Source organism: Amycolatopsis sp. NPDC049253, from assembly GCF_040678995.1.
In the GTDB taxonomy this organism is placed as follows: Bacteria; Actinomycetota; Actinomycetes; order Mycobacteriales; family Pseudonocardiaceae; genus Amycolatopsis.
Genome location: NZ_JBFAQX010000014.1, coordinates 112,455 through 168,688, shown reverse-complemented (window position 1 = coordinate 168,688; position 56,234 = coordinate 112,455). Strand labels below are relative to the sequence as shown.

General features: G+C 71.7%; 53 protein-coding genes and 1 pseudogene (2 of these 54 cut by a window edge). 30 read left to right on the top strand and 24 right to left on the bottom strand.

What is annotated here, in order from left to right; translation table 11 throughout:
- The 3 genes in view from AB0K15_RS28790 to cbiE are tightly spaced (each overlapping or abutting the next) and all read right to left on the bottom strand, a layout consistent with a single transcriptional unit that may run on beyond the window.
- Positions 1-953, bottom strand: the 5' portion of a protein-coding gene (locus AB0K15_RS28790) for a Gfo/Idh/MocA family oxidoreductase (RefSeq protein WP_364057029.1). It extends 58 nt beyond the left edge of the window; only the first 953 of its 1,011 coding nucleotides appear in the window; the start codon lies at positions 951-953; its stop codon lies beyond the left edge, outside the window.
- A complete protein-coding gene (locus AB0K15_RS28785; protein ID WP_364057026.1) occupies positions 950-1,711 on the bottom strand; it encodes an SAM-dependent methyltransferase in 762 nt (253 codons plus the stop codon). The genes AB0K15_RS28790 and AB0K15_RS28785 overlap by 4 nt, the downstream gene beginning before the upstream one ends.
- Positions 1,708-2,859 carry a precorrin-6y C5,15-methyltransferase (decarboxylating) subunit CbiE gene (gene cbiE / locus AB0K15_RS28780; protein ID WP_364057023.1) on the bottom strand — a complete coding sequence of 384 codons (1,152 nt, stop codon included), beginning with the start codon at positions 2,857-2,859 and terminating at the stop codon, positions 1,708-1,710. The genes AB0K15_RS28785 and cbiE overlap by 4 nt, the downstream gene beginning before the upstream one ends.
- 68 nt (positions 2,860-2,927) lie before the next feature.
- Between cbiE and AB0K15_RS28775 the strand changes: the two genes are divergently transcribed.
- The 6 genes from AB0K15_RS28775 (at position 2,928) to AB0K15_RS28750 (ending at position 10,181) form a co-directional block, all read left to right on the top strand.
- Positions 2,928-4,904: a putative cobaltochelatase gene (locus AB0K15_RS28775; protein WP_364057020.1), complete on the top strand. Its 1,977-nt coding sequence runs from the start codon at positions 2,928-2,930 to the stop codon at positions 4,902-4,904.
- Complete coding sequence (gene cobO / locus AB0K15_RS28770; protein ID WP_364057017.1) at positions 4,904-5,518, top strand: cob(I)yrinic acid a,c-diamide adenosyltransferase; 615 nt, start codon at positions 4,904-4,906, stop codon at positions 5,516-5,518. The genes AB0K15_RS28775 and cobO overlap by 1 nt, the downstream gene beginning before the upstream one ends.
- 5 nt (positions 5,519-5,523) lie before the next feature.
- Positions 5,524-6,864: a cobyrinate a,c-diamide synthase gene (locus AB0K15_RS28765; protein ID WP_364057014.1), complete on the top strand. Its 1,341-nt coding sequence runs from the start codon at positions 5,524-5,526 to the stop codon at positions 6,862-6,864.
- Positions 6,857-7,882 carry an Rv2231c family pyridoxal phosphate-dependent protein CobC gene (cobC, locus tag AB0K15_RS28760; protein ID WP_364057011.1) on the top strand — a complete coding sequence of 342 codons (1,026 nt, stop codon included), beginning with the start codon at positions 6,857-6,859 and terminating at the stop codon, positions 7,880-7,882. The genes AB0K15_RS28765 and cobC overlap by 8 nt, the downstream gene beginning before the upstream one ends.
- A gap of 139 nt (positions 7,883-8,021) precedes the next feature.
- On the top strand, positions 8,022-9,227 hold the full coding sequence (locus AB0K15_RS28755) for an epoxide hydrolase family protein (protein WP_364057008.1): 1,206 nt from the start codon (positions 8,022-8,024) through the stop codon (positions 9,225-9,227).
- Positions 9,228-10,181 (top strand): redoxin domain-containing protein, encoded by a 954-nt coding sequence (locus tag AB0K15_RS28750; protein WP_364057005.1) that lies wholly within the window; start codon positions 9,228-9,230, stop codon positions 10,179-10,181. It begins immediately after the preceding gene.
- Between the two features lie 31 nt (positions 10,182-10,212).
- Here the strand turns inward: AB0K15_RS28750 and AB0K15_RS28745 are convergent, their stop codons facing one another.
- The 3 genes from AB0K15_RS28745 to AB0K15_RS28735 all read right to left on the bottom strand — a co-directional run bounded on the left by AB0K15_RS28745 (position 10,213) and on the right by AB0K15_RS28735 (position 12,725).
- Positions 10,213-10,944, bottom strand: coding sequence for an adenosylcobinamide-GDP ribazoletransferase (locus AB0K15_RS28745; protein WP_364057140.1), 732 nt, complete (start codon positions 10,942-10,944; stop codon positions 10,213-10,215).
- Between the two features lie 145 nt (positions 10,945-11,089).
- On the bottom strand, positions 11,090-12,109 hold the full coding sequence (gene cobT / locus AB0K15_RS28740; protein WP_364057002.1) for a nicotinate-nucleotide--dimethylbenzimidazole phosphoribosyltransferase: 1,020 nt from the start codon (positions 12,107-12,109) through the stop codon (positions 11,090-11,092).
- Positions 12,110-12,119: 10 nt separating this feature from the next.
- Positions 12,120-12,725, bottom strand: a complete 606-nt coding sequence (locus AB0K15_RS28735) for a bifunctional adenosylcobinamide kinase/adenosylcobinamide-phosphate guanylyltransferase (protein WP_364056999.1) — start codon at positions 12,723-12,725, stop codon at positions 12,120-12,122.
- A gap of 36 nt (positions 12,726-12,761) precedes the next feature.
- Between AB0K15_RS28735 and AB0K15_RS28730 the strand changes: the two genes are divergently transcribed.
- Positions 12,762-13,700, top strand: a complete 939-nt coding sequence (locus AB0K15_RS28730; protein ID WP_364056996.1) for a cobalamin biosynthesis protein — start codon at positions 12,762-12,764, stop codon at positions 13,698-13,700.
- Positions 13,697-15,178 carry a cobyric acid synthase gene (locus tag AB0K15_RS28725; RefSeq protein WP_364056993.1) on the top strand — a complete coding sequence of 494 codons (1,482 nt, stop codon included), beginning with the start codon at positions 13,697-13,699 and terminating at the stop codon, positions 15,176-15,178. The genes AB0K15_RS28730 and AB0K15_RS28725 overlap by 4 nt, the downstream gene beginning before the upstream one ends.
- A 3-nt stretch (positions 15,179-15,181) precedes the next feature.
- On the opposite strand, the gene AB0K15_RS28720 is transcribed toward AB0K15_RS28725, so the two are convergent.
- From AB0K15_RS28720 to AB0K15_RS28700, 5 genes are all read right to left on the bottom strand, one after another.
- Positions 15,182-15,898: a DUF4190 domain-containing protein gene (locus AB0K15_RS28720; protein WP_364056990.1), complete on the bottom strand. Its 717-nt coding sequence runs from the start codon at positions 15,896-15,898 to the stop codon at positions 15,182-15,184.
- An 81-nt stretch (positions 15,899-15,979) separates the two neighbouring features.
- Complete coding sequence (locus tag AB0K15_RS28715) at positions 15,980-16,621, bottom strand: response regulator transcription factor (RefSeq protein WP_364056987.1); 642 nt, start codon at positions 16,619-16,621, stop codon at positions 15,980-15,982.
- Between the two features lie 18 nt (positions 16,622-16,639).
- Positions 16,640-17,740 carry a histidine kinase gene (locus tag AB0K15_RS28710; RefSeq protein ID WP_364056984.1) on the bottom strand — a complete coding sequence of 367 codons (1,101 nt, stop codon included), beginning with the start codon at positions 17,738-17,740 and terminating at the stop codon, positions 16,640-16,642.
- 173 nt (positions 17,741-17,913) lie between these two features.
- Positions 17,914-18,699, bottom strand: coding sequence for a CbtA family protein (locus AB0K15_RS28705; protein WP_364056981.1), 786 nt, complete (start codon positions 18,697-18,699; stop codon positions 17,914-17,916).
- Positions 18,700-18,714: 15 nt separating this feature from the next.
- On the bottom strand, positions 18,715-18,930 hold the full coding sequence (locus AB0K15_RS28700; RefSeq protein ID WP_255638318.1) for a CbtB-domain containing protein: 216 nt from the start codon (positions 18,928-18,930) through the stop codon (positions 18,715-18,717).
- A gap of 214 nt (positions 18,931-19,144) precedes the next feature.
- On the opposite strand from AB0K15_RS28700, the gene AB0K15_RS28695 reads away from it, so the two are divergent.
- Positions 19,145-20,053: an ROK family protein gene (locus AB0K15_RS28695; protein WP_364056979.1), complete on the top strand. Its 909-nt coding sequence runs from the start codon at positions 19,145-19,147 to the stop codon at positions 20,051-20,053.
- Positions 20,054-20,422: 369 nt separating this feature from the next.
- Here AB0K15_RS28695 and AB0K15_RS28690 read toward each other — a convergent pair whose 3' ends face one another.
- Both AB0K15_RS28690 and gltB read right to left on the bottom strand, forming a co-directional pair.
- Positions 20,423-21,874 (bottom strand): glutamate synthase subunit beta, encoded by a 1,452-nt coding sequence (locus AB0K15_RS28690; RefSeq protein WP_364056977.1) that lies wholly within the window; start codon positions 21,872-21,874, stop codon positions 20,423-20,425.
- On the bottom strand, positions 21,867-26,396 hold the full coding sequence (gltB, locus tag AB0K15_RS28685) for a glutamate synthase large subunit (RefSeq protein ID WP_364056974.1): 4,530 nt from the start codon (positions 26,394-26,396) through the stop codon (positions 21,867-21,869). Before gltB ends, AB0K15_RS28690 begins: the two co-directional genes overlap by 8 nt.
- A 605-nt stretch (positions 26,397-27,001) precedes the next feature.
- Between gltB and AB0K15_RS28680 the strand changes: the two genes are divergently transcribed.
- Complete coding sequence (locus AB0K15_RS28680; protein ID WP_364056971.1) at positions 27,002-27,628, top strand: YigZ family protein; 627 nt, start codon at positions 27,002-27,004, stop codon at positions 27,626-27,628.
- Positions 27,629-27,684: 56 nt separating this feature from the next.
- Here AB0K15_RS28680 and AB0K15_RS28675 read toward each other — a convergent pair whose 3' ends face one another.
- A complete protein-coding gene (locus tag AB0K15_RS28675) occupies positions 27,685-27,966 on the bottom strand; it encodes a hypothetical protein (protein ID WP_364056968.1) in 282 nt (93 codons plus the stop codon).
- Between the two features lie 82 nt (positions 27,967-28,048).
- Positions 28,049-28,543, bottom strand: a complete 495-nt coding sequence (locus AB0K15_RS28670; RefSeq protein WP_364057137.1) for an Lrp/AsnC family transcriptional regulator — start codon at positions 28,541-28,543, stop codon at positions 28,049-28,051.
- A 111-nt stretch (positions 28,544-28,654) separates the two neighbouring features.
- Between AB0K15_RS28670 and AB0K15_RS28665 the strand changes: the two genes are divergently transcribed.
- Together AB0K15_RS28665 and AB0K15_RS28660 are read left to right on the top strand one after the other, a co-directional pair.
- On the top strand, positions 28,655-29,707 hold the full coding sequence (locus AB0K15_RS28665; RefSeq protein WP_364056965.1) for a Glu/Leu/Phe/Val dehydrogenase dimerization domain-containing protein: 1,053 nt from the start codon (positions 28,655-28,657) through the stop codon (positions 29,705-29,707).
- Between the two features lie 22 nt (positions 29,708-29,729).
- Entirely contained in the window at positions 29,730-32,525 is a 2,796-nt protein-coding gene (locus tag AB0K15_RS28660) for an FAD-binding and (Fe-S)-binding domain-containing protein (RefSeq protein WP_364056962.1), read from the top strand.
- Positions 32,526-32,533: 8 nt separating this feature from the next.
- On the opposite strand, the gene AB0K15_RS28655 is transcribed toward AB0K15_RS28660, so the two are convergent.
- The gene (locus tag AB0K15_RS28655) at positions 32,534-33,103 is read right to left on the bottom strand and encodes a TetR family transcriptional regulator (RefSeq protein WP_364056959.1); all 570 of its coding nucleotides are present in this window, start codon (positions 33,101-33,103) and stop codon (positions 32,534-32,536) included.
- Positions 33,104-33,303: 200 nt separating this feature from the next.
- On the opposite strand from AB0K15_RS28655, the pseudogene AB0K15_RS28650 reads away from it, so the two are divergent.
- The 5 genes and pseudogenes from AB0K15_RS28650 to AB0K15_RS28630 form a co-directional block, all read left to right on the top strand.
- A pseudogene (locus tag AB0K15_RS28650) lies at positions 33,304-34,305 on the top strand (hypothetical protein); the annotation flags it as partial.
- A gap of 189 nt (positions 34,306-34,494) precedes the next feature.
- The gene (locus AB0K15_RS28645) at positions 34,495-35,211 is read left to right on the top strand and encodes a toxin glutamine deamidase domain-containing protein (RefSeq protein ID WP_364057134.1); all 717 of its coding nucleotides are present in this window, start codon (positions 34,495-34,497) and stop codon (positions 35,209-35,211) included.
- 18 nt (positions 35,212-35,229) lie between these two features.
- A complete protein-coding gene (locus tag AB0K15_RS28640; RefSeq protein WP_364056956.1) occupies positions 35,230-35,664 on the top strand; it encodes a YrhB domain-containing protein in 435 nt (144 codons plus the stop codon).
- Positions 35,665-35,828: 164 nt separating this feature from the next.
- Positions 35,829-37,019, top strand: a complete 1,191-nt coding sequence (locus AB0K15_RS28635) for a cytochrome P450 (protein ID WP_364056953.1) — start codon at positions 35,829-35,831, stop codon at positions 37,017-37,019.
- A gap of 2 nt (positions 37,020-37,021) precedes the next feature.
- Complete coding sequence (locus AB0K15_RS28630; RefSeq protein WP_364056950.1) at positions 37,022-37,237, top strand: ferredoxin; 216 nt, start codon at positions 37,022-37,024, stop codon at positions 37,235-37,237.
- 53 nt (positions 37,238-37,290) lie between these two features.
- On the opposite strand, the gene AB0K15_RS28625 is transcribed toward AB0K15_RS28630, so the two are convergent.
- The gene (locus AB0K15_RS28625) at positions 37,291-38,010 is read right to left on the bottom strand and encodes a hypothetical protein (RefSeq protein WP_364056947.1); all 720 of its coding nucleotides are present in this window, start codon (positions 38,008-38,010) and stop codon (positions 37,291-37,293) included.
- On the opposite strand from AB0K15_RS28625, the gene AB0K15_RS28620 reads away from it, so the two are divergent.
- The 8 genes from AB0K15_RS28620 to AB0K15_RS28585 are packed head-to-tail and all read left to right on the top strand — an operon-like array spanning position 38,009 to position 45,871.
- On the top strand, positions 38,009-39,328 hold the full coding sequence (locus tag AB0K15_RS28620; RefSeq protein WP_364056944.1) for an MSMEG_0569 family flavin-dependent oxidoreductase: 1,320 nt from the start codon (positions 38,009-38,011) through the stop codon (positions 39,326-39,328). The two genes, AB0K15_RS28625 and AB0K15_RS28620, sit on opposite strands and share 2 nt — an antisense overlap.
- The gene (locus tag AB0K15_RS28615; protein WP_364056941.1) at positions 39,328-40,164 is read left to right on the top strand and encodes an amidohydrolase family protein; all 837 of its coding nucleotides are present in this window, start codon (positions 39,328-39,330) and stop codon (positions 40,162-40,164) included. The genes AB0K15_RS28620 and AB0K15_RS28615 overlap by 1 nt, the downstream gene beginning before the upstream one ends.
- Positions 40,165-40,167: 3 nt before the next feature.
- The gene (locus tag AB0K15_RS28610) at positions 40,168-40,680 is read left to right on the top strand and encodes an MSMEG_0572/Sll0783 family nitrogen starvation response protein (protein ID WP_220243137.1); all 513 of its coding nucleotides are present in this window, start codon (positions 40,168-40,170) and stop codon (positions 40,678-40,680) included.
- 9 nt (positions 40,681-40,689) lie between these two features.
- Positions 40,690-41,766 carry an MSMEG_0568 family radical SAM protein gene (locus AB0K15_RS28605; protein WP_364056937.1) on the top strand — a complete coding sequence of 359 codons (1,077 nt, stop codon included), beginning with the start codon at positions 40,690-40,692 and terminating at the stop codon, positions 41,764-41,766.
- Between the two features lies 1 nt (position 41,767).
- Positions 41,768-43,141 carry an MSMEG_0567/sll0787 family protein gene (locus AB0K15_RS28600; protein ID WP_364056934.1) on the top strand — a complete coding sequence of 458 codons (1,374 nt, stop codon included), beginning with the start codon at positions 41,768-41,770 and terminating at the stop codon, positions 43,139-43,141.
- Positions 43,142-43,154: 13 nt separating this feature from the next.
- Positions 43,155-43,982: a carbon-nitrogen hydrolase family protein gene (locus tag AB0K15_RS28595; RefSeq protein ID WP_364056931.1), complete on the top strand. Its 828-nt coding sequence runs from the start codon at positions 43,155-43,157 to the stop codon at positions 43,980-43,982.
- On the top strand, positions 43,983-44,813 hold the full coding sequence (locus AB0K15_RS28590) for a carbon-nitrogen hydrolase family protein (protein ID WP_364056928.1): 831 nt from the start codon (positions 43,983-43,985) through the stop codon (positions 44,811-44,813).
- Between the two features lie 2 nt (positions 44,814-44,815).
- Complete coding sequence (locus AB0K15_RS28585) at positions 44,816-45,871, top strand: MSMEG_0565 family glycosyltransferase (RefSeq protein ID WP_364056926.1); 1,056 nt, start codon at positions 44,816-44,818, stop codon at positions 45,869-45,871.
- 32 nt (positions 45,872-45,903) lie between these two features.
- Here AB0K15_RS28585 and mtnA read toward each other — a convergent pair whose 3' ends face one another.
- Complete coding sequence (mtnA, locus tag AB0K15_RS28580; RefSeq protein WP_364056923.1) at positions 45,904-46,890, bottom strand: S-methyl-5-thioribose-1-phosphate isomerase; 987 nt, start codon at positions 46,888-46,890, stop codon at positions 45,904-45,906.
- Positions 46,891-46,954: 64 nt separating this feature from the next.
- Here mtnA and AB0K15_RS28575 point away from each other — a divergent pair, with 64 nt between their 5' ends.
- Entirely contained in the window at positions 46,955-47,353 is a 399-nt protein-coding gene (locus AB0K15_RS28575) for a RidA family protein (protein ID WP_364056920.1), read from the top strand.
- On the opposite strand, the gene AB0K15_RS28570 is transcribed toward AB0K15_RS28575, so the two are convergent.
- Both AB0K15_RS28570 and AB0K15_RS28565 read right to left on the bottom strand, forming a co-directional pair.
- Positions 47,348-48,142, bottom strand: a complete 795-nt coding sequence (locus AB0K15_RS28570) for a PIG-L family deacetylase (RefSeq protein WP_364056917.1) — start codon at positions 48,140-48,142, stop codon at positions 47,348-47,350. The genes AB0K15_RS28575 and AB0K15_RS28570 overlap by 6 nt on opposite strands.
- A gap of 407 nt (positions 48,143-48,549) precedes the next feature.
- On the bottom strand, positions 48,550-49,428 hold the full coding sequence (locus AB0K15_RS28565; protein ID WP_364056914.1) for an RNA polymerase sigma-70 factor: 879 nt from the start codon (positions 49,426-49,428) through the stop codon (positions 48,550-48,552).
- Positions 49,429-49,561: 133 nt separating this feature from the next.
- On the opposite strand from AB0K15_RS28565, the gene AB0K15_RS28560 reads away from it, so the two are divergent.
- Positions 49,562-50,044, top strand: coding sequence for a carboxymuconolactone decarboxylase family protein (locus tag AB0K15_RS28560; protein WP_364056911.1), 483 nt, complete (start codon positions 49,562-49,564; stop codon positions 50,042-50,044).
- An 85-nt stretch (positions 50,045-50,129) separates the two neighbouring features.
- Here the strand turns inward: AB0K15_RS28560 and AB0K15_RS28555 are convergent, their stop codons facing one another.
- Positions 50,130-50,720 (bottom strand): hypothetical protein, encoded by a 591-nt coding sequence (locus AB0K15_RS28555; protein ID WP_364056908.1) that lies wholly within the window; start codon positions 50,718-50,720, stop codon positions 50,130-50,132.
- A gap of 174 nt (positions 50,721-50,894) precedes the next feature.
- Positions 50,895-51,515, bottom strand: coding sequence for a glyoxalase (locus AB0K15_RS28550; protein WP_364056905.1), 621 nt, complete (start codon positions 51,513-51,515; stop codon positions 50,895-50,897).
- A 171-nt stretch (positions 51,516-51,686) separates the two neighbouring features.
- On the opposite strand from AB0K15_RS28550, the gene AB0K15_RS28545 reads away from it, so the two are divergent.
- From AB0K15_RS28545 to AB0K15_RS28535, 3 genes are read left to right on the top strand one after another with little or no spacing between them, the layout of a single operon-like run.
- Positions 51,687-52,382 (top strand): DUF6313 family protein, encoded by a 696-nt coding sequence (locus tag AB0K15_RS28545; RefSeq protein ID WP_364056902.1) that lies wholly within the window; start codon positions 51,687-51,689, stop codon positions 52,380-52,382.
- The gene (locus tag AB0K15_RS28540) at positions 52,369-54,180 is read left to right on the top strand and encodes a substrate-binding domain-containing protein (RefSeq protein ID WP_364056899.1); all 1,812 of its coding nucleotides are present in this window, start codon (positions 52,369-52,371) and stop codon (positions 54,178-54,180) included. The genes AB0K15_RS28545 and AB0K15_RS28540 overlap by 14 nt, the downstream gene beginning before the upstream one ends.
- A 59-nt stretch (positions 54,181-54,239) precedes the next feature.
- Positions 54,240-54,815, top strand: a complete 576-nt coding sequence (locus AB0K15_RS28535) for an ATP-binding protein (RefSeq protein ID WP_364056896.1) — start codon at positions 54,240-54,242, stop codon at positions 54,813-54,815.
- Positions 54,816-54,943: 128 nt separating this feature from the next.
- On the opposite strand, the gene AB0K15_RS28530 is transcribed toward AB0K15_RS28535, so the two are convergent.
- Both AB0K15_RS28530 and AB0K15_RS28525 read right to left on the bottom strand, forming a co-directional pair.
- The gene (locus AB0K15_RS28530) at positions 54,944-55,405 is read right to left on the bottom strand and encodes a phage tail protein (RefSeq protein WP_364056893.1); all 462 of its coding nucleotides are present in this window, start codon (positions 55,403-55,405) and stop codon (positions 54,944-54,946) included.
- Positions 55,406-55,514: 109 nt separating this feature from the next.
- Positions 55,515-56,234, bottom strand: partial view of a S8 family serine peptidase gene (locus AB0K15_RS28525; RefSeq protein WP_364056890.1) — the end only. It continues 2,985 nt past the right edge of the window; the window shows 720 of its 3,705 coding nt (coding positions 2,986-3,705); its start codon lies off the right edge, out of view; the stop codon is at positions 55,515-55,517.

Below are 56,234 nucleotides of genomic sequence, written 5' to 3'. Positions count from 1 at the left end.
GTCTCGGCCCAGGTCAGCTCGGGTGCCTGCCGGTTGTCCACGTGCGCGGCGACGTGGTCAGCCTCGCGCGCGAACACGCTCTGCGTCGCCTCGATCTCGATCACCTCGGGCTCACCGGCCGCCGGCGTCAGCACGATCTGCGACGACGTCGCGCGGCGCATTCGCGGCAGCCACGCGGGTTCCGGCACGTGGATCTGCCCGGTGGTGCCGTAGATCCGGATGTGGTCGTCCTGGGTGAGCCGGTAGCCGCACGACAGGTGCGCGATGATGTCGCCCGGCAGCCGCAGCAGGCCCATCGCGAACTCGTCGACGCCGCGGTCGGTCAGCCGCGCCATTCCGCTGACGGTGGTGGGTTCCACGACGTCGATGCCGGTCGCCGCCTGCGAAACGAGCCGCGCGAGCGAGGTGCAGTAGCAGCCGACGTCGAGAATTCCGCCGCCGCCGAGCGCCGGGTCGGCCAGCCGTGGGGCGTCGTTGGCGCCGGTGTCGAAGCTGAACGAGACGTCGACGGCCCGGACCTCACCGATCGCACCGCACGAGATCAGCTCGACGAGCCGGCGCGTCTGCGGGTGCAGCCGGTACATGAACGCCTCCATGAGGAAGACGTCGTGGCGGCGCGCCGCGTCGATCACCTGCTCGGCCTCGGCGGCGGTGACCGTCAGCGGTTTCTCGCACAGCACGTGCTTCCCGGCTTCGGCGGCGCGGATCGCCCACTCCGCGTGCATCGGATGCGGCGTGGCGATGTACACGGCGTCGACGTCCGGGTCGGCGAGCAGATCGGCGTAGGCGCCGTAGGCCTTCGGGATGTCGAAGCGGGTGGCGAACTCGCGGGCGCGGTCGGCCGAGCGGGCGGCGACGGCTTCCAGCGTGCCGTGCTTGCTGCGCTCGACGCCGGCCGCGAAATCCGCGGCGATCGATCCGGCGGCCACCAGGCCCCAGCGTAGTTCGGTCACAGTGACTCCGGTTGGCTCGCGCGGTCTCGGGTGCTCGAATACAGGAAGCTGTCGGGGAATCCTCCGGCGGCGAGGACCCGGCCGACGAAGATGGTGGCGGCGCGCGTCATCCCGGCTTCGCGCGCCTGTGCGGCGATGCCGCTGAGCGTGCCGCGCACGACGGTCTCGCCCGGCTGGCTCGCCAGCGCCACGACGGCCGCGGGGCAGTCGGCGCCGTAGAACGGCACGAGCTCCTCGGTGACGCGCTCGACGTGGTTGATGGCCAGGTGCACGGCGAGGGTGGTGCCACTGCGGGCGAAGTTCGCCAGCGTCTCGCCTTCGGGCAGCGCCGTCGACCGCGCTTGGGCCCGCGTGATCACGAGGCTCTGCCCGATGCCGGGCACGGTCAGCTCCCGGCCCAGCACGGCGGCCGACGCGGCGAACGCGGGCACGCCGGGGACGATGTCGTAGGGCACTGCCGCGGCGTCGAGACGGCGCACGGTTTCCGCCACCGCGCTGTAGAGCGACGGGTCGCCGGAAACCAGCCGCGCGACGTCGTGACCCGCGTGGTGGGCCGTGATCAGGCGTTCGGCGATCTCGTCGAGGCTCAGGTTCGCGGTGTCGACGCGCTCGGTCCCGGGCGCGCAGTACGCGAGCAGGTCGGTCGGCGTCATGCTGCCCGGGTACAGGCACACACCACAGCGCGCGAGCAGGTCGCGGCCACGGACGGTGATGAGGTCGGCCGCCCCGGGGCCGGCGCCGATGAAGTGAACGGTCATCTCGAACTCCAGGACGTCACGGTGCGCGACGGGGTCCACCCCGTGAACCCGCCGAGCGGCTGCGCGTGGTCGACAGCGATCCTCGTCAGCTCACCACCCCGCCTCGTGTAGGCGTCGGCCAGGATCCGTTCGGCTTCGAGCGTGACCCCGTGGGCGACCACGCGGGCGCCGGTGGCGAGGCACGCGTCGAGCAGGCCGGGCACGGTGAGGCCGCCGCCGATGAAGACCGCGTCGGGGCGGGGGAGCGTCGCCAGGGCGTCGGGGGCCGGGCCGGTGACCACCCGCAGCTCGGGGACGCCGAGCGTGGCGGCGTTGCGGGTGATGCGCTCGGCGCGGGCGGGGTCGCGTTCGATCGCGATCGCGCGGTTGAGCGGGTGCGCGCGCGACCATTCGATGCCGATGCTGCCCGCGCCGGCGCCGACGTCCCACAGCAGCTCGCCGGGTACGGGCGCGAGGTGGGCCAGTGCGGACGCACGCACGTCGCGTTTGGTGAGCTGGCCGTCGTGCTCGAAGGCGCTGTCGGGCAGGCCGGTGAGCGGGAGCGCGGGGCCGGCGCAGACCAGGGCGAACACGGTGAGCGGGCCGGGGTCGTGGGTCCAGCCGTCGGCGCGGCGTTCGTCGTCGGCGCCGAGGTTTTCGAGGCTGGTCAGGGTGGAACCGCCGTAGCCGCGGGCGCGCAGGAGCTCGCGCAGGTCTTCGGCGTTCGCACCCAGGACGAGGACTTTCCGGCGCGGCGCCAGGGCCCGGGCCACGCGATCGACGGCCCGGCCGACCACGGTGACGACCTCGGTTTCCTCGAACGACCAGCCCAGGCGTGCACGGGCCAGCGTCACCGACGACAGCGCGGGCACGACGTCGACCTCGTGGCCGCGCTCGCGCAGGGTCGTGCCGATGCCCGAGAGCAGGGGATCACCGCTGGCCAGCACGCAGATCCGGCGCCCGGCGTGCGCGGCCAGGACGTCGTCGAGCGCGGGCAGCAGCGGGCTCGGCCAGGCTTGCGCGCGGACGCCTTCGGGCAGCATCGCGAGCTGCCGCGGCGCACCCAGCACGACGTCGGCTTCGAGCACGGCATTGCGTGCTTTCCCGCCTAGTCCCGGCCAGCCGTCGGCCCCGATCCCGACGACCGACAGGCGTGATTTTTCGCGCACGTTCGCCCACGCTAGACGACGCGTTTCCTGTGCGATGATCGGCCGGACGCCGACCACGAGGAGAGCTCTTGAAGCCGTACCCGTTCACCGCCGTCGTCGGGATGCCGGACCTGCGCCTGGCGCTGATCCTGTCCTCGATCTCACCTGCCGTGGGCGGAGTGCTGGTGCGGGGCGAGAAGGGCACGGCGAAGTCGACGATGGTGCGTGCGCTCGCCGGCCTGCTGCCCCAGCTCGACGTGGTGGACGGCTGCCGGTTCTCGTGCGATCCCGCCGCGCCCGACCCCGTCTGCCCGGACGGTCCGCACCCCGCGGACGCGCCCGCGCACCGGCGGCCGGCGCGGCTGGTGGAGCTGCCCGTCGGCGCGGCGGAGGACCGGGTCGTCGGGTCGCTGAACCTGGAGAAGGCGCTGGCGCAAGGTGTCACGGACTACCAGCCGGGACTGCTGGCCGCGGCGAACCGGGGCCTGCTCTACGTGGACGAGGTCAACCTGCTGCACGACCACCTCGTCGACACCCTGCTCGACGCCGCCGCGATGGGCCGCGCCACCGTGGAGCGCGAGGGCGTGTCCGTGTCGCACGCGGCGCGGTTCGTGCTGATCGGCACGATGAACCCCGAGGAAGGCGAGCTTCGGCCACAGCTGCTGGACCGGTTCGGGCTGACCGTCGAGGTCGCGTCCAGCCGGGAGCCCGAGCAGCGCGTGGAGGTGGTCCGCCGGCGGCTCGCGTACGAGGCGGATCCCGACGGGTTCGCGAGCGCGTATGCCGCCGAGGACGCGGCGCTGGCGACCGACATCGAAGCGGCACAACGGCTTCTGCCCGCGGTGAAGCTGCCCGACGACGCGCTGCGGCAGATCGCCGAGGTGTGCGCGTCGTTCGAAGTGGACGGGATGCGGGCCGACATCGTCACGGCGCGCACGGCCGTCGCGCACGCGGCGTGGGCCGGGCGCAACGAGGTGACCACCGAGGACGTGCGCGTGGCCGCGCGGCTCGCGTTGCCGCACCGGCGCCGCCGCAACCCGTTCGACGCGCCGGGGATTTCCGAGGAACAGCTGGAACAGGCGTTGCAGGACGCCCAGCCGCCCGAGGATCCCGGTCCCGGTCCGGAGGACGACGGGCCCGGCTCGGGCACCCAGCCGCCGGCCGCGGAGGGCGAGCAGCCGCCGGGGGACCAGCCCGCACCTCAGCAGCAGCCGCAACCCGGCGACGGGACGGGTTCCGGACCGCAGAGCACGGTCGGCTCGGGCGAGACGTTCCGGGCGCGCGTGTTCCGGGTAAAGGGCACCGGCGAAGGCGAGCGCGGCCGCCGGTCGCGGGCCATCACCGACACCGGGCGCACGATCGGGGTCCAGCCGCCGAGCGTCCGCGACGGCCGCCCGCACCTCGTCGCCACGATGCGGGCCGCCGCGCCGCACCAGCGGTCCCGCGGTCGCAGTGGCCCGGGACTTCTCGTGCGTACGCAGGATCTGCGGTTCGCGTTGCGCGAAGGGCGCGAAGGCAACCTCGTACTGTTCTGCGTGGACGCGTCGGGCTCCATGGGGGCGCGCACGCGGATGCGTGAAGTCAAGACGGCGGTGCTGTCGCTGCTGCTGGACGCCTACCAACGGCGCGACAAGGTCGGGCTCGTCACCTTCCGTGGTGATTCGGCCGAGCTCGCGCTGCCGCCGACGATCAGCGTCGAAGCCGCGGCCGCACGGCTCGAAGGACTGCCGACGGGCGGCCGCACGCCGCTCGCGGAAGGGCTGCTGGAAGCCGCGCGCGTGCTGCGCGTGGAGGCGATCCGCGATCCGCGCCGTCGTCCGTTGCTGGTGCTCGTCACGGACGGGCGGGCCACGAGCGGAGCCGACGCCGTCGCGCGGTCGCAGGCCGCGGCGGGATTGCTGGCCGGCGTCACCACCATCGTGATGGACTGCGAGAGCGGCCGGATGCGCCTCGGGCTCGCGGCGGAGCTGGCCGGGCACCTCGGTGCCGAGCACGTGCCGCTCGCCGAGGTCGCGGCCGAGACGCTCGCCGCCGCGGTTCGTGATCGCACCGGGAGGGCTGCCTGATGCCGCAAGGGAAACCGGCCGTCGTCCCGCAGGACGGGCTCACCACTCGCCAGCGGCGCAACCGTCCGCTGCTCGCCGTGCACACTGGCGAGATGAAGGGCAAGTCGACCGCCGCGTTCGGCATGGCGCTGCGCGCGTGGAACCAGGGCTGGTCGATCGGCGTGTTCCAGTTCGTGAAGTCGGCGAAGTGGCGCGTCGGCGAGGAAGCCGCGTTCCGTGCGCTCGGGAAGCTGCACGACGAGACGGGTGAGGGCGGGCCCGTCGAGTGGCACAAGATGGGCGAGGGCTGGAGCTGGACGCGCAAGCAGGGCTCCGACGAGGACCACGCCGCCAACGCGCGCGAGGGCTGGGCCGAGATCAAGCGCCGCCTCGCCGCCGAGACGCACGACTTCTACGTGCTCGACGAGTTTTCCTACCTGCTCAAGTGGGGCTGGCTCGAGGTCGGCGACGTGGTGTCCACTTTGGTCTCCCGGCCCGGGCACCAGCATGTGGTGATCACCGGCCGCTACGCGCCGCCGGAGCTCGTCGAGGCCGCCGACCTGGTGGCCGAGATGACGAAGGTCAAGCACCCCATGGACGCGGGCCAGAAGGGGCAGCGGGGGATCGAGTGGTAGCGCGGGTGGTCATCGCCGCGCCCGGCTCGGGGCACGGCAAGACCACCATCGCCGCGGGGCTGATGGCGGCGTTGCGCGCGGCCGGGCACCGCGTGTCCGGGCACAAGGTCGGGCCCGACTTCATCGACCCGAGCTACCACGCGCTGGCCACCGGCCGTCCCGCGCGCAACCTCGACCCGTTCCTGCAGGGTGAGGACCGGCTGGTTCCCTTGCTGCGCCACGGTTCCGAGGGTGCGGACATCGCCGTGATCGAGGGCGTGATGGGACTGTTCGACGGCGCGCTCGGCACGGAGGGGTACGCGTCGACCGCGCACGTCGCCCGGGTGCTCGACGCGCCGGTGGTGCTGGTGGTCGACGCTTCGGCCGCCTCGCGCAGCGTCGCGGCGACCGTGCTCGGGTTCGCGAACTACGACACGCGCGTGCGCCTCGCCGGCGTGATCCTCAACAAGCTCGGTTCGCAGCGGCACGAGGACGAGATCGCGTCGGCGCTGGAAGCCACGGGCGTGCCGCTGCTCGGTGCGTTGCGGCGCAACGAGAACGTGCACGCGCCGAGCCGCCACCTCGGCCTGGTGCCCGCCGCCGAGCGCGCCGCCGACTCGCAGCGGGTGATGCCGGAGCTGGCGTCGTGGGTGGCCGGTGGAGTGGATCTCGAGGCCGTGGTCCGGGTCGCGCGGGCGGCGCCGCCGTTGACCGGTCCCGTGTGGACACCCCCCGGTGACTTCGCGGGGCCGCGAACGGTGGTGGCCGCCGCGGCCGGGCCGGCGTTCACGTTCCGGTACACGGAGAACGCCGAGCTGCTGGCCTCGTTCGGCGTGGACGTCGTCGACGTGGATCCGCTGCGGGACGAGCAGTTGCCCGAAGGCTGCGCCGGGTTGTACTTCGGCGGCGGGTTCCCGGAGGTGCACGCGGCGGAGCTGTCGGCGAACAAGCCGCTGCTCACGGCGGTGGCGGACGCGGTCGCGCAGGGCATGCCGGTGAGCGCCGAGTGCGCGGGGCTGCTGTACCTGTGCCGTGAGCTGGACGGGCTGCCGATGGCCGGGATCGTCGACGCGACGGCGGTGATGACCAAACGCGGGAAGCTCGGGTACCGGACGGCGGTTTCGCTGGCCGACAACGTGCTCGCCGTCGCCGGTCAGCGTGTGACCGGGCACGAGTTCCACCGGACCGAGCTCACGCCCGGAGCCGGTCCGTCGCCGGCGTGGGGCTGGGAACGGACGGTGGACGGCTTTGCTTCCGCGTCGCTGCACGCGTCCTACCTGCACGTGCACTGGGCCGGGTATCCGGAGCTGGCGCAACGGTTCGCCGCCCACGTACGCGCCTTCGCCCAGGTGGCCTCGCGTGGCTGACTCCGCGGACTACGACCTCCACCACCACGGCGATCGCGAGGTCGGGCCGGGGCTGGTGGACCTCGCGGTGAACGTCCGGCTGGCCCGCCCGCCCGAGTGGCTGCGGCGGGAACTGGTGTCCGCTGTGGACAGTCTGGCCGTGTACCCCGATTCGTCGGCGGCCCAGGCTGCCGCCGCCGCGCGGCACGGCCGTCCGGTGCCCGAAGCGCTGGTCACGGCGGGGGCGGCCGAGGCGTTCACCTTGCTGGCCTCGGCGCTGAAGCCGCGGCACGCGGTGGTCGTGCACCCGCAGTTCACCGAACCCGAGGCCGCGTTGCGCGCCGCGGGGCACGAGGTCTCGCGCGTAATTCTGTCCGCTTCGGACGGTTACGTGCTGGACCCCTCGGCGGTTCCGGACGAAGCGGATCTGGTCTTCGTCGGCAACCCGACGAACCCGACGTCCGTGCTGCACCCCGCCGGCGTTCTCCAGGCCTTGATCCGGCCCGGCCGCCTGCTCGTGGTCGACGAGGCCTTCCTCGACGCGATTCCCGGCGAAGCCGAGAGCCTGGCGGGTTCGCCGCTCGACGGCGTGGTGGTGCTGCGCAGCCTCACCAAGACGTGGGGCCTCGCCGGCCTGCGCGCGGGTTACGTCCTCGGCCCGGCCGACGTCCTCGCTCGCCTGCGCTCGGTCCAGCCGCCGTGGTCGGTCTCGACGCTCGCGGCCGTCGCCACGGTCGCCTGCTGCCGCCCGGCCGCCCTCGAAGAAGCGGAAAAACTCGCCACCGCCGCCGAAGCCGACCGCGACTACCTCGTCTCCCGCCTCGCCGAGCTGGGCCTGGCCGCGCTCGGCGACCCGAGGGGACCGTTCGTGCTCGTCGAGGGCCCCGACGACGATCTCCGCACCCGGCTGCGCGAGGCGGGTTACGCGGTCCGCCGCGGCGACACCTTCCCCGGCCTTGGCTCCCGGCACCTGCGGCTGGCCGTCCGCTCACGTGAAGTCACCGACGGGTTCATCGCCGCGCTGGCCCGCTCGCTGTAGCCGGCGAGCACGAGGAAGCCGTGCGTATCACTCGTTGCGGGTGAGGAACCGGCGGTGGTCCGGTGGCACAGTACCGGGTTTCGCGTCTTGCCCGGCAAACGCGACATCGACCACCGCACCCGTCCCGCCAAGGAGACGAATGTCTGTCACGACTGAAGGGGCAGCGCACGATCAAGCGATCCGGCCGTTCACGGTCGAGACGTCCGAAGCGGATCTAGAAGATCTGCGCGCGCGCGTCCTGGCCACTCGCTGGCCCGAGAAGGAACCCGTCCCGGACATCTCGCAGGGCGTGCAGCTCGAGACGATGCAGGCGCTCGCCCGGTATTGGGCGACGGAGTACGACTGGCGCAGGTGTGAGGAGAGACTGAAGGCGCTTCCGCACTTCATCACCGAGATCGACGGCCTCGACATCCACTTCATCCACGTTCGTTCGAAACACGAAGACGCGTTGCCGCTCCTCGTCGCGCACGGCTGGCCGGGTTCGGTCATCGAGCAGCTGAAGATCATCGGTCCGCTGACCGATCCCACGGCCCACGGCGCGAGCGAAGCGGACGCTTTCCACCTGGTGATCCCGTCGATGCCCGGCTACGGGTTCTCGGGCAAGCCCGCCGTCACCGGCTGGGGCCCCGAGCACATCGCGCGCGCCTGGGCGGAGCTGATGAAGCGCCTGGGATACGACGTCTACGTCGCCTCGGGCGGCGATTGGGGTGGGCAGATCGTCGACCTGATGGGTGCGCAGGCGCCGGCGGGCCTGATCGGCATCCACACCAATTTCCCCGGCGCCGTCCGCCCCGACGTCGCCCAGGCCGTGCAGTCCGGCGGCCCGGCGCCACCCGATCTGTCCGAGGAGGGAACCCGGCTCTACGAAAAGCTGAGGGACTTCTTCGCGACGGACGTGGCCTACGCCCTCGAAATGGGGACCCATCCGCAGACGCTCTACGGAATCGCCGATTCCCCCATCGGCCTCGCCGCCTGGATGCTCGACCACGACTCGGCCAGCCTGGCGCTGATCGCCCGGGTCTTCGACGGACAGTCCGAGGGACTGACCCGCGACGACGTGCTCGACAACATCACCCACTACTGGTTGACGAACACGGGGGTCTCTTCGGGTCGTCTCTACCGGGAGAACAAGCTCGGCTTCTTCGACCCGAAAGGCGTCTCCGTCCCGGTGGCGGTGAGCGTTTTCCCCGATGAGCTCTACCAGGTGCCGCGCAGCTGGGCCGAGGAGGCCTATCCCCGGCTCATCCACTACAACCGGCTTGACAAGGGCGGGCACTTCGCCGCCTGGGAGCAGCCGAAGCTGTTCGCGTCCGAGGTCCGCGCCGGATTGCGGTCGGTGCGCTAGATGTCGGTATCCGCGCGCGCGAGCATGCCCGCACTCGGCGGGGCCGAGTGGCTCAACTCCAAGCCACTCGGCCCCGCCGAGCTGGCCGGTCACGTCGTCGTCGTCAACTTCTGGACGCTGACCTGCATCAACTGGCTGCGTCAGGAGCCCTACGTCCGTGCCTGGTCGCGGGCCTATCGGGACGACGGGTTGATCGTCGTCGGGGTCCACACGCCGGAGTTCTCGTTCGAGCATGAGATCGACCGCGTGCGCCAGGCGACGTCCGAGCGGGGAATCGACTACCCGGTCACCGTCGACAACGACTACACCATCTGGAGCGCGTTCGACAACCACTACTGGCCGGCGCTCTACTTCGTGGACGCCCACGGCATCATCCGCGACCACCACTTCGGTGAAGGACGCTACGAGCAGTCGGAGCGCGTCATCCAGCGGCTGCTGGGCGTCGAGCGCGAGCTCGTCTCCGTCGCCGGGCACGGCGTGGAGGCCGAGGCCGACTGGGATCACCTGCGGACGCTCGAGACGTATCTCGGCTACGCGCGGGGTGAACACTTCGCGTCGCCGGGGCGCGTCGGGTTCGACGAACGACGCGCCTACGAGCTCCCGCCGCAGGGCGTGCGCCTCGGCACCTGGGGCCTCACCGGGGTGTGGACGATCGGGCCCGAGAGTGTCGTCCTCGCCGAGGCCGGCGGGAGCATCAGTTACCGGTTCCACGCGCGCGACGCGCATCTCGTGCTGGCTCGCGGCGCGGGAGCGCCGATTCCCTTCCTCGTGGCTCTCGACGGCGAGGCTCCAGGCCCGGCACACGGTGTGGACGTCGATGCGGACGGGCGCGGCCTGCTCCGCGACGCCCGCCTCTACCAGCTCGTGCGCCAGCACGACGAGGTCCGCGAGCGGACGCTGGAGATCACGTTCCTCGAACCCGGTGCCGGAGCGTACGTGTTCACGTTCGGCTAGCCCGTCGTCGTCGACCGGCACCGGATGCGGCTCAGACGGCGAGCGTGAGCAGCGCCGCCGCCACCGCCACCTCGACACCGGCGCCGAGGACGTCACCGGTGATTCCGCCCAGACGCCGGACGCACCGGGCGAGCAAGGCCGCCGCCACGACGTAACCGGTGCCGACCGCGGCCACCCCTTGCCACCACGGCAAGCCGGGTGCCAGGGCGGCGAGCGCGGCGGCCGCCAGGCCGACGGCCACCGCGACCACCCGCGGCACGGATCCCGCCACCGTCGCACCGAGCCCCTGCGGCCGGGCGGACGGCACGCCGCGCGCGCACGACATCGACAGCGTGCACCGGCCGGCCAGCACAGCGACCACGGCGGCCACGGCGCCGTGGCCCGCCGCCACGGCGCCGGTCAAAGCGCCGGCCTGCACCAGGAGCACGAAGACGAGCGTCGCCACGCCGGTCGGGCCCGAGTCGCCGCGGCGCATGACGTCGAGGGCTTTGGTGCGGTCGTAGGAGGCGCCGAGCCCGTCCGCGGTGTCGGCCAGCCCGTCGAGGTGCAGGCCGCGGCTGCCCAGAGCCACGACTCCCAGCGCGAGGGCGGCGACGGCGAGCGCGGGCAGTCCCACGGCCACGCCGCCGGCCACGACCAGGCCCGCGGCCGCGGCGAGCGGGACCGCCGCGACCGGGCCCAGCACCATCGCCGCCCCGGCCACGCCGCGATCGATGACGCGCGGGGCCGGGACGGGCACGGTGGTCAGCGTGCCGACGGCCAGCCGCAGCGCGTCGCAGAGCTTCACCGGCTCCCCGCTCGCAGCCCTGCGCAACCGCGGCACCCGAGAACGGCCGAGGTCCTCGCGGCGCCGCGCCACGCCGCGGCAAGCGCGCACCCGAATCCTTCGAGCCGCGTGCCGGCAGCCCTCACGCGAGGTCCGCCAGCAACCCCATGTCCGCGATGATCGCCCGCGCCGCCCGCAGCGTCGGCACGGCCTGGACGGCGCCGCTGCCTTCGCCGAGCCGCAGGCCCAGGTCGAGGATCGGCGTCAGGCCCAGTGCCTTCAACGCGAATGCCTGCGAGGGCTCCGTCGAGCGGTGTCCCGCGAGCCACCACTGCTCGGCACCCGGCGCGATGTCCCGGGCGACCAGCGCGGCCGCGCCGGAGAAGATGCCGTCGAGCAGCACGGGGATGCCCCGGACGGCCGCCTCCACCAGGAACCCCGCGGTGGCCGCGACACAGGCGCTGCCCAGCGCCGTCAGCCGCTCGAACGGATCGGCCACCCGCCCCGCGGCACGCTGCACCGCGGCCTCGACCACGGCCGTCTTCGTGTCCAGCGCCGTCCCGGACACGCCGGTGCCCGTGCCGACGACCTCGGCCGCGGGCAGCCCGAGCGTGGCCGCGACGAGGGCCGCGCACATCGTGGTGTTGCCGATGCCCATGTCGCCGGGAATGAGCAGATCCGCGTCCGCCTCCTCCGCCGCGATGGCGCGCCCGGCCTCGAACGCCGCGAGCGCCTCCCCCGGGGCGAGGGCGTCCTCGACGTCGATGGCGCCCGAGCCGCGGCGGATCTTGTGCGCCGTCACGGAAGCCGGAACGTCCGAGGCGTCCGCATCAACCGCGATGTCCACCACGCGCACGCGAGCGCCGACCTGCTCGGCGAGCACCGTGACGCCACTGCGCCCGGCCAGGAACACCCGCACCATCGCCGCCGTGACCTCACGCGGGTAGGCCGACTGCGCCGACACCCCGTGGTCGCCCGCGAAGACGACCACCCGCACGTCGTCGAGCGGGCGCGGTGGCACCACGCCGTGGGCGGCGCTGAGCCACGCGGCCAGCTCCTCGAGCCGGCCCAGCGCGCCGAGTGGCTTCACCAGGCCGTCGAGGCGCTCCTGCGCGGCGGCGCGGGCTGCGGCGTCGGGCACGGGGATGTCGAAACGCGGCACGGCGGACTCCTTACGGCAGTTCGAGCACCCGCCCGGCCACGACCAGCAGACTCCGGTCGGACTCGGCGGACACCCGGTTGTTGAGTGCGCCCAGCACATCACGGAACAGCCGTCCGGACGACGTAGCGGGCACCACACCGCTGCCGACCTCGTTGCTCACGGCCACCACGGGCACGCGCGCCTGGGTCCACGCGGCCAGGAAGTCCTCGAGCCGGTCGTCGAGACGGCGTTCCCAGCCGGGCTTGCCCGCCCACGCGCCGACCTCGTCGAGCACGCGCGAGAGCCACGTGCCGAGGCAGTCGATGAGCAACGGGCTCGTCGCCGTGCGCAGCACGGTCGCCAGGTCGGTGGTCTCCACCGTGGTCCAGTGGCGGGGCCGCCGCGCCTTGTGCGCGGCGACGCGGGCAGCCCACTCGGGGTCGTCGTCGCTCGGTGGGAGGCCGGGGGCCACGTACACGAGGTGCGTGTGGTGCGCGACGATCCGCTCCGCGTGCCTCGACTTCCCCGAGCGGACGCCGCCGAGGACCAGCACCTTGCCGTCGTCGCGTCCGTACCGGCGGAGGGTCCGCGCCAGGGTCTCGAGATACCCGGCGAGCCGGTGCGTCAGCTTGGTCATACCCGGCATTCTCGTGCACGCGCTACCGTTCGCCACGTGCCACTCCGACAAGCCGCCACAGCGGCCGGCCTGATCACCGGATACGCGGCCGACTCACTCTTCGGTGACCCCCGCCGCGGGCACCCGGTCGCGCTGTTCGGCAGCTGGGCCGGCGCGCTGGAACGTCGCTGGTGGGCCGACTCGAAGCCGCGCGGAGCGGCGTACGCGGCGGTCTGCGCGGGAGCGGCGACGGGCCTGGGCGTGGCCGCTCAGGTGAGCACGCGCCGAAGCCCCTTCGCGCGCTTCGCCCTCACCGCCGCCGCGACGTGGGTGGTGCTCGGCGGCCGTGGCCTCGCCGCGGAGGGCCGCGAGATGGCGCGGCTGCTCGTCGCCGGCGACGTCCCCGCCGCGCGCGCCCGCCTCTCGCACCTGTGTGCGCGCGACGCGTCGGAGCTGGACACCGCGGAGCTCACCCGCGCGGCCACCGAGTCGATCGCCGAGAACACGTCCGACGCCGTCGTCGCGCCGCTGCTGTGGGGTGCCGTCGCCGGCCTCCCCGGCCTGCTCGGCTACCGGGCGCTCAACACGCTCGACGCTATGGTCGGCTACCGCTCGCCGCGCCACCGCAACTTCGGCTGGGCGGCGGCGCGCCTCGACGACCTCGTCAACCTCGTCCCGTCACGGGCCGGCGCCGTGCTCACCGCTTTGTCCGCGCCACTCGCGGGCGGGCAGGTCCGGGCGTCGCTGCGCGCGTGGCGGCGCTACGGCTCCCACCACCCGAGCCCCAACGCCGGCCAGGTCGAAGCGGCGTTCGCCGGCGCGCTCGGCCTGCGCCTCGGTGGCACCAACAGCTATGGCGGTGAGGTCGAGAACCGAGGCACGCTCGGTGACGGCCGCGCGCCCCAGCCGGTGGATCTGCGGCGCGCGGTGCGGTTGTCGCGCGTGGCCGGCGCGGCGGCGGCGCTGGTGGCGGCAGCGGTGGCGGCGGCGCGATGAGCGGGCTGCTGGTCGCCGGCACGACGTCCGACGCGGGGAAGAGCCTGGTCACGGCCGGGCTCTGCCGCTGGCTCGCGCGCCGCGGTGTGCGGGTGGCGCCGTTCAAGTCGCAGAACATGTCGAACAACTCGATGGTCTGCGCCGACGGTGCGGAGATCGGCCGCGCGCAGTGGCTGCAGGCCCGCGCCGCGCGCGTCGAGCCCGAAGCGGCGATGAACCCCGTGCTGCTCAAGCCGGGCAGCGATCGGCGCAGCCACGTGATCGCGCTCGGGAAACCCTTCGGCACGCTGGAAGCCGGCGAGTACGCGACCGGTCGAGCCGGGCTGGCGGAGATCGCGTTCGGCGCGTTCGAAGACCTGAGCTCCCGCTTCGACGTGGTCGTGTGCGAGGGCGCGGGCAGCCCCGCGGAGATCAACCTGCGCGGCGGCGACTACGTGAACATGGGGTTGGCGCGGCGGTTCTCGCTGCCGGTGCTCGTCGTTGGTGACATCGACCGCGGCGGCGTGCTGGCGGCGATGTTCGGCACGCTCGCGCTGCTGTCACCGGAAGACCAGGCGCTGGTCGCGGGCTGGGTCGTCAACAAGTTCCGCGGCGATGTCGGGCTGCTGCGCCCGGGGCTGAAGAGCCTCGAAGCCGTGACCCGCCGGCCCGTGCTCGCGGTGCTGCCGTGGCTCGACCGCGTGTGGCTCGATTCGGAGGACGCGCTCGCCGCGGCCGGCTGGCGCCGCGAAGCGCCACGGGGTGGTGGCCTGCGGGTGGCCGTCGTGCGTTTCCCGCGGGCCTCGAACGCCACAGACGTCGACGCGCTGGCCACCGAACCCGGCGTGACGGTGAGCCTCACCGCCGACCCCGACACGGTCGCCGCCGCGGATCTCGTGGTGCTGCCCGGTTCCCGCGCCACGGTGGACGATCTGCGCTGGCTGCGTGAGCGCGGCCTCGCCACCGCGGTGACCGCGCGGGCCGCCGCCGGCCGCCCGGTGCTCGGCATCTGCGGCGGCTACCAGATGCTCGCCGCCACCATCCACGACGACGTCGAATCCCGCGCCGGAACGGTCGACGGACTCGGCCTGCTGCCCACCGAGGTGACGTTCGCGGGGGAGAAGGTGCTCGGCCGCCCGGTCGGCGAGTGGCGCGGTCACCGGGTCGAGGCCTACGAAATCCACCACGGCACGGCATCGGGCCCCGCCGAAGAGTCCTTTTTGGATGGTTTTCGCGTCGGGTCCGTGTGGGGCACGACCTGGCACGGCGCCTTCGAAAACGACGGCTTCCGCCGCGCTTGGCTCACCGAAGCGGCGGCGCAGGCCGGTGTCGACTGGACACCGGCCCCGGACGCACCGGGGTTCGCGGTGCTGCGCGAGGACATGCTGGAGCGCCTTGCCGACGCCATCGAGTCTGAAGTGGACACCCGGCAGCTCCTGCAGCTGCTGGAAAACGGTGCGCCGGACGGGTTGCCGTTCGTCCCACCCGGCGCGCCGTGACCGTCAGTGCACCACGGGGGCGTTCAGCACGCCCGACTTGGATTCCAGGGTGCAGACCACCGAGCGGTTCTGGTTCTGCCACGATCCGGCCGGCGGGTAGTACACACCCATCACCAGGTCCGCCGGCATCGTGGTGTCGACGAAGAACCCCGACTGCGCCGTGGTGCAGTACTGGCGGCTCAGCGTGGACAGGGCTTCCTCGCCGGGATAGCTCTCGGACTCCGGCAGAGGCACCACGGCATAGATCTCGTCGGCGTGCGCCACGTCGCACGAGACCTTGGCGATGTCGCTGGTCAGCTTGTCGTAGCCGGTGAAGCACTCGCCTTGCTCGGCCGAGAACACGCTGTTGCCGCCGCCCGACAACTCGTCGATGGCGGCGTCTTCGCTGCTCGAACCGGAGGAGTTGCCGGCGGTGATGATCAGCGTCAGCAGCCACGCACAGCACAGGGCGAGGCCCGCGATGGCCAGGCCGCGGCCGCTGTCGCCGGTGCGCCGGATCTGACGCAGCGCGACGACACCGAAGATCACGCTCAGCAGCAGGCTGATCCCCGGGATCGCCAGCGCGAAGCCGAAGAGCACCTTCAGCAGCGGGACGATCGCGAGCACCAGTGAGGCGATGGCGTAACCGTTGGTCTTGCCCGTCGCGGGTGGCGGCGGTGGCGGTGGCGCGTCCTGGTAGCTCGGCCCGGTCGGCTTGGGCGGCAGGACTGAATCGGACATGGGGGTCCCCTGAATTCTCCGTGGAATCCCCCGACCCGGGCATGATCGTAACCAACCGGGCACCGCTTGCGCGACAACGATTCAGGCAAGACCGGCATCGTGCACGAGGATCGCCACTTGGGTGCGGTTCGAGGCTTCCACTTTGGACATGATGCGGCCCAGGTGGACCTTCACGGTGGCCTCGCTGACGCCCAGCTTGGTGGCGATCACCGCGTTGCTCCAGCCCTCGGCGACGGCCACCGCGACCTCGCGTTCGCGGGAGGTCAGCGCCGCCAGCCGCGCCTTCGCGCTCTCCGTGGCCCCGCCCGAGGCGAACTCGCCGAGCAGCCGCCGCGTGATGGCCGGCGACAGCATCGCCTCGCCGCGGCGCACCACGTGCACGGCGTTCACCAGGTCGCGGGGCGGCGTGTCCTTGAGCAGGAACCCGGTGGCGCCGCGGCGCAACGCGGTGTGCACGTACTCGTCGAGGTCGAACGTGGTCAGCACGACCACCGCCGGCGCCTCGGGCAGCTCGGTGACCACGCGGGTCACCTCGAGGCCGTCGACGCCGGGCATCTGGATGTCGGTGAGCACGACGTCGGGCCGGTGCTGCGCGATGAGCTCGGCGACGCCGGTGCCGTCGCCCGCTTCCGCGACCACGCGGATCTCCGGGTCCGACTCGAGGATCATCCGGATGCCGCTGCGCACCAGCACCTCATCGTCCAGCAGCACGACCTTGATCACCGCAGCGTCCTCCTCGTCTCACGCGCCGCCGGCGAGCGGGAACACCGCGCGCACCACGTAGTCACCCGAACCGTCGGGACCGACGCGCAGCGCGCCGCCGGCCAGCGTCACGCGCTCGCGCATGCCGATCACGCCGTAGCCCGCGCCGGGCAGCCCCGCCGACGCACCGAGGGCGTTGGCCACCTCGACCACGAGCTTGCCGGTGTCGAGCGCAAGCCGGACGCGGATCGGCGCGCCCGGTGCGTGTTTCGCCGCGTTGGTCAGGGCCTCCTGCACGATCCGGTACGCCGCCCGGCCCACTTTCTCCGGCACCTGCGGCAGGGGATCGGGCACCTCGGTGTCGACGTCCGCGCCCGCGGCGGCGAGGTCGCCGGCCAGCTGCGCGACCCCGTCGAGCGTCGGGCTCGGCAGCGCCTTCGGCTCGTTCTCCTCCTCGCGCAGCACCCGCAGGATGTCGCGCAGCTCGGTGAGCGCGGCGGCGCTCGATTCGCGGATCACCTCGGCGAGCCGGGCGGTCTCCTCGTCGGGCGCGCGCACCGACAGCGCGCCCGCTTGCAGCGCGACGATGCTCACGCGGTGGGCCACCACGTCGTGCATTTCGCGCGCGATCCGCCGGCGCTCGGCCGTCACGGCGCGTTCGGCGAGCAGGTCGCGGGTGCGTTCGGCCTGGTCGGCGCGGTCGTGCAGGGCGTCGACCAGTACGGCGCGCTGGTGCATCCACAGGCCCGCGAGCAGCGGCAGGAGCAGCGTCAGGGCCAGGACGAAGCCGACGATCTCCCAGTCCTGGAGGTCGCCGGGCCGGTAGGTGGCGAACGCCAGCACCAGGTCCGCGCCCACGGCGACCGCCGTCGGCCATTTCGGCCCCCGGAGCGCGGCGACCGTGTAGAGCGTGAAGACCATGGCGAGCTGCGCCGTCGGCTCGAACCAGGCCAGCACCGCCATCGCCAGCAGCGTGACCAGCGGGAACCGGCGCCGCAGCAGCAACAGCACCAGGACGGCGACGATGGTCAGCTGCCACAGCGGGGGCCGGGTCACGCGGTTGAGCGCCTCCAGCCCGAGCGCGCCCGCGACCGCGATCGCCAGGCAGGCGTCGAGCAGCAGCAGTCGCACGGTGATCACCGTACGACTTTCGGGTCAGCCCGATCGAGCTGACCGGCCGATGTGCGAACGACGGCGGGCTCGGCAAGGTGGGCCGCATGGCGAAAACGATCGGGAAAACCGCCGCGGTGGCCGCGCTCGCCCTCACCGCCGTTACTCAATCCATCGGCGAGGGCGACCTGGACTGGTGAGGCTCAGACGGCTGCCGCGGTGGCCTTCTCTGAGGGCTTCAAGACCTTCTCCGCGAAGAAGCCGAAGAACATGCCGAGCGTGAGCCACAGCGTCACCTGTGTGCCGACGGACGCGGTGCGGAAGCTCCACAGCGTGGACGCCGGGAACGTCGCCGGCACCTCGTCGATCACCGGCATCAGCCACGCGACCACGGCCATCACCACGACGTAACCGGCGCAGGCCAGCAAGCCGCCGCGCCACGCGCCGAGGCGGTCGGCGAGCTTGCGGCCGAACACGGTGGCGAGGATGCCCGCGAGCAGGGAGACGGCGACGAACCCGAAGTACAGCTCGGTGCGTTCCCCGATGGTGCCCGGCTGCCCCACCGCGGGCGGGTTGGCCGGGTACTTGAGGAACGGCACGAAGAACACCACGCCGAACGCGCCTGCGGTGAGCAGCGCCGCGGTCACCCGGGGGCGCAGTGACCCGATGCGGCCGTAGACGAACGCGAAGGCCAGCGAGAACAGCCCGCCGATGGCGACGCCGTAGACGAGCACGCCGGTCAGCAGGCCGACGGTGCTCTGGATGTCACGCGGCACGAGCTCTTCTTCGGGCTGTCGCGCCTCGTCACCGGAGCCCTGCGCCTGGCCGGCGGCCGGGTCGTGGGTGTGGGAGTGCTCGGCGGAGCCGGCCTCCTCGATGCCGATGGCGCTGTTGACCGACGGCTCGCCGAACAGGTAGGCGAAGACGAACGCGAGCACACCGGCGATCAGGCCCGCGAGCATGCCGCGGACCAGCAGAGACCTCATCACGGTGGTTCGCCCGCCTCAGTGGCAGGGGAACGCGAGCAGGTGCCGGCCGTCGTGCACGAACTCGTGCACGTACATGTTGGCGAACACCGCGGTGGCGCCCTGTTCGGCGCTCACGAAGTAGAGGGCGATGAGGGCGAGCAGGCCCACCAGCACAGCCCACGGAACGATCTGGCGAACGGGAATCCGGACGGGGATCGGGGTGGCGACGGCAGGTGCTGCGGGGGTGGTCACTGTGCCTCCTCAGGCTTTTCGCGGCCTCATCGGGAGCGGCACGACGGTCCGGGTCTGGCTTCCCCTCGAAGCTGCTCGAAGGGTCACAGTGGCGCGACCGCGCGGATTCTCACCGCGTTCCGGAACTCGTCGTCTGGCTGACCGAGCGTAGGTCCCTGTGCTACCGCCGGTCAATGTCACCTCGATGTGAGGTGCCCGATGTGAGAATCGCGGCATGGCTGAATTGGTGGCGGCATTGGACGTGGGCGGCACGACCGTGAAGGCGGCCCTGCTCGACGCGGAACTCAACGCGCTCGCGACGACCCGGGTGCCCACGGCGAAGGGCGCGGACGGCACGGCGCTGGCCGAGCAGGTGGCCGACCTGGTTTCCTCGCTCGCGGAGCAGGCCGGCACGGGTTCGCCGGGTGCGGTCGGCGTCGTGGTGCCGGGCATCGTCGACGAGGAGGCGCGCGTCGCCCGGTTCTCGGCCAACCTCGACTGGCGTGACGTGCCGTTCGGCGACCTGCTGGAGAACCGGCTGGGGCTGCCGGTGGCGTTCGGCCACGACGTGAGCGCCGGCGGGCTGGCGGAGTTCCGCGTGGGCGCGGGGAAGGGCTGCACCGACGCGGCGTTCATCGCCGTCGGCACCGGGATCGCGGCCGCGTTGCTGCTCGACGGGCGCCTCTACCGGGCCCACGGGCTGGCCGGCGAGGTCGGCCACATCGACGTGGGCCACCGCATCGTCTGCGGCTGCGGCGCCACGGGCTGTCTCGAGGCGATCTCATCGGCGTCGGCCATCGCGCGCCGCTACACCGAACGGACCGGCCGCCCGGCCGACGGCGCGCAGCCGGTGGTCGACGCCGCGCGCCACGGCGACGAAGCCGCGGTCGGCGTCGTCTCCGACGCGCTCGACGGACTCGGCCACGGCTTGCGGACGCTGCTGACGCTGCTCGCGCCGGAGGTGATCGTGCTGGGCGGCGGCTTGTTCACCGCGGCCGACTACGTGCTCGATCCGGTGCGGGACTACTTGGCCTCGGCGCTGACTTTCCAGCGGATGCCGGACCTTCGGGTGGCGTCACTGGGCGACGAGGCCGGACGGCTGGGCGCCGGCCTGCTGGCGCTGGACCGGCTGCACGACCGCTGACGGCGCGAACGGATTGCGGCCGCCCTGGGGCGTGACCGCCCCGTTTCCGCCGCGCAGGCGGCACCACGGACGCACCTGGCTGTGCTGCGATGTGCGGGTGAACGAGGAGCCGGACGGGCGGCGTTCGCCGAATCGGTCGCCTTCGGCGGCGCGGCTTTCGGGGGTGCCGTCACGTTCGCCGAAGCCGTCGTCGGCGAGGGGGGAGCCCGTCGTGAATGGCCGGCGGGTGTGGCCGCGCCGGGGCTGGAAGTACCGCGTCGCGGAGGCAGGACACGAAAAACGGGCGGGTGCGGCGCCGTTGCCGCACCCGCCCGCGGCCCGGGAGGGGTCGTGGTGGGCGCAGCAACGCTGGTGCGCCCAACCACGGGGTCACGCGATCGGCCGGTCCGTCGGCGCGATCGGGGCTGGGAGGAAGTCCCGGCCGGTGAGGAAGGCGTCGACGCCCGCGGCGCACGAGCGGCCCTCCGCGATGGCCCACACGATCAGCGACTGGCCGCGGCCCATGTCGCCGGCGACGAACACGTTGTCGACGCTCGTGCGGAAGTCCTTGTCGCGCGCGACATTGCCGCGCTGGTCGAGGTCGACGCCGAGATCCTCCAGCAGACCCGAGCGCTGCGGGCCGACGAAGCCCATCGCCAGCAGCACGAGCTGCGCGGGCAGCTCGGTCTCGGTGCCTTCGACGGGCACGAACTTGCCGCCCTCGTTGCGGACCTCGACCAGGCGCAGCGCTCGGACGCGACCGTCGGCGTCGGCCAGGAACTCCTGCGTGTTCACGGAGTACAGGCGTTCGCCGCCCTCCTCGTGGGCCGAGGACACGCGGTAGATCATCGGGTACGTCGGCCACGGGTGCGCGTCCGAACGAGACTCCGGCGGCCGCGGCATGATTTCCAGCTGTGTCACGGACTTCGCGCCCTGGCGGTGCGACGTGCCGACGCAGTCCGCGCCCGTGTCGCCGCCGCCGATGACCACGACGTCGAGGCCCTCGGCCGAGTACTCCGGCGCGTCGAGGTCACCCGAGGCGACGCGGTTGGCCGGCGGCAGGAACTCCATCGCCTGGAGGATCCCGTCGTGTTCGCGGCCGTCGATCGGCAGGTCGCGCCACGCGGTCGCGCCGCCGGCGAGCACCACCGCGTCGTGGTTCGAGCGCAGCTCCTCGACGGTGACGTCCACGCCGACGTTCACCGACGTCCGGAACTCCGTGCCCTCGGCCCGCATCTGGTCGAGCCGGCGGTCGAGGCGGAACTTCTCCATCTTGAACTCCGGGATGCCGAAGCGCAGCAGCCCGCCGATCTTGTCGGCCCGCTCGTAGACCACCACGCTGTGGCCCGCTCGCGTGAGCTGCTGCGCCGCGGCCAGCCCGGACGGCCCGGAGCCGACGACGGCGACCTTCTTGCCCGTCTTCGCCACCGGGATCTGCGGCGTGACCCAGCCTTCGGCGAAGGCCCGGTCGATGATGGAGATCTCGACGCGCTTGATCGTCACCGGGTCGTTGTTGATGCCGAGCACGCACGCGGTCTCGCACGGCGCCGGGCACAGCGTGCCGGTGAACTCCGGGAAGTTGTTGGTCGCGTGCAGCCGCTCGGCCGCCTCGCGCCAGTCTTCCCGCCACACCAGCGTGTTCCACTCGGGAATCAGGTTCCCGAGCGGACAGCCCTGGTGGCAGAACGGGATGCCGCAGTCCATGCACCGCCCGGCCTGCTTCTCCAGCTTGGTCGACGCGAAGTCCTCGTAGACCTCACGCCAGTCCATCAGCCGCAGATCGACCGGACGGCGCTTCGGTTCTTCCCGGGTGGTGGTCAGAAAGCCCTTGGGGTCAGCCATGTGCGGCCTCCATGATCGCCTCGTTCACGTCGCGCCCGTCCCGCTCGGCCTGAACCTGAGCGGCGAGCACGCGCTTGTAGTCCTTCGGCATGACCTTGCCGAACCGGTCGACGGCGGAGTCCCAGTCGGCGAGCAGTTCGCGCGCGACGGCGGACTCCGTTTCGTTGTAGTGCTTCTCCACGGTCTCGCGCAGGAAGTCGGTGTCGTCGGCGTCGAGCGGGTCGATGTCGACCATCTCCGGGTTCACGCGGTGCGCCGGCAGGTCGAGCACGTAGGCGATGCCGCCGGACATCCCGGCCGCGAAGTTGCGCCCGACGGCGCCGAGCACCACCATGCGCCCGCCCGTCATGTACTCGCCGCCGTGGTCGCCCACGCCCTCGACGACGGCCAGCGCGCCCGAGTTGCGCACGCAGAACCGCTCGCCGACCTTGCCGCGGATGAAGATCTCGCCGCTCGTGGCACCGTAGGCGATCACGTTGCCCGCGATGATGTGCTCCTCGGCCGCGAACGAGACCTCCTTCGGCGGCCGCACGATCAGCCGTCCGCCCGAGAGGCCCTTGCCGACGTAGTCGTTGCCGTCGCCGATGAGCCGCAGCGTGATGCCCTTCGGCACGAACGCGCCGAACGACTGGCCGGCCGTACCGGTGAACGTCACGTCGATCGTGTCGTCCGGCAGGCCCTCGCCGCCCCACTTCTTCGTCAGCTCCGAGCCCAGCATCGTGCCGACGGTGCGGTTGACGTTGCGCACCGGCAGTTCCAGCCGCACCTTGTCACCCGAGGAAAGCGCGCCCTCGGCGAGCTGGATCAGCGTGTTGTCCAGCGCCTTGTCGAGCCCGTGGTCCTGCTTCACGGTCTGGTGACGCACCGCGCGCGGGGGCAGCTCCGGCACGTGGAAGATCGGCGACAGGTCGAGCCCGGCCGCCTTCCAGTGGTCCACGGCCTTGCGCTTGTCGAGCACCTCGGCGTGGCCCACGGCCTCGGCGATGGACCGGAAACCCAGCTCCGCCAGGTACTCCCGCACCTCCTGGGCGATGAACTCGAAGAAGTTCACCACGTACTCGGCCTTGCCGCTGAACTTCTCACGCAGCTTCGGGTTCTGCGTCGCGACGCCGACCGGGCACGTGTCGAGGTGACACACGCGCATCATGATGCAGCCCGAAACCACCAGCGGCGCGGTCGCGAAGCCGAACTCCTCGGCGCCGAGCAGCGCGGCGATCACGACGTCACGGCCGGTCTTGAGCTGGCCGTCGGTCTGCACCACGATGCGGTCGCGCAGCCGGTTGGCCAGCAGCGTCTGCTGCGTTTCGGCCAGGCCCAGCTCCCACGGGCCGCCCGCGTGCTTGATCGACGACAGCGGCGAAGCACCCGTTCCGCCGTCGTGGCCAGAGATGAGCACCACGTCGGCGTGCGCCTTGGACACGCCCGCCGCGACCGTGCCGACGCCGACCTCGGACACGAGCTTCACGTGGATGCGCGCGGCCGGGTTGGCGTTCTTCAGGTCGTGGATCAGCTGGGCGAGGTCTTCGATCGAGTAGATGTCGTGGTGCGGCGGCGGCGAGATCAGGCCGACGCCCGGCGTCGAGTACCGCGTCTTCGCGATCCACGGGTACACCTTCGCGCCGGGCAGCTGGCCGCCCTCGCCGGGCTTCGCGCCCTGCGCCATCTTGATCTGGATGTCGTCGGCGTTCACGAGGTACTCGCTCGTCACGCCGAACCGGCCGGAAGCGACCTGCTTGACCGCGGAGCGGCGCTCGGGGTCGTAGAGCCGCTCGGCGTCCTCGCCGCCCTCGCCGGTGTTGGACTTGCCGCCGAGGCGGTTCATCGCGATCGCCAGCGTCTGGTGCATCTCCATCGAGATCGAGCCGTAGGAGATGGCGCCGGTCGCGAAGCGCTTCACGATCTCCGAGACCGGTTCGACCTCCTCGATCGGCACAGGCGGGCGTTCGCCGGTCTTGAAGTCGAACAGCCCGCGCAGCGTCTGCAGCTTCTCGGACTGGTCGTTGACGGCCTTCGTGTACTCCTTGAAGACCTCGTACTTCCCGCTGCGCGTGGAGTGCTGGAGCTTGAACACCGTCTGCGGGTTGAACAGGTGCGGCTCGCCTTCGCGGCGCCACTGGTAGTCCGAGCCGGTCTCCAGCTCGCGGTGGTTCGCGCGGACGCCGTCGGCCGGGAACGCGCGGCGGTGGCGCTGCTCGACCTCGTCGGCGATCGTGTCGAACCCGACGCCGCCGAGCCGTGAGGTGGTGGCGGTGAAGCAGGTGTCGACGATGTCGGCGCCCAGGCCCACGGCCTCGAAGATCTGCGCACCGGTGTAGGACGCCACCGTCGAGACGCCCATCTTGGACATCGTCTTGCGCACGCCCTTGCCGAGCGCCTTGATCAGGTTCGCGGTCGCCTGCTTCGCCGTGACGCCCGGGATCAGGCCCTGGTGGGCCATCTCCTCGACCGTCGCCATCGCGAGGTAGGGGTTGACCGCGGCCGCGCCGTACCCGACGAGCAGCGCGATGTGGTGCACCTCGCGCGCGTCGCCGGCCTCGACGATGAGGCCCACCTGCGTGCGCGTCTTCTCCCGCACGAGGTGGTGGTGCACGGCACCGGTCAGCAGCAGCGACGGGATGGCCGCGTGGTTCTCGTCGACGCCGCGGTCGGACAGCACGATCAGCCGTGCGCCGTCCTCGATGGCCTCCGACACCTCGGAGCGGATCTCGTCGAGCCGCTGCACGAGCGCCTCGCCGCCGCCGTGGACGTTGTAGCGGCCGAGCACCGTGACGGCCTGGAACTCGGGCAGGTTGCCGTCGTCGTTGACGTGCACGAGCTTGGCGAGCTGGTCGTTGTCCAGCACCGGGAACGGCAGCACGATGCGCCGGCACGACGCCGCGTCGGCCACGAGCAGGTTCGGTTCGGCGCCGACCTGCGTGCCGAGCGCCGTGATCAGCTCTTCCCGGATCGAGTCCAGCGGCGGGTTCGTCACCTGCGCGAAGAGCTGGATGAAGTAGTCGAACAACGGCCGCGAACCCGACGACAGCGGCGCGAGCGGGGAGTCGTTGCCCATCGAGCCGATCGGCTCCGCGCCGGTGCGGGCCATCGGCTCGAGGATGGTCTCGAGCTCTTCCTCGGTGTAGCCGAAGGACTGCTGACGCCGCACGAGCGCGGCGTGCAGCGGCACCTCGCGATCGCGTTCGGGCAGCTCTTCCAGGCGCAGCAGGCCGGTTTCCACCCACTCGTCGTACGGGTGCGCGGTGGCGAGCTCGCCCTTGATCTCCTCGTCCTCGATGATCCGGCCCTCGACCGTGTCCACGAGGAACATCCGGCCCGGCTCCAGCCGGCCCTTGCGCACGATCGTCGACTGGTCCAGTTCCAGCACGCCGACCTCGGAGGCGAGCACGACGAGGCCGTCGTCGGTGACCCAGTAGCGGCCCGGGCGCAGGCCGTTGCGGTCGAGGACCGCGCCGATCTGCGCACCGTCGGTGAACGCCACGAGCGCCGGTCCGTCCCACGGCTCCATGAGGGTGGAGTGGAACTCGTAGAACGCCCGCCGTGCGGGGTCCATTTCCTGGTGGTTCTCCCAGGCCTCGGGGATCATCATGAGGACCGCGTGCGGGAGCGAGCGGCCGCCGAGGTGCAGCAGCTCGAGCACCTCGTCGAACGAGGCGGAGTCGCTCGCGCCGCGCGTGATGATCGGGTAGATGCGCTTGAGGTCGCCCGGGATGAGGTCCGTCTCCAGCAGGGCCTCGCGGGCGTCCATCCAGTTGCGGTTGCCCTTGAGGGTGTTGATCTCGCCGTTGTGCGCCACGTAGCGGTACGGGTGCGCGAGCGGCCACGACGGGAAGGTGTTGGTGGAGAAGCGGGAGTGCACGAGGCCGATGGCGCTCGTCACACGCTCGTCGGTCAGGTCGAGGAAGAACCGCTCGACCTGGTCCTCGGTGAGCATTCCTTTGTAGACGATGGTGCGCGAGGACAGTGACGGGAAGTACACGTCGTCGTCCACGAGCTCGTGCTCGGCCCGCTTGCGCACGCAGAAGGCGGACCGCTCCAGCCCGAGACCGTCGCGGTTGTGCCGGCGCCCGGCGAGGAACAGCTGCGTGAGGTGCGGCCGCGTCTCGGCGGCGGTGGGGCCGCAGTGCGCGGCGTCCACGGGCACCTCGCGCCAGCCGACCACGCGCATGTCCTCCTCGGCGGCGATCCGCTCGATGGTGGTCATGGCGCGCCCGCGGCGCTTCTCGTCGCGGGGCAGGAACGCGGTGCCGACGGCGTACGCGCCCTCTTCGGGCAGCGGGAAGTCCACGACTTCGCGGAAGAACGCGTCGGGCACCTGGATCAGCAGTCCGGCGCCGTCGCCGGTGTCGGGTTCGGCGCCGCGCGCCCCGCGATGCTCCAGGTTCCGCAGTGCGACCAGGGCTTTCGCCACGATCTGATGATCTCGGCGACCGGCGAGATCGGCGACGAAGGCGACTCCGCAGGCGTCGTGCTCATACGCGGGGTCGTACAAACCGGTGGAACCGGCAGTGGAACGGTGGGTCACGGCTGGCCGCCTCCCAAGGCGTCGGCGCGACCGGTACTCACTCCATCGGGTGGTTCGACACTGAACCGGTTAACGAAGTGGTCCGGAACCGCGATGGTCAGTCGAGAAGGGGGGAACCGCCCTAGAAACCGGCTCGGTCGACATCGACCGGGCTACGGCAGGGGCGGTTCCGGGGGGTACAGCCGCACGGCACTGGGCGGCCACAAGTTACGTCAGCGCTGTGTTTTCCGCCAGTGTGATCCTGGCGATCAGCGCTGCTGTTCTCGTCGGTGCAGCAGTTCTTCGGTGGTTCAGCGGTTCGCTGAGGCTGCGCACGCGCGGTTCGGTCAGCCTGTGTGGTGGGGGCCGGCCGGGCGCGTGGTGTTACTCCCGGGGTTCTCCGGGTCTTATGACGATAGTGTGAATTCGCTGTGTTCGACATATGTCGTTGCGCCCGGGTGGGAAATGCCACGCTTACGTTGACGGCCTCCGGGGTATGACCATATGTCGGGCCACGTCTCCCGACCACTGGTCAGTAGCCTCGCTGACCTGCGCAAACGCCTGCGCGGGTCGCGGCTTGTGCCACGGGCGGAGCTGGTTGACTGGACGAATGAGGCGAACCGTCGATGGCTGATCGTTATCTCTCCGTGGCGACGCCGGTACTGCACGAGATCGAGATCAAGCGCTCCCGGTTCCTCTGCGCGCTGGCTCCGGTGGCCGACGAGGCCGCCGCGCGGGCCGTGATCGCGGCCCGCCGCAAGGCCGAACCGGCGGCGCGCCACCACTGCCACGCCTTCGTGCTCGGCGCCGACGGCCGCACCCAGCGCTCCAGTGACGACGGCGAACCGGCCGGCACCGCGGGTGTCCCCATGCTGGAGGTGCTGCGCCGCCGCGAGGTGACGGACACGGTCGCCGTGGTGTCGCGGCACTTCGGCGGGGTGCTGCTCGGCGCGGGAGGCCTGATCCGCGCGTACGGGCAGGCGGTGTCCGACGCGCTGGACGTCGCGTCCGTGGTCGAGTACCGGCGCCTGCGGCTGTTCGACGTCGAGGTGGACTACACCCGCTCGGGCCGGCTGGAGAACGACCTGCGTGCTTCGTCGTATGTGCTGCACGACACGCGGTTCGAGGCGTCGGCCCACTTCGAGGTCGGCCTGGCGCCCGGTGAGGAAGCGGCGTTCGCCGCCTGGCTCGCGGACCTGACCGGCGGGACGGCGGAGGCTGTCGAACTCGGGGAGGAATGGGTGCGTTCCTGACGGACGCCTCCCGCGCGGAACCGCCGTGGGGCGCCGGGAATCGGTGCGCGACCGGCTCAGGCGGCCGTGACCGCCCCGGACGGAGCGGCTTCGTTCAGCGCCACCATCCCGGCCGCGGTCAGCACGGCCAGCACCAGCTCGCCGCACGGACCTTCGCCCGCGGCCTCGATGAACCCGCGCCGCACGAGCCGGCGGGTGGTGGCCTGGTCGCAGCAGCTCAACCCGTCGACGAACAGGTCTGGCTCGCAGCTGCAGCTGATCTCGGCCCGCCCCGACGCGACGGCTCTCAGGGTGGCCCGCTCGCGGTGGTTCAGCTCACTCGGCTGTTCATCCGGCATCGCGGTGCCTCCTTCCTTCGCTGCTCCAGTAGAACCCGGACCACCGACAGTTTCCGTCGGAGCAGGCCCGATGTCGTGCATTTCACGTGTTCTCTGGGGTGATGTCGAGATTTTCCGGGGTCCCCGGCAGTTGCTCCACAGTGGCCTTGCGCAGGTGCCGGTAGATGATCGACGACCGGAACCCGATCACTTCCTTGCGCAGCGCCAACCGGTCGGTGAGGAAGGCGTGCAGCTCGTCGATGTCGCGCACCGCCACGTGGATCAGGAAATCGTCGCTGCCCGCCGCGACGAACACCGAGAGCACTTCGGGCAGCCGCATCATCGAGCGCTGGAACGAGTCGATCACCGCGCGGCTGAGCGGGCGGACCTGTGCCGAGACCATCGCCTGCACGCCGCGCCCGAGGCTCGGCAGGTCGACGTCGGCGTGGTAGCCGCGGATGACTCCGCGCCGGCGCAGCAGCCGCGTGCGCTCCAGACAGGTCGACGGCGCGATCCCGACTCGGCGGGCGATGTCCCGGTTGGTCCGGCGGGCGTCCTCCTGCAGATGCCGCACGATCGCCGAATCAAGTTCGTCCAACACGTTTCCAGCCTCCTCGGCTGCCGAATTTCGTTCGCCGGACCGTCCGGATCGGCGCTCGTCAGCTTACGTTCGGCGCTGATCAGTGACCTTCCTCCGAAAGGAAACGCGATGACCGAACGGCTGCCTTGGGACCACGAACGCCTCGCCGTCCGGCGTGGTCGCCGCTCCGGAGTGACCACGATGGTCGCGATCCACTCCACGGTGCTCGGCCCGGCCGTCGGCGGCTGCCGGCTGCGGCAGTACCCGAGCCTCGACGAGGCCGAGCGGGATGTCCTGCGGCTCTCCGCCGCGATGTCGGCCAAATGCGCGGTGGCGGGTCTGGCGTTCGGCGGCGCCAAGAGCGTGATCGCGCTGGAGCCGGGACAGCGCCTGAGCTCCGAGGAGCGCCACGCGGTGCTGCTCGACCACGCCGAGCTGATCGAGTCGCTCGGCGGTGCCTACCTGGCCGGTCCCGACGTGGGTACCGGCCCCGAGGACATGCTGGTCCTGCGCGAGGAGACCCCGCACGTGTTCTGCCTGCCCGAGTCCGCCGGCGGCATCGGCTCGTCGAGCGGCCCGACCGCCGAGGGCGTGCTTGCCGCGCTGCGGGCCGCCGTGACGGTGGTGTTCGGTACCGCGGACCTCACCCGCCGCCGCGTTGTCGTGGCGGGCTTCGGTTCCGTCGGCAGGTTCGTCGCCCTGGGGCTGGCGGAAGCCGGCGCGGACGTGGTCGTGTCGGATGTGGATCCGCGCGCCCCCGAGGACGCCCGGTGGCTCGGCTACGGCTGGGTCGAGCCGGCGGCGGCCCTGGCCCACCCTTCCGACGTCGTGGTGCCCGCCGCCGTCGGCGGGGTCCTCGCCGCGGACACCCGGCTCGCCGCGCCGCTCGTCGTCGGCCCGGCCAACAACCAGCTCGTGTCCGACGCCGCCGCCGACGCGCTCGCGGCCCGCGGGGTGACCTGGGTGCCCGACTACGTGGCGAGTGCCGGCGGTGTCGTGTACACGGTGGCGCGTGAGGTCGAGGGGCTGGACCACGCCGCGGCGGCCGCGCGCGTGGCGGGGATCGGCGACGTGGTCTCGCGCCTGTTGTCCGATTCCGCCGAGTACGGCACCACTCCGCTCGCCGAGGCGGCCGCGCTGACCCGGCGCCGGATTTCAGGGGTGCGTCCGACCGCAGGCTGAGGCGTTGTCTTGAATGGAGGGCGTGCGAATCCTCAGCGACACCGCCACGCTGGCGCTCTACACCACCGACGCGTCGAACTACCGCCACGTGCCGCTAGGCGTGGTGCTGCCGGAGACGGTGGACGACGTGGTCGCCGCCGTCGCGGCGGCGCGCGAGCGCGGGGTGCCGCTGGTGCCGCGCGGCGGAGGCACCAGCGTGGCGGGGAACTCGTGCGGGCCGGGGATCGTGGTCGACACGTCACGGCACGTGCGCGGGGTCGAGTGGGTCGATCCCGGAACGCGGCTCGCGCGGGTGGCGCCCGGCACGGTGCTCGACGACCTGCAGGCGGTCGCCGCGCCGCACGGGCTGCGGTTCGGGCCGGACCCGTCCACGCACAGCCGCTGCACGATCGGCGGCATGATCGGCAACAACGCCTGCGGTTCGCACTCCGTGGCGTGGGGCCGGACCGTCGACGTCGTGCGGGAGCTCGACGTGCTGCTCTACGACGGCACCCGCCTCACGGTCGGGCCGACGTCACCGTCCGAAGTGGACGCGCGGGCGGCGCGCCCGGGCACCGAGGGGCGGGTGTTCACGGAGCTGCGTTCGCTGGTGCGGGACAACCTCGCTTTGCTGCGCACGGAACTGTCGAGTTTTTCGCGGCGGGTCTCCGGCTACGGGCTGGAGCACCTGCTGCCGGAGAACGGGTTCGACGTCGCCAAAGCACTCGTCGGCAGCGAGGGCACGTGCGTGACGGTACTGGGCGCGACCGTCGCGCTCGCCGAGCTGCCGGAGCACCGCGTACTGGCCGTGCTGGGTTTCCCGTCCGACATCGACGCGGCCGACGCCGTGCCGGGGATCCTGCCGTGGTCGCCGCTGACCGTCGAGGGCGTCGACGCGGAACTCGTCGCGATGCTGGAACCCGGCCGGGCGCAAGGACTTCCGCCCGGCGGGGCGTGGCTGTTCGTGGAGCTGGCGGGGTCTTCGCCGGCCGAAGCCGCTTCGCGGGCGCGGGAGCTGGCGGCGTCGCTGGGTGGCGCGCTCACGGGTTCGGCGGTGCTCGACGATCCCGTGGCCCAGCGCCGGTTGTGGCGGATCCGCGAGGAGGGCGCGGGCCTGGCCACGCGCCTGGCCGACGGCGCCGAAGCCTGGCCCGGCTGGGAGGACGCCGCGGTGCCGCCCGAGCAGCTCGGCTCGTACTTGCGCGGTTTCAAGGAGCTGATGCGCGAGCACGGCCGCCGCAGCGTGGTCTACGGCCACTACGGCGAGGGCTGTCTGCACCTGCGGCTCGACTTCGACCTGCTGTCGACGCCGGGGAAGGCGCAGTTCCGGAAGTTCCTGGAGCAGGCCGCGGATCTCGTCGCCGCGCACGGCGGTTCGCTGTCGGGGGAGCACGGCGACGGGCAGGCGCGGTCGGAGCTGCTGGGCCGCATGTACAGCCCGGAGATGATGGCGTTGTTCGCGCGGTTCAAAGGGATCTTCGACCCGGACGGCCGGATGAACCCCGGCATCATCGTCGACCCGCGGCCGGTGGACGCCGACCTGCGCGTGCGCCGCGCGCCGCTGGCACTCGAAGACGTGACGGTGCTCGGCTACCCCGAGGACCGCGGCAGCTTCGGCCAGGCGATGCGCCGCTGCGTCGGCGTCGGGAAGTGCCGCAACACCAGCGGTGGCGGCGTGATGTGCCCGAGTTACCGCGCGACGCGCGAAGAACGGCATTCCACGCGCGGGCGCGCACACCTGCTGGCCGAGATGGTGAACGGCGAGGTGATCAAGGACGGCTGGGCGTCGGAGGAGGTCGCCGAGGCGCTCGACCTGTGCCTGTCGTGCAAGGGCTGCCTGTCCGACTGCCCGGTGGACGTCGACATGGCCACCTACAAGGCCGAGTTCCTGCACCAGCACTACCGCGGCCGGCGGCGCCCGGCGTCGCACTATTCGATGGGCTGGCTGCCGATGTGGCTGCGCGCGGTGTCGCTCGCGCCGCGCGTGGCCAACTTCTTCTCCCGCCGCCGCTGGGCCGCGATGCCGTTGAAGAAGCTCGGCGGTATCGCTGCGGAACGCGAGCTGCCCTCGTTCGCCACGGTGCCGTTCACCCGGGCCCGTCGCGACCTGCGCCGGTGGGCGACGGGCGAGCGGCGCGTCGTGCTCTGGCCGGACTCGTTCAACAACTACCTCACGCCGGACGTGCTCGAAGCCGCGACCGAGGTGCTCACCGCGGCCGGATACGACGTGGTGCTGCCCGACCGCGGGGTCTGCTGTGGACTGACGTGGGTGTCGACGGGCCAGCTCGACGTGGCGAAACGCGTGCTGCAGCGGACGTTGACGGTGCTGCGGCCGTATCTCGAAGCCGGGTACGAGGTGGCGGGCCTGGAGCCGAGCTGCACGGCGCTGTTCCGGGGTGACCTGGCGGCGTTGCTGCCGGGCGATCCCGTCGGCGAGCTGCTGGCCTCGCGGACGCGGACGTTCGCCGAGCTGCTGGCCGATGCGCCGAAGCCGCTGGAGGTGTCGCTCGACGTCGAGACGATCACGCAGGTCCACTGCCACCAGCACGCCGTGCTCGGCTTCGCCGCCGACGAAGCGGCCATGGCGGCGGCGGGCGTGCGCAACACGACGCTGGACTCCGGGTGTTGCGGGCTGGCCGGCAACTTCGGGTTCGAGAAGGGGCACTACGAGGTGTCGAAGGCGGTGGCGGAGGACCGCTTGCTGCCGGCCGTGCGGGAGGCCGCGGAGTCCACTGTGGTCTTGTCCGACGGGTTCAGCTGCCGGACGCAGATCGCGCAGGAGTCGGGCCGGCAGGCGGTGCACCTGGCGGAGCTGCTGCGGCGGGCGTTGCGTTCCTGACGCCGGGCCTACTCGCTCCGCTCCAGCAACGTCCGCACCGCCGGCCCCGTCAGCCGGGCCACGTCTTCCGGCGAGGCGCTGGCCAGGGGGTCCTTGCGGGTGACCGCGCGGACGAGGCCGATGCCGAGCAGCCAGGCCAGCGCGAGGTCGGCGCGGAGGGCGGCGTCGGGCTCGTCGGTGAGGGAGGCGAGCGCACGGGCGTACTCCTCGCCGAGCTGATCGCGCAGGGCGGCGCCGGCGCCGTCGGTGCCGGTGGAGCGCAGGTAGGTCTCCAGAGAACGGTCGCGGCGTTCGGAGTCGTCCTTGAGGAGGCTGCGGAGGGCTTCGGCGAACAGGTGCTCGGGCGGGGTCGCCTCCAGCTGGGCGAAGCCGCCGCGGGTCATGACGGCCTCGAAGAGGGCGTCCTTGCTGCCGAAATAGCGGAACAGCAGTGCTTGGTTCGCGCCCGCGCGGCCGGCGATGTCGCGCACCGTGGTGCGGTCGAAGCCGCGCTCGGCGAAGAGTTGTTCGGCGGCGTCGAGCAGCGCCGCTTTCGTCGCCGCGGCGTCCCGTTTCCGGGCGTGCGATTCTGCGGTCATGGCGCCTCCCGTTCGCGCACGAGGTTAACCGGAGTGCACGCGGTGAGGACGCATCGGCGCAGCGTCACCCAGGCCGGCGGGGTCAATCGTGCACTCGTTCGGGTGGGTTTGTGCGCGGTGACACATCAGGGTGGTGAACCACCGGCGCCCACGCGGCCGTGATGGGATGAGATCGAGTTCAGGGCACGAGGAGACACCGCATGAGCAATCCGCTGATCGCGCCGACTGTGGATTCGACCAAGGCGTATTCGGGGATTTCCCTGCTGGAGACCGCGAACGATCTCTCGACGGCCATCGAGTCGGGCGACTGGGCGTCGGTCGCGATGGGGGCGGTGGGGACCGCGCTCGACGCGTTGTCGGTGGCGATGGACCCGTTCGGCGCGATCCTCGCCGCGGGTGTGTCGTGGCTCATGGAGCACGTCGGCCCGCTCAAGGACGCGCTCAACGGCCTCACCGGCAACGCCGACCAGATCAAGGCGCAGTCCGAGACCTGGGCGAACGTCGCCCAGGAGCTCGGCAGCGTCGCCTCGGACCTGACCGACGCCGTGAACGCCGACCTGCAGTCGTGGTCGGGCTCCGCGTCGGACGCCTACCGGCAGCGCGCGCAGGACATCGGCACGCTGCTGCAGTCCGCGCAGAAGGGCACCGAGGGCGCCTCGTCCGGGGTCAAGACCGCGGGTGAAGTGGTCGCGGCCGTCCGGACGCTCGTGCGCGACATCATCTCCGAGCTCGTCGGGCACCTGATCAGCTGGGCGTTGCAGGTGGTGTTCACGCTCGGCATCGGCCTCGCGTGGGTGGTCCCGCAGGTCGTGAGCGCCGTCGCGAAAACGGCGTCGCAGATCACGGGCCTCGTCACGAAGCTGGTCAAAGCGCTCAAGGCCCTGGTCCCGCTGCTGAAGAAGGCCGGGACGCTGTTCGAAGACGCGGGCAAGGCGCTGAAAGGACTCAAGGGCGGCAAGGTCGCCCCGCCGCCGAAGACCAAGGACCTCAGCGGCACCCCGACGGCCCCGCCGGTCAAGACCGCCGGTGACGGTGGCGGCGCTCCCCAGGGTGGCGGTTACGAGGGCACGCCGAAGGACTACACGCCACCCCCGGGCAAGCCGGGTGCGGACGACACGACCAAGGCGTCCGGCTACGAAGGCTCGCCGAAGGACTACACCCCACCACCCGCGGCGAAGGCGGGCGACGACACGCCGAGTGGCTCGGGCTACACCGGCTCGGGCTCGGACTTCACGCCCCCGCCGTCGAAGTCGGGCGGAGGCGGCGGCACGGCCAAGTCGAGCGCGGGCGGCGGCACCCCGAAGCCGAGCGACACCACCCACACCTCCGGCACCGGCGGCGGTACGCCGAAATCCCCGCCGCCCCGCAGCCCCGACCCGGTCGACTCCCCGGTGCACGGCCTCGGCGACACGACCAGCTCGTTCTTCAACAAGGTCGGTGGCGTGTTCGTCCCCGGCAACAAGGTCAAGGCCGCGGCCGGCCCGGGTGGCACGACGAAGCCGTCGATCAACGCAGACACCCTCGGCGCGGGCAATTTCGCCAGCAAGTACTACCCGAACCTCAACAAGCTGAACCCGACCAAGGACGGGAAGAACTGCACGCTGGCCATCACGTCCGTCGACGAGATGCTCGGCGGCAAGGTCAAACCCGCGCCGAAGCTGCCCGAAGACCAGCAGATCGGCACGGCGGTCGGGCCGAACCACCCGTTGCGGCAGAAGAACCCGAACGCCGGGCGCCCGGATGACCTGGACACCTGGGACCAGGTCATCGACAAGGCGAGCGAGCACCCCGGCAGCAAGGGCTACGTCATCGTCCACCGCGACGACCGCAGCTCCCACGTGATGAACGTGATCAACACGGACAAGGGTGTCGTTTTCCTCGACGGGCAGTCGGGCAAGCTCGGCAAGCTGGACACCGACCCGCGCAACCTGCAGTACTTCCGCTACGACCCGCCGGTGCACGGCGCGCAGGGCCCGCCGCCCGGGTGGACGCCCCCGCCGGCCGCGGCGACGCCACCCGCGCCGAACCCGGTGCCCCCGGCCGCGGGCAGCAACGTCGACGACGTCTACCAGGACTGGCTGCGGGCAGACCAGCACTTCAACGGCTGATTCGGACAGGCGGAGCACATGCAGAAACAAGACGCCGTGGCGATCGCGACGCGGTTCATCGCCGACCAGGTCGGCCCGGAGCTGATCCACCCCGTGGTCGGGCGGCTCGTCGTGGAAGAGGAGTTCGTGTCGGAGCACGAGCTGGCGTGGATCGTGCCGTTCAACAGCGTCGCTTTCCTCGAGGACGGGGACTTCGACAAGGCGTGCATCCCGAGCGTCATCGCCGTGCCGCGCAACGGGTTGCCGGCGTTCCTCCCGCCGTCCTCGCTGCCCGTGCGGGAGTTCCTCGACGAGGTCGTCGCCGGCGGCGGTGACCTGGGGGAGTGGACCGGCACCGCGCCCGAGCCGCCGGCCATCCCGCCGGGCGTGCACGAACAGGTGCTGCACGGGCACCTCGACCCCGAGACGGGGAACTTCACCGGCGGCCACACCCGCGGGGACGGCCCGCGGTAACTCGCCACGCACTTCCGACGGGCTCGAGCGCGCCCGCCGGTGGTCACGGAAAGTATTGTTGATCTTCCGCTGTGCAATGGCTGACAAGTCGGAGCCAACTCTGTACGGTGCTTGTAAGCAGGTGCTTACAAACCGGACTTTCCGTCAGATTGGGAGTTCCCCGCATGACCACCACGCAGTCGGAGCCGCTTGCGTACCCGTTCAACGAAGAGGCGGGGCTCGCGCTCAACGCGGCGTATGCCGCCGCCCGCGACGCGGAGGGCATGATCCGCGTGCAGATGCCGCACGGTGAGCCGGCCTGGCTCGCCACGCGGTTCGCCGACGCGCGGTTCGTGCTGGGCGACCGGCGGTTCTCGCGCGCGATGTCGGAACAGAAGGACGAGCCGCGGATGGCCGCGCACCGGCGTTCGGGCGGCATCCTCACCATGGACCCGCCGGACCACACGCGGCTGCGCACGCTCGTCGCGAAGGCGTTCACCGTCCGGCGCGTGGAGCTGCTGCGGCCGCGCGTCGAGGAGCTGGCGACCGGGCTGATCGAGGACATGAAGGCGGCCGGGCAGCCCGCCGACCTGGTCGACCTGTACGCGCTGCCGATCCCCGTCGCGGTGATCTGCGAGCTGCTCGGCGTGCCGACCGAGGACCGCCCGAAGTTCCGCGTGTGGAGCGACGCCGCGCTGACCACGAGCGGCCTGACCGCCGAGGAGTTCGAGCGCAACCGCGAGGAGCTGCGCGCGTACATGGCGGGCCTGATCGCGCAGCACCGCGACCAGCCGCAGGACGACCTGATGACGGCGCTGATCGAGGCGCGCGACGTGCGCGACCGGCTCACGGAGCTGGAGCTGGTCGACCTGTGCGTCGGGATCCTGATCGCCGGCCACGAGACCACCGCGAGCCAGATCCCCAACTTCGTCTACGCGCTGCTCGACCAGCCGGGTCAGTGGAAGAAGCTCGTCGACGACCCGTCGCTGATCAACGCGGCCGTCGAGGAGCTGCTGCGCTTCGTCCCTCTGGGCGCCGGCGCCGGCTTCGCGCGCTACGCCACCGAAGACGTGCAGGTCGGCGACGTGCTCGTCCGCGAGGGCGAACCGGTCCTCGTCGCGATCGGCGCGGCCAACCGCGACCGCCTCCAGTTCGGCGACGCGGAAACCCTCGTGTTCGACCGCGAGGACACCCACCACCTCGGCTTCGGCCACGGCGTGCACCACTGCCTCGGCGCGCCGCTCGCCCGTCTGGAGCTGCAGGAGGCGCTGAAGGCTCTCACGCGCGAAATGCCGGATCTCCACCTCGCCGGCGATATCGTGTGGAAGACCCAGATGCTGGTCCGCGGACCACGCTCCATGCCGATCGGGTGGTGACGATGACCTGGAAAGTGGAAGTCGACGAACACACGTGCATCGGCTCCGGCATGTGCGCCTCGCTCATGCCCGAGCTCTTCGCCCTGGACGGCCCGGTCGCCCACCCGCTGTCCGACACCGTCGCCCCGGACGAAACGGCCCTCGACGCCGCCGACTCCTGCCCGGCGATGGCCATCACGATCACCGACGGCGCGGAGATTGTGGGGCCGCGGCCTTGAGGTGGTGAAACAGGGCCCTTCCGCTGCGGCGGAGGGGCCCTTTTCGCGTTACTTCACCGGTAGGTGTGCGGCAACGTTCGGGCCAGTGCCGTCTGGACGGCCGGAGTAGCTGAGGCCGGTCCGGCGGACACCGGCGGTCCGAGCGCCACGGCGGCCTCCGGCGGGCGGACGTCCCCATTGCCCTGAACCGTCTCGGCCTGGCGGGGCTTTCCTGCCCGGGCCTTGAACCCGGCACGTACCACCGAGACGACAGCCACGTCGCCATGACCGTCTCCGACGGCCAGGAGTATCCGGTCCAGCGACGCGCACGGGGTTTTGGCCGAGGACTCTCGCACCCGGCCCGACGCGGCGGCCCAGCAGTCGGCCCCACGTCCGAGCTTGCGCTTGAGCTCCTTGAACTTCAGCCGGCTCCACATGTTCGTGGCATCGCCCTCGCGTGCGCTCTCCTGCCCGGACTCGGTTCGGGCCTTCATCGAACGCCCCGGCAGCCGGCCCACGACGTCGCCGGCGGTGTTCCCGCCCGGCGACTCGGCGGCCGCAGCGTCACCGAACACCATCAGGCCGGCGACAGCGACGGCGACGCCCTCGCCGTTGCCCTTGATCGAGATGTGCCTGCCGTTCTTCGTGATCCAGTGGCCTGGGGTTTTCTTACCCTCACCCGAATTCGTGTTAACGCCCAGTCGTGCGAACCGTAACTCTGCGCGGGGCATGTAACACGGCGGTGTTCCGGATGAAACGGTTCGGACTCCGCCCGGCGGTGCACTGTGCGGCATGAACTTCCAGCTCGACGGCCTGCACCGGCCGGTGATCGTGGTCGGCGGCGGACAGGCGGGGCTCTCGATGTCCCACTGCCTGGCGACCGCCGGGGTCGGGCACGTGGTGCTCGAGCGCGAGAGCGCGGGGCACGAGTGGCGCTCACGCCGCTGGGACAGCTTCTGCCTGGTGACGCCCAACTGGCAGTGCCGGCTTCCCGGTTTCCCCTACCCGGGTGATGATCCGGACGGGTTCATGGTGCGCGACGACATCGTCGCCTACCTCGAAGACTACAAGAAATCCTTCGACGTGCCCATCGTCGAAGGGGTCGCGGCCACCCGCCTGACGAAGGTGCCCGGTGGTGGGTTCCGCGTGGCCACCACGCAGGGTGAGCTGACGGCCGACCACGTCGTGGTGGCGACCGGCCCGTACCAGGTGCCGCTGAAGCCGCGGCTGGCCGAGCGGTTGCCGGCGACCACCGTGCAGCTGCACAGTTCCGAGTACCGCAACCCGGAGCAGCTGCCCGACGGCGAGGTGCTCGTGGTGGGCACCGGCCAGTCCGGCTGCCAGATCGCCGAGGACCTGCACCTCGCGGGCCGCCGCGTGCACCTCGCGGTCGGGTCGGCGCCGCGGGTGGCGCGGCGCTACCGGGGCCGCGACGTGGTGGCCTGGCTCGACGACATGGGTTACTACGCCAGGGGAATCGACGAGTTCGCCGACGCCGATGCCGTCCGGTTCCGCGCCAACCACTACGTCACCGGGCGCGACGGCGGCCACGACATCGACCTGCGCGCCTTCGCCCGTGAGGGAATGCAGCTCTACGGACGCCTCACCGACGTCCGCGAAGGCACCCTGAGCTTCGCCCCCGATCTCCGTCGCAACCTCGACGCGGCCGACGCCGTGTCCGAAGGCATCAAGGACTCGATCGACGCCTACCTCACCCGGGCGAACATCGAAGCACCGGCCGAACCCCGCTACACCCCCGTCTGGCAGCCGGACGACGAGCCGCGGACCCTGGACGTCACCAGGATCTCCGCCGTCGTCTGGAGCACCGGCTTCGGCCGGGACCACCGCTGGATCGACGTCCCGGTGTTCGACGGCAAGGGCTACCCGACGCACCGCCGCGGCGTCACGAGCTGCCCGGGACTGTTCTTCCTCGGCCTGCCGTGGCAGCACACCTGGGGCTCCGGCCGCTTCTGCGGCGTCGGCGCCGACGCGGAGTACCTGGCGCGGCGCATCGTCGCGGGCGAGCGCGCGGCCGACGTCCGCTGGATCTCCGGCACGCCCCGCAACACCGCCCCGGCCGACGACTGGGTCGCCCCGAGGACGGTCGCGTGATGCGCTGGATCGCCGACGCCCACCGTCACCTCGGCGTGCTGCCCGCGTATCCCTTCTACGGCGGCGCGCCGGTCGCCCCGGCCATCGGCTCGCGGGCGACGATCGACGAGCTGCTGTCCGATTTGGACCGTGAAGGCACCGAACGTGCCCTCGTGATCCCCAACTACGGCGTGCCCGACCCGGAAATCGCGTTCTCCTTCAACGAGATCTGCGTAGAAGCGTCCGAAAAGGACGATCGAATCGCCGCGGCCCTGTGGGTGTCGCCACGAGCGGAAGACGCCGCGAGAACCGACCAGGCACTCAAGCTGGCCGGCGAGCCCGGCGTCCGCGCTCTCAAGCTCAGCTTCCTCCTCGGGGGCCGCGCGAGCGACCCGGCCTGCAAACCCCAGCTCGACAAGATCTTCGCCACCGCCCGCGAGCACGACCTCGTCGTCCACGTGCACACCTCGCCCGGCGCCGCGTCCGATGTGGACGAAGTCGGCAAGCTCGTCGACGAGTACGCCGACGACGCGAAGCTGCACCTCGTGCACTTCGGCGGCGGGATGAGCGGGCACATCAAGCTCGCCGGCGGCCGCTTCTTCGACTGGATCGCCGCCGGCAAGCAGGTCTACACCGACCTGTCCTGGGCGATCGGCTTCACCCCGCGCTGGCTCGCCGAGGAGATCTCCCGACGGGGGATCGGGCACGACCGCGTGCTCTTCGCCTCCGACCAGCCGTGGGGCGACTACGAAGGCGAGCTCGCGAAGCTGACCGCGGTGGTCGGCGACGGCGAGCTGGCCGACCACGTTTTCCGGAGCACGTTCGAGGTGCTGTACGGACCGAAGAAAGGGAAATGACCGATGGCCGAGCTGACCGACCTCGAGAAGACCAGCCTCGACGAGATTCCGCACCCGTCTCTGCCGCAGGGTTCGAACCTCTACGGCGCCACCAAGATCTTCCCCGACTACCAGGCGGAGAACGGGGAGACGTACTTCACCCTCGTGCACGGCATCGCGCACGAGTCGTCGGTGAGCTTCGTCGCGATCCTGCAGGCGACCCGCGCGCTGCGCAAGGGTTTCGAGACCGCGATCTACTTCTACGGCCCGGGCTCGCTCAACTGCCTGGCCACGCGCGGGTTCCCCACCACCGGCAACGCCGCGTTCCCCGGTGAGCTGAACATCAACGACCAGCTCAAGACGTTCATCGCCGAGGGCGGCAAGGTCTACTGCTGCCGCTTCGGCCTCTCGCTGCACGGCGCTCGCGAGGAAGACCTCATCGAAGGCGTGATCCCGGCGCACCCGCTCGACGTGCAGGACGCGTTGATCCACTACGCGCGCAAGGGCGCGATCATCAACTCCACGTACATGTTCTAGGAGGCGGGCGTGCGCGTTGGCACCACTACCGAGGATATTCTGGACACCCGCGCCGACATGGCCGTCCGCGGGGTGCGGATGGACGCACCCGTGCAGCGCAGCAAAGGCGCCGGGCCGAGTGACGACGGGCACCTGGTCGTCGACGGTGCCAACGCCACGCTGCCCCTGAACGACGAAAGCCCGTACCAAGTCAGGGAAGGCCGCGTCTTCCGCGGCTCGCTGGACCTCGGCCTCACGGTCGAACCAGTGGCTCGCCCGAAGTTCTACGACATGTCCACTGCGGACGGAGTGCCGTACCGCAAGATCGCGCTGCTGCACGGGAAGGACGTGCTCGCGAGCACGGTCGTGCAGACGTGCATCCGCTACGTCGAAGACCAGCGCTGCCGGTTCTGCACCATCGAAGAGTCCTTGCGCGCCGATTCGACGGTCGCGGCCAAGACCGCGGCGCAGCTGGCCGAGGTCGCGGAAGCGGCCGTGCGGCTCGACGGGATCAAGCAGATGGTGCTGACCACCGGCACCACGGCCGGGCCGGACCGCGGAGCGCGCCACCTCGTGCGCTGCGTCCGCGCGGTGCTCGAAGCCGTGCCCGGCCTGCCGATCCAGGTGCAGATCGAGCCGCCCGGCGACCTCGCCGTGCTGACCGAGCTGCACGAGGCCGGAGCGACGTCGATCGGCATCCACGTGGAGTCGCTCGACGAGGACGTGCGCCGCCGGTGGATGCCCGGCAAGTCGAGCGTGCCCATGGCGGAGTACGAGGCGGCCTGGGACGAGGCCGTGCGCGTGTTCGGTCCCAACCGCGTGTCGACCTACCTGCTGATCGGCCTCGGCGAGGATCCGGACGAGCTCGTCGCGGGCGCCGGCCGGCTGATCGACCGGGGCGTGTACCCGTTCGTGGTGCCGATGCGCCCGATGCTCGGCACGCTCGCCCGGCGCGACGGTGCGGTGGCCCCTTCGCCCGCGCTGGTGCGTGACGTGACGCGGCGGGTGGCCGAGCTGCTGCGGGCCGCGGGGATGACCGGGGCCGACCAGGGAGCGGGCTGCGCGGCTTGCGGAGCGTGCAGTGTGCTCAGCGCGGCGGGAGGCTGACGTGGACCACGACATCCTGGCGCTGCTCGGAGATTCCCGCGGCGCCGGTGCCCCGCCCGAGTTCCGGATCGACCCGGCCGACCACAGTGGACTGACGGCCTATCGGGCGCTGCGGCACGAGACGTTCGTGGAGCGCCAGGGCCTGTTCGCGCGCCACGACGTCGACGACCGCGACACCGACCCGCGAACGCTGGTGCTCGTGGCGCGCGACGCCACCGGCACCGTGCTCGGCGGCGTCCGGCTCGGCCCGGCGCACGACGGTCCGGACTTCGGCTGGTGGACCGGTGGCCGGCTGGTCGTCGCTCCGGGCAGCCCGCACGGTGTCGGGCGCGCCCTCGTGCGGGCCGCGTGCGCCCGGGCCGAAACGGAAGGCGCGCTGCGGTTCGAGGCGACCGTGCAGGTGCAGAACGAGCGCATGTTCACGCGCTTGGGCTGGCAGCACGTCCGGCCGGTCACGGTGGCGGGCGTCGAGCACGTCCTGATGCGGTGGCCCATCGGCCGCGTGGCCGCACTGGCGCAGGCCACCAAACGTCCACTGGGGACACTGCTGCCCGGGCTCACCGGCAGCCCCGGCTTCTTCGGCGACGACGGCGTGCCGATCCCGGACAGCGACCTCGTCGCGGCGTGCGACGCGATCGTGCCGTCGATGGTGGAGCGCGACCCGGAGTGGGCCGGCTGGTGCTCGGTGCTGGTGAACGTGAACGACCTGGCGGCGATGGGTGCGGAACCCGTTGCGCTGCTGGATGCGCTGGGTGCCCGGGACGCGTCGTTCGCCGCGAGAGTCCTTTCCGGACTCCGGAAGGCGAGCGCCGCGTACGGCGTGCCGGTCTTGGGCGGCCACACGCAGTTCGGCGTCCCGGCGTCGCTGGCCGTCACCGCGCTGGGCCGCGCTGCCCAGCCGGTGCCGGGCGGCGGTGGGAAACCCGGCCAGGCGGTGTACCTGACCGCCGACCTCGATGGCCGCTGGCGGCCCGGATACACCGGGCGGCAATGGGATTCGACGAGCTCACGGCGCACGCCCGAGCTGCGTGACCTGCTCGGCGCCGTCGCCCGGGCGCGGCCCGCGGCGGCGAAGGACGTGTCGATGGCGGGCCTGGCCGGCACGCTCGGGATGCTCGCCGAGGCGTCGGGCTGCGGTGCGGTGCTGGACGTCGCCAAGGTGCCGCGCCCGGCCGGGACGACGGTGGGCGACTGGTTCACCTGCTTCCCGGGCTTCGCGATGCTCACGGCCGGGGCGCCCGCTCCGGCCCGTGCCGCCGTGACCGCCGGATGCGGCGAGCTTGTGGCGGGATCCGGCGTGCGGCTGCGGTGGCCGGACGGCGAGGTGACCACCGTCGTGGACGGCGGGGTCACGGGGTTGGGGGAGGCAGCATGACCGAGGAGAGAACATGAGCACGATGCGGATAGCCGCGGTGGCGGCGCCCTTCGACCGCGATGTCGAGGGCGACTTCGCGCGGATCGAGAAGCTGATCGCGGAGGCCAGGACCGAGGGTGTCGGGCTGCTCGCGCTGCCCGAGGCGGCGCTCGGCGGGTACCTCGCGAACCTCGACGGTGACGCGGAGGGCCCGCCCGCGCTCGACCCGGAGGGCCCGGAGATCCGCCGCCTGGCCGAGCTGGCGGGCGACCTCGTGGTCACGGCCGGGTACTGCGAGCGCGACGGTGACCGGCGCTACAACTCGGCCGTGTGCGTGACCGGCGACGGCGTGCTGGGGCACCACCGGAAGGTGCACCAGCCGTTGTCGGAGGACGCCAGCTACGGCGCGGGTGACGGGTTCGCCGCGTTCGACACGCCGGTGGGCCGGCTGGGCATGATGATCTGTTACGACAAGGCGTTTCCGGAATCGGCGCGGGCGCTGGCTCTCGACGGCGCGCAGGTGGTGGTGTGCATGTCGGCGTGGCCGGGCAGCCGGACCAACCCGAGCGCGGACCTCGCCGAGGACCGGTGGAAGCGCCGGTTCGACCTGTTCGACCGGGCCCGTGCGCTGGAGAACCAGATCGTGTGGGTCTCGGCCAACCAGTCGGGGACGTTCGGTGACCTGCGGTTCGTGGCGAGTGCGAAGATCGTCGACCCCGGGGGCGAGGTGCTGGCCGACACGGGCGTGGGCGAAGGCCTGGCGATCGCCGAGCTGGATGTCGCCGCCGCGTTGGCGGGCGCGCGCCGCGCGATGGCGCACCTGGCCGACCGCCGGCCCGCCGCGTATGCCGTGGGCGGGTGAATGGGCCGGCTCCGGATCGCCGCGGTGGCCGCCCACTTCGGGCGTGACCTCGAGTTCGACCTGCGGCGCATCGCCACGTTGATCGACCACGCGCGCCAAAGCGGCGCGGACCTGCTGGTGCTGCCCGACGCGGCGCTCGGCGGCTACCTCGCCGACCTGCGCCACCCCGACCCGGACGCGTTGCCACCGGCGCTCGAACCCGGTTGCCCCGAGCTGAAAACGGTGCAGGCGCTGGCCGCCGAGATGACCGTGTGCGTGGGCTACTGCGAGGCCGACGGCGCGCGCCGCTACAACGCGGCCGTGTGCGTGACGGGCGACGGCGTGCTCGGCCACCACCGGAAGGTGCACCAGCCGCCGGGGGAGAGCGTGGCGTACGACGCCGGGGATTCGTTCACCGCGTTCGACACCCCGGTCGGGCGCGTCGGGATGCTGATCGACTACGACAAGACGTTCCCGGAATCGGCGCGCTCGCTCGCGGTGGACGGCGCGGAGATCGTCGCGTGCCTCTCGGCGTGGCCGACGAGCATCACCGACCGGGCGCCGCGGATGGCGCAGGACCGCCAGTCGCGGCTGTTCGACCTGTACGACCAGGCGCGCGCCGCGGAGAACCAGGTGGTACTGGTGTCGTCCAACCAGACCGGTGCGATGGGCGGGATGCGGTTCCTCGGCCAGGCCAAGGTCGTCGGCCCCGGCGGTGAGATCCTCGCGCGCACCTGGTCGAAGGCGGGCCTCGCGGTGGCCGAGGTCGACGTGGCGGGCGAAGTCGCGAACGCCCGCCGCGTGCTGCACCACCTCGGGGAACGCAAACCTTACGCGTACCGGGAGGGCTGACGTTGCGCATCGCGTTGCTGAGCTATTCGACGAAACCCCGCGGCGGCGTGGTGCACACGCTGGCGCTGGCGGAGGCCCTGGCCGTGCTCGGTGCGGACGTGACCGTGTGGACGCTCGGTCGTGGTGGTGACAGCGGCTTCTTCCGGCCGGTGGATCCGCGGGTGACGACGGTGGTGGTGCCGTTCCCCGACGTGCCGGGTGAGTCGGTGGGTTCGCGGATCGTGCGCTCGATCGAGGTCTTGGGCGCGGCGTTTCCCAGCGGCGAGTACGACATCGTGCACGCGCAGGACTGCATCTCGGCCAACGCCGTGGACCGGTGCGTGCGGACGGTGCACCACCTCGACACGTTCACCACACCGGAGCTGGCCGCGTGCCACGAGCGGGCGATCACGCGGCCGTTCGCCCATGTGTGCGTGTCGGCGTCGGTCGCCGAGGAGGTGCGCGCGGGCTGGGGGATCGAGGCCACGGTGATCCCCAACGGTGTCGAGGCTGCGCGGTTTTCTTCGGCACCGTACGGGGATTGGCGGGCGCGGTTCGGCCGGTACGTGCTCGCGGTCGGCGGGATCGAGCCACGCAAGGGTTCTTTGGACCTGCTGGAGGCCGTGGCCTTGCTCGACCCTTCGGTGCGCCTGGTGATCGCGGGCGGCGAGACGCTCTTCGACTACCGCGACTACCGCGAGCGCTGGGACAAGCGGGCGGCCGCGCTGGGCGTGGACCCGGTGGTGCTGGGGCCGGTTGCGCACGACTCGCTGCCGTCGCTGGTGCGTTCGGCGGCTGTTTTTGCGTTCCCTTCGACGAAGGAGGGCTTCGGCCTGGCGGCGATGGAAGCCCTGGCCGCGGGGGTGCCGGTGGTGACGCGTGATCTCCCGGTGCTGCGCGAGGTTTTCGATGGCGTGGCCCGGTTCGCCACCACGCCGCGCGGCTTCGCGGCCGCGATCGAAGCCGCGCTGGATTCCGGGCCGGAAGACCGCGCGGCGGGGGTGGCTCTGGCTGAGCGCCACACCTGGGCGGCAGCCGGGCGGGCACATCTGGAGTTGTACCGGTCGCTCGTCGGGTAGCCGGGCCGGGCGGCGTTTCGCGACAGCCGGGTCTACGACGTCGGCTGAGGGAGGCGGACCCCGTTTTCCGTCACCACCGCCGTGACGAGCCCGGCCGGGGTCACGTCGAAGGCCGGGTTGAAGACCTCGGCGCCCTCGGGAGCGATGCGGACGCCGCCGAACTCCGTGAGCTCCGAAGGCCGGCGCTCTTCGATTTCGATGTCCGCGCCCGTGGCGATCGAGGAGTCCACAGTGGATTCCGGGGCGACGACCACGAACGGCACCCCGTGGTGGGCGGCGGCGATCGCGAGGCCGTAGGTGCCGATCTTGTTGGCGACGTCGCCGTTGGCGGCGATGCGGTCGGCGCCCACGAGGACGCAGTCGACGAGGCCGCGGGACATCGCGAGGGCGGCGGCACCGTCGGGCTGGACGCGGTAGGGGACGCCGGCCTGGGCGAGCTCCCACGCGGTGAGGCGGGAGCCCTGCAGCAGGGGGCGGGTCTCGTCGACCAGGACGGACTCGACGAGGCCCCGCTCGTGCAGGTGCCAGACGACGCCGAGCGCGGTGCCCCACGCGACGGTGGCGAGGTGGCCAGCGTTGCAGTGGCTGAGCAGCCGTAGCGGGCGGCGGGTGGTCTCGCGCAGCACGACTTCCGCCGCGTGGCCCGACGCGGTGCGGTTGAGGTGTTCGTCCTCGTCGAGCACGGCCAGGGCCTCGGCGAGCACGGCTTCGGGGCCGTCGCCGAGCTTGCCGAGCGCGCGGGTGACGCCCCAGCGGAGGTTGACGGCCGTCGGGCGGGCGGTGGCGAGGCGTTCGGCTTCGGCCCGCACCGTGTCCGCCGAGCCACCCGCGAACGCCGCCAGTGCGACACCGAGCGCGCCCGCGGCGCCCAGGGCCGGAGCGCCCCGCACGGCGAGCCGCCGGATCGCGTCGACGAGCTCGTCGACCGTCCGCAGCTCCAGCGTGCGGTACACGCCGGGCAGCGCGACCTGGTCGATGATCACGACGGCGCCGTCGGCCCAGCTCACAGTCCTGCGCATCTGCCCTCCCGAGCCCCGAAAACCACTGGCCGGCCGCGCGGCGGGTGCGCCACCATGCAGCCCCGTGACCATTCAACGGCAGAACCCGCCCGCCCTGCACGCGACGTCCGGCTACCACCACGTGACCACCGTCTCCGGCCGCACGAGCGCGTACCTCGCCGGCCAGTGCCCGCTCGGGCTCGACGGCCTCGTCGTCGCCGGTGACGTGCTCGCGCAGGTGGACCAGGTCGTCGCCAACACCGCCACCGCGCTCGCGGCCGCCGGCGCCACCGCCGACGACGTGGTCCGCACGGTGATCTACGTGGCCACGGCCGACCGCGCCGTGCTCTCCGCCGTCTGGAACCGGTTCACCGGCTCGGCGATCGGGCCGGCGTTCAGCACCGCGAGCACGTTGCTGGGCGTGACGTGCCTGGGCTATCCGGGCCAGCTGGTGGAGCTGGACGTCACCGCCGCGGTGTCATAGGCCCGCCATCAGGTCCGTCTCGGTGATGCCCGGACCGTGCCCGGCGCGGATGAACCACTCGATGCCGAATGCGTGCCCGAACGCCTCGTCGGGCATCGCGAGGAACCACGACTCCTCGCTGATCTGGCTCGGGTGCGCCCGCATCGCGGCGCGCTTCGCGGCGAGGAACGGCTTGACGTCGACCGCCGCCGTGATCTCCGCCTCGGGCTTGCCGAGCTTCTCCTGCGCGTCGACGTCCGGCACCGCCTCCCGCGGCATCGCGCCCATCTCCACGGCCAGCCCCAGCCCGCGGCGCATGTGGTCGCGGTTCGAGGTCGCCTGGTACACGCGCGGCGTGCCCGCCAGCTCCGCCGCCCGCATGCCGACGCGGTGGACCTGGATGTGGTCGGGGTGGCCGTAGTTGCCGTAGTCGTCGTAGACCGTGAGCACCTCGGCGTCCTCCTCGCGCAGGATCACGGCGAGCCGCTGCGCCGCCTCCTCGACCGACGCCCGCCAGAACGCGCCCGGCTCGTCGTTGGTCGCCTCGCCCATCATCCCGGAGTCGCGGTAACCCAGGAACTCCACGCGCTTGACGCCGAGGACCTCGGCCGCCGCATGGGTCTCGCGTACGCGGCGCTCCCAGAGCTCTTCGCCGTCGTCGAGGAACCCGTCGGGCACCTCGCCCACCTCGCCCCGCGTCGCGACCACCAGCACCACGCGGTGCCCGTCGTCGGCGGCCTTGCGCATCACGCCACCGGTCACGATGCACTCGTCGTCGGGGTGGGCGTGGAACGTCACCATTGTTGCCATGTCATCGAACTTACCCGCGGAGACCGACAAAACCGAAGGTTCGCTCACGGCCCGACTTCGCCGGCGTACGGAAGCCAGCGGTAGCCGGGGGAGAACTCGCCGAACTCCGCCGGGGCGCCTTCCCTCCGCCGAGGTCATCGCCGACCACGAGCCCGGGGAACCTCCGCAGGTCCTCGCCTCGCAGCTCCGCGAACGTCCGGAACAGGTCGGTCTCCGCTCCGGCGAGCGCGAAGCGGGCAGACGGGCGGGGCGGTCCGGAGCCGCTCGGAGAACGCCTGCCCCGCGGCGGTCATGGCTCCGCGTCGGCCAGTCGGCGAAGTGGCGCGCGAGCGCCCGGGCGCCGTCCTCGTGGGGGCCGCATTCGGCGTTCAGGGCGTAGACCCAGGCCATGGTTCACGATCCCCGGCTCATCGTTGCAGGCTTCGCTCCTTGTCCATGTGCGACAGCTTCTCCGGGTTCCGCACCGCGTAGATGCCCGTGACGAGCCCGTCGTCGATGCGCAGGGCCAGGACGGTGTCGAGGGCGCCGTCGAAGTGGACGGTGAGGGCGGGGTAGCCGTTGACCTGCGCGGGCAGGCGGGTGGCCGTGGCGAGGCGGCCCAGACCGGCGCCCAGGATGCGCGCGACGCGTTCGGCGCCGACGACGGGCTTGAGCACGGCCTGCTTGACGCCGCCGCCGTCGCCGAGGAAGACGACGTCCGGGGAGAGGATGTCGAGCAGGTGCTGCAGGTCGCCGGTTTCGATGGCGTGCTGGAAGGCGGCGAGGGCGTCGCGGGTGGCGGTGCGCGAGACGGGGCCGCGCGGCCGGCGGGCGGCCACGTGCTCCCGCGCGCGGTGGGCGATCTGCCGCACGGCGGCGCCGCTCTTGCCGACGGCGTCCGCGATCTCGCCGTAGCCCAGGTCGAACACCTCGCGCAGCACGAACACCGCGCGTTCGGTCGGCGTGAGCGTCTCCAGCACGAGCAGCATGGCCATCGACACGCTTTCGGCGAGCTCCACGTCCTCGGCGACGTCCGGCGCGGTCAGCAACGGCTCCGGCAGCCACGGCCCGACGTAGGACTCCTTGCGGCGCCCGAGGGTCCGCATCCGGCCCAGGGCCTGGCGCGTGGTGATGCGCACGAGGTACGCGCGGTGGTTGCGCACCTCGTCGAGATCGACGTCCACCCAGCGCAGCCACGTCTCCTGCAGCACGTCCTCCGAGTCGGCGGCCGAGCCGAGCATCTCGTAGGCGATGGTGAACAGCAGGTTGCGGTGCGTGAGGAACAGCTCCGTGCTGCGGTCGGCCATGCGCTTCCCCCTTCGGTTTCGCCAGTGTCCCCCACCAGACGCCGCCCAGGTGTTTTTCGTGACATGTCACAGCGGCGGGGTCGCCGGCATCTGGTGGGCATCAGTTCGCGAAACGACGAGTGAGGACGACTCCATGACCCGCATGAACCCGATGGACACCGAGATCGGCGGCAAGTTCGCCAAGCGCTTCGCCGGTGTCAGCACACTGCTCGACCGCTCGCCGCTGCCCCGCGAGATCCAGGAGCTGGTCAAGATCCGCGCCAGCCAGATCAACGGCTGCGGGTTCTGCCTCGACATGCACACCAAGGACGCGGTCGCGGCCGGCGAAACCCCCGTGCGCCTCGCCCTCGTCGCGGCCTGGCGCGAAACCACGGTCTACACCGACGCCGAACGCGCGGCCCTCGCGCTCACCGAGGAGGCCACCCGCCTCGCCGACTCCACCGGCGTCTCGGACGACACGTGGGCCCACGCCCGCAAGCACTTCGACGACGAGCAGCTCGCCGCGCTGGTGTGCCTCGTCGGGTTGATCAACGCGGCCAACCGCATGAACGTCATCGTGGGGATGCCGGGCGGCTCGTACAAGGCGGGGATGTTCGCGGAGTTCGCGGAGCAGTGACCGCGGTGCCCGGCTCGGGTTCCAGCCCCGGGCCGGGCGGGTCGTTGTCGCGGTGTGGCAACGATTTCAGCACTTCGCCTACGTGCTACTCCGCGGCCGGCCCCAGCCGCGGGTGGGTGAGCGCGTCGAGGAGCGTGGTGAGCCGGATTCGCAGCGCCAGTTCCGGTTGCCCGGTGATGGTCACGATGACGTGGTCGGCTTCGTCGGTCTCGAGCCGCGCCGTCAGGGGGGCCTTGCCGACCAGCGGGTAGTCGACTGCGCCCTCTTGGTCGAGGGCCGTGGTGATCGCCAGCCAGTCGGAGTCGTCGAACTCGTAGCCGACGTAGCCGCTGGTCAGCTCGAGGAACGACCGCAGACGTCCAGGTACGAGCCGGCCGGACGCGAGGTCAACCGTGGTCCGCGCGGGTGGCGAGGGGAAGTACGCCGGGCGAATTCCGTGCTCGGCCATCGCTGTCTCGTACGCGCCCAGGATTCCTTCGAGGTCCTCGGCCAGATCTTGGGCGTGGTCGTGCGCTTCGGGTGCCCCCACCGCTTCGGCGGCCAGCTCGCGGAGTTCGTCCACGAGGATGGAGAACGAGTCGCCCGCGATGTGGATTCCGGGAAACGAACGGCCGGGCAACCGGAGGACCACGTAGTTGCCCTGGCGCGAAAGCAGCTCGACCTCGAGGGGTGTCATCCGGCCATTGTGGTCAGTCGGCGAGTTCGCCGTCCATCGATTTCCCCGCCAGGGCAACGATCTGCGGCTCGACGTCAGGTGCTTCGTGCGCCGTGCAACCTTCGTCGGCACCTTCTCGTCCAGGGTCCTTCGCAGACTCCGGCCGCGTCATCGCGTACAACCGGTAACGGCACATCACCGCACCTCGGCCGACGCGGTGGTTTCCCACGCGAAACCGTCCGGGTCCGTGAAAGCTTCCTTCCCGCCGACCACCGCGATCCGGTGCGAACCCGTCCCGGCGGGGGCCACGCCGGCGTCCTTCGCCAGCGCGCGGCGACGGTACAGCGCCAGCTTCACCGGGCCCGTCTCGAACTCCACGTACATGCGCCCGAAGCTCTTCCCCACGTTCAACCCCCGCGAGGCGTAGAACTTCTTGCTCGCCACCACGTCGTCGACGCCGAGCAGCAAGACGATGGCGTCGAACTCCCGCGTGGCCGGGCCGGTGTCCTTCTTGGCGGACGTCGCGACCTTCCAGATCGTGCCGTCGGGTGCCTGGACGACGCCGCCGTAGCCCCACAGGGATTTCGCGGGGGCCTTGAGCGTCGTGGCGCCGGCCGCGAGAGCGGACGAGATGAGCGCGTCGACGTTGGCGGGCTGGGAAACCGTCAGTGAGAGCGTGAAGCCGCGGAAGCCGTCGGACGGTTCTTGCGACGCCCGCACCCGCAGGCGGGAGCCGAGTCCGAAGGCGTCGGCGTAGAAGCGTTCGGCGGCGGTGGGATCGGTCACTTCGAGGGTGACGGTGTCGATTGAGGTCATGCCCGGAACGGTAGGCGCGCACCCGTTACCAGTGCTTCTCCATTCCTGCTCGGTATTGCCGGGTGGCAGCCTCCTGCCGCGTTCCTTTGCCTGACCACCGCCGTCCGGTAGGTTTTCGGCCATGGGTGGCGGAGGGGGCCCTCGCTCGGTTCGAGCGTGGCCGCGCGGCACATGACCAGGCAGATCACCGAAACGAGCACCGTCGACCCACCGCCGCCGCGCGAGTCGCTGCGGGCGTTGCTGCGGCGTCGCCGCCGGGGTGTCGGCCGGTTCAGGGGCATCCAGTACTGGCTGCGCGTGCGGGGCTACTACTTCCTGGCCGCGTTCGCGGGGCTGTTCGTGGTCAACGCCGTGGTCATCGGGGGCCGGGTCGCCTACGACGTGACCGTGCAGATCGACTCGCCGTGGGACACCTCGAGCCCCGCGCTCGCCCTGCCGCTGTCGCTCGCCGGCTGGCTCGTGGTGACCGGCTTCGCGGGCGCCGTCGCGGGTTACGTCGTGACCGAAGTGACGGACAACCGCACCATCGGGCGCATGCGCGGCCGGGGGAACGCGCGCCGCATCGCGCTCATCCCGCTGCTCGACCGCCTGCAGTACCGCCGGCACGGGTTCGAGGTGCCGCACTACTTCGGCATCCGGTTCGCCTTGCGCCACGACGGGGACTGGGCTCGCGCGCAGGACCACTGGGAGATCATCGTCGAGAAGTTCCTGAACGCCGCCGAGTCCGATCGCACGCACGGGCCGCGTCAGGCGATGTGGCAGGCCGTGCTGGAGGCCTCCTACGTCCTGGACGGGATGTCCGGGAAGTGCCCGGTGTGCCTGGAACAAGCGGCGAAGGGGGAGGGGAGAACCAATGCCCGCCGGTGACCCGCAGCCGCCGCAGACCGTCGACGAGATCGCCAGGAGCCTGTACCAGACGGCGTACCCGGAGAAGGCCGGCGATCCCGAGTGGGTCGAGGAGCAGGTGTCGGTGGCCGTCGAGCGGATCAGCCGCGCCGAGCAGGCCGACCCCTCGACGTCGCCGGGTGCCCGCCCGCTGACCGACGCGGTGATCAACCGCGCCGCACCGAAACCGCGCCGGGGGCCGCGAGTCGCCGCCGCGGTGGTGCTGGCCGTGGTGGTGCTCGTGGCCCTCGTGCTCGGGATCACGGAGCGGCAGTGGGTTGCCGAGACCGCGCTCAGCGGCGACGGCATCCTCGGGCTTTCCCTCGCGGCGGTGGTGGCCGCGCTGGCCACGAGCGTCAGCTACGTGCGGGCGCGCCGGCGCCAGATCCTGTCGTGCCGGGTGCGGATCGACGCGCCGTTCGGCGTCGACATCGGCGAATCCGTGCGCCTGGAAGGCGAACACGCGGCCGTGACCGACCCGGGGGTGGTCGTCGTGCGGGTGAAGAACACCGGCGGCTCGACGATCACGGCGGCCGACTACGTGTCCCCGCTCGCCCTGCACTTCCCCGGCCGGCACGTGATTTCCGTCGACGCCACCGAGTTCGAGCCCGCCGAGCTGCAGCGGGTGATCGACAAGCTGCCCGGGTTCACGATCGAGGAAGACCGGGTGCAGCTGCCGAAGGTCCTGCTCGAACGGGAAGCCTCGTACAAGCTCGTGATCGTGCTCTCCGGGACGAGGCCGGGCGAGAAGCACCAGATCGCGGTCGAAGGCGTCCTGCGCGACGGCCGGATCACCACCCGCGAAGGCAAGGAAAAGGTCGGCCCGGGCACGCTCGCGTGGGGCGGGCTGACGGCGATCTGCGCCGGTGCGCTCGCGGTGGTGTTGCTGCTCAACAACGTCGCGCCGTTCACCAAGCTGCCGCGGGGCGTGGCGTGCGAGGCGGGCTCGCTGAGCGTGGAGGGGTCCAGCGCGTTCGGCCGCGCCGCGACGGAGCTGGCCGGCTCGTACGAGGCGTACTGCCCGGGGGCGGCCGTGAAGGTCGGCACGCCGGGCAGCGTGGAAGGCCTGCAGCGGCTGCACGACGGCACCATCGATCTCGCCCTGTCCGACGGCAAGTTCGACGAGCCCGACTTCGCGCGGTTCGTGCCGCAGAAGCTCGCGATCGTCCCGTTCACGTTGGTGGCGAGCAAAAACGTGCCCGTCGACAACCTGTCCGTCGCGGACGTGCGCAAGATCTTCACCGGCGGCGCCCGCGTCTGGAGCGACATCACCGGCAACCCGCGCGACACGGGCGTTATCCGCGTCGCGGACCGCTCCACCTCGTCCGGCACGCGCCGCACGCTGGAGAAATACCTCCTCGGCACGCCGTCCGCCCCGGTCGGCCAGGCCCCGGCCACGTCCGACTCCTGCCGCGACCTCCGCCCCGGCACCGCGCCCTCATCGCCGATCATCTGCGAACAAGGCTCGACCGGCGACCTCATCGACCGCATCGCCACCCTGGGCGACGCCATCGGCTACGCGGACGTCTCCGACGTCGCCCAGTCGAGCGCCGTGAAGCAGATCAGCCTGGCCGGCCGCGCCGCCACCCTCGACGACATCCGCGGCGGCTACCCGTTCTGGACGGTGGAGTACGTGTTCAGCCGGGGCCCACTGGAGTCGGGCTCACTGGCGGCGGCGTTCCGCGACTACCTGCTGACGCCCGAGGCCCGGAACGCGATGGCGGGGTTCCAGTACTACGCGTGTGCGGGCGGGGAACAGGATCTGTGCAGCCGGCGGTGATGCGGGGTTTCCGCGCTAGTCCGCCCACAGGATCGGATCTGACGACATACGCTTGAGCTGTGGTCAGATGGCGCAACACCACCCATGACTGGGCCGGCACGGTGGACACCGCACACGTCGACGCCGTCCGCTCAGCGCCGGCCGAGTTCGCCCCGGGAGGTGCGCGGCATCTGGTGTTCGAGGTCTTGGCCTACGCCGCAGAGGAGGCAGAGTCGCGCGGCGGCGGGACCGCCGTGGTGACCCGGCACGCGGACGGTTCGATCTCCGTAGCCGACGACGGGCGCGGCACCGACACCCGCGTCGACGCTGCCGGGCGCACAGTCAAGAAGCCGGTCATGGCCACCAAGGACCTGCGCTTCTTCGACCACCCGGCGGCCGCCACTCTGCCTGACGGGCATCCGCGCCGGGGCATGTCAGTGGTGGCAGCGCTGAGCGAATGGCTCGAGCACGTCAACCGCCGCGCGAACGGATCGTGGAGACAGCGCTACGAGCACGGCATCCCCGTGACAGATCTGACCCCGATCTGCGATGACGGCACCACAGGCACCACCGTCCACTTCTTTCCGACACTGCGCGGTCCGGTGGACTTCAGCGGGCTGGACTTCGGACCGCACTTGACGGTGGTCCTTCGCTGACGGGCCGAACCGCACACTCAATGCCATCGCGGCCTCGCCGACAACCACCGATCGATGCACGCTCGGTCGGCGGAGAGCGGGCTGACGCTCATCCGGCCCGCGGTGGAGGACATGGCCGCCCCTCGGGGTCAGTACTCGTTCTTGATCACGAAGTAGGACCCGCGGATCGTCCCCGCCAGTTTCGACTTCTGGCGGGCGAACTTGAACGCCGAGAGTTCCTCCGGGATCTCCATCCCATCGGACAGCTTGAACCCGACGGCCCGCTTCCCGGCTTCGTCCACCGTGTACATGACGTTGATCGACAAGCCGTTCTCGTAGAAGACGTACGCCATCCGGATGTTCTCGACCTGGAACTCGGACGCCTCCAGCGGAGGGGAAGCGATGACGATGCCGCGTTCCTCCGAAAGAATCCGGTGCACCCACTCGACGGTCGCCGCGGCGTCGGCGGCGGGTTCGACGATGAAGACGTGGTCGTACTTGTTCTTGAAGTACCGGGCCTCGTTCGCGCGCAGGCCGGCGAGGGCGTCGGCGATCGGTGAGGACTCCAGGCCGTCGGTGGAGACGGTGGTGAAGTCGACGGTGTAGGGCATGGGTACCTCCGCGTCCGGGTCCGGCGTCGGACACCGAGCCTAGGCGCAGGGGAGCCCGGGTGCGCTCCTGCGACCCGCCCCGAAAGAGGGGCGGGCCGCAGGAAAACGATCAGCGAAGCCCGAAAGCCCGCACGACCGTCTGCGTGACGGAGTTGCCCGCGGAATCGGACGCCGTCACCCGCAGCGAGGCGAACCGCGCCTTCTTCGGGGCGTCCAGCCGGTAACCGCCTCGGTGGTCGTCGGAGAGGCGGGTCCAGGTGGTGCCGTCGTCGTAGGAGACCTCCACGCGGGGCGCGCGCGGAGTGCCGCCACCCGCGACCGAGACCGGGGTCAGGCCCACCGAGACCGGGGCGCGTTGTTCGACGGTGACGCCGAGCTTCGCGTTGCGGGGCACGGTTCCGGAGGTGTCGAGGTCGTAGCGGATCTGCAGCAGCGGCAACAGGTCCTGTTCACCGGACACCTTCGGGGCGGCCGAGGTGAACGTCCACGCCGTGGTGGTCGAGGACGAGTAGGGGCTCAGCGACGCGTCGCGCTGGTTCGCCACGACGAGCCGGTACTGCCGCGGCCCGGAGCTGGGGGCGGTGGGGTACAGGATGAGCCCGTTGTCGGATTCGCCCAGCTTCGTGTCGCCCTGGAACAGCGTCACGGTCTGGCTCGAGTGCTGCGCGTCGGAGATCGCGCCGACGTGGTCGGCGTTGCCGTAGCCCGGCACGTCGATCCGCATCTGGTCGCCGGTGCGCGTCGGGCCGAGGTAGTTGTTGTTGAGGTACGGCCGCTGGATCGGGGTGAACCAGTCGTCGCTCGACACGCTGCCGGGCCGGTACGTCCG

Excerpts from the sequence above, each read along its gene's own strand:
- AB0K15_RS28570 (WP_364056917.1), bottom strand. The coding sequence starts at position 48,142 with ATGGCAACAATGGTGACGTTCCACGCCCACCCCGACGACGAGTGCATC.
- AB0K15_RS28590 (WP_364056928.1), top strand. The coding sequence starts at position 43,983 with ATGGGCCGGCTCCGGATCGCCGCGGTGGCCGCCCACTTCGGGCGTGAC.
- cobO (WP_364057017.1), top strand. The coding sequence starts at position 4,904 with ATGCCGCAAGGGAAACCGGCCGTCGTCCCGCAGGACGGGCTCACCACT.
- AB0K15_RS28545 (WP_364056902.1), top strand. The coding sequence starts at position 51,687 with ATGACCAGGCAGATCACCGAAACGAGCACCGTCGACCCACCGCCGCCG.
- mtnA (WP_364056923.1), bottom strand. The coding sequence starts at position 46,890 with ATGCGCAGGACTGTGAGCTGGGCCGACGGCGCCGTCGTGATCATCGAC.
- AB0K15_RS28550 (WP_364056905.1), bottom strand. The coding sequence starts at position 51,515 with ATGACCTCAATCGACACCGTCACCCTCGAAGTGACCGATCCCACCGCC.
- AB0K15_RS28755 (WP_364057008.1), top strand. The coding sequence starts at position 8,022 with ATGTCTGTCACGACTGAAGGGGCAGCGCACGATCAAGCGATCCGGCCG.
- AB0K15_RS28655 (WP_364056959.1), bottom strand. The coding sequence starts at position 33,103 with ATGACCGCAGAATCGCACGCCCGGAAACGGGACGCCGCGGCGACGAAA.
- AB0K15_RS28635 (WP_364056953.1), top strand. The coding sequence starts at position 35,829 with ATGACCACCACGCAGTCGGAGCCGCTTGCGTACCCGTTCAACGAAGAG.
- AB0K15_RS28540 (WP_364056899.1), top strand. The coding sequence starts at position 52,369 with ATGCCCGCCGGTGACCCGCAGCCGCCGCAGACCGTCGACGAGATCGCC.
- AB0K15_RS28595 (WP_364056931.1), top strand. The coding sequence starts at position 43,155 with ATGAGCACGATGCGGATAGCCGCGGTGGCGGCGCCCTTCGACCGCGAT.
- AB0K15_RS28560 (WP_364056911.1), top strand. The coding sequence starts at position 49,562 with ATGACCCGCATGAACCCGATGGACACCGAGATCGGCGGCAAGTTCGCC.
- AB0K15_RS28530 (WP_364056893.1), bottom strand. The coding sequence starts at position 55,405 with ATGCCCTACACCGTCGACTTCACCACCGTCTCCACCGACGGCCTGGAG.
- AB0K15_RS28615 (WP_364056941.1), top strand. The coding sequence starts at position 39,328 with ATGCGCTGGATCGCCGACGCCCACCGTCACCTCGGCGTGCTGCCCGCG.
- AB0K15_RS28680 (WP_364056971.1), top strand. The coding sequence starts at position 27,002 with ATGGCTGATCGTTATCTCTCCGTGGCGACGCCGGTACTGCACGAGATC.
- AB0K15_RS28625 (WP_364056947.1), bottom strand. The coding sequence starts at position 38,010 with ATGCCGCACAGTGCACCGCCGGGCGGAGTCCGAACCGTTTCATCCGGA.
- AB0K15_RS28720 (WP_364056990.1), bottom strand. The coding sequence starts at position 15,898 with ATGTCCGATTCAGTCCTGCCGCCCAAGCCGACCGGGCCGAGCTACCAG.
- AB0K15_RS28750 (WP_364057005.1), top strand. The coding sequence starts at position 9,228 with ATGTCGGTATCCGCGCGCGCGAGCATGCCCGCACTCGGCGGGGCCGAG.
- AB0K15_RS28610 (WP_220243137.1), top strand. The coding sequence starts at position 40,168 with ATGGCCGAGCTGACCGACCTCGAGAAGACCAGCCTCGACGAGATTCCG.
- AB0K15_RS28785 (WP_364057026.1), bottom strand. The coding sequence starts at position 1,711 with ATGACCGTTCACTTCATCGGCGCCGGCCCCGGGGCGGCCGACCTCATC.
- AB0K15_RS28695 (WP_364056979.1), top strand. The coding sequence starts at position 19,145 with ATGGCTGAATTGGTGGCGGCATTGGACGTGGGCGGCACGACCGTGAAG.
- AB0K15_RS28620 (WP_364056944.1), top strand. The coding sequence starts at position 38,009 with ATGAACTTCCAGCTCGACGGCCTGCACCGGCCGGTGATCGTGGTCGGC.
- AB0K15_RS28725 (WP_364056993.1), top strand. The coding sequence starts at position 13,697 with ATGAGCGGGCTGCTGGTCGCCGGCACGACGTCCGACGCGGGGAAGAGC.
- AB0K15_RS28555 (WP_364056908.1), bottom strand. The coding sequence starts at position 50,720 with ATGACACCCCTCGAGGTCGAGCTGCTTTCGCGCCAGGGCAACTACGTG.
- AB0K15_RS28675 (WP_364056968.1), bottom strand. The coding sequence starts at position 27,966 with ATGCCGGATGAACAGCCGAGTGAGCTGAACCACCGCGAGCGGGCCACC.
- AB0K15_RS28640 (WP_364056956.1), top strand. The coding sequence starts at position 35,230 with ATGCAGAAACAAGACGCCGTGGCGATCGCGACGCGGTTCATCGCCGAC.
- AB0K15_RS28735 (WP_364056999.1), bottom strand. The coding sequence starts at position 12,725 with ATGACCAAGCTGACGCACCGGCTCGCCGGGTATCTCGAGACCCTGGCG.
- AB0K15_RS28665 (WP_364056965.1), top strand. The coding sequence starts at position 28,655 with ATGACCGAACGGCTGCCTTGGGACCACGAACGCCTCGCCGTCCGGCGT.
- AB0K15_RS28690 (WP_364056977.1), bottom strand. The coding sequence starts at position 21,874 with ATGGCTGACCCCAAGGGCTTTCTGACCACCACCCGGGAAGAACCGAAG.
- AB0K15_RS28630 (WP_364056950.1), top strand. The coding sequence starts at position 37,022 with ATGACCTGGAAAGTGGAAGTCGACGAACACACGTGCATCGGCTCCGGC.
- AB0K15_RS28565 (WP_364056914.1), bottom strand. The coding sequence starts at position 49,428 with ATGGCCGACCGCAGCACGGAGCTGTTCCTCACGCACCGCAACCTGCTG.